The organism is Bacillus sp. TCT6 (assembly GCF_056033845.1).
In genome coordinates this window covers 4,916,193-4,973,863 of the sequence record NZ_JBVYHX010000001.1, presented here as the reverse complement: position 1 = coordinate 4,973,863, position 57,671 = coordinate 4,916,193, and the positions used below count along the sequence as shown (strand labels likewise).

The following is a 57,671-nucleotide window of genomic DNA, read 5'->3' as shown; positions in this document are numbered from 1 at the left end:
GTTAGCGAAAACGAAAGAAGATGCGGAAGATATTTTTCAAGAGACGTGGATAAAGGTTTTTTCATCAAGGCATCAACTTTCCTATGTGGATAATTATAAAAAATGGATTGCTACAATTTGTGTTCGTACGTTTTATGATTTTTATCGTAAGAAAAAAAGGTGGAAAGATCGAATATTGGATTTGTTTCATAAAGAAGATGGTGGAGAAATAGATTTCGCAGATGAAGTAAATATATCAGAAGAATGTATTCAAAAAGTGGAAGCGGAAATGATACGGGAAGTTATACAGTTATTGAATGAAAAGTATAAAACTGTGCTCGTACTCTACTATTATGAACAATATTCTTATAAAGAAATGAGTGAAATATTAAATATACCGATTGGTACAGTGAAATACCGCCTTAATTATGCGAAGAAGCAAATTCGAGAACATTTGGAGGGGTTCGTTTATGACGGAAGATAAGTTTGATCAGAAGATAAAAAGTAGCTTAGCGGGAGAGATGGTTCCTAACGAAGAGCTAATAAACCATACGAAACAGAGCGTGCGAAATGCTCGAAAATTAGAAAAGAGATGGGTTGTTTTCATTCATGCTATTTGGATGATTGTATTAACAGTCACCCTAGAGCAGTTTGTTAGTCATTTGGATCATAAAATATCTGTCATTATAACGATAGTTATTATGATGCACATATACATTCCTATATATGTTGTCATACAGGCATTTTTAAAGAAGGAGTATAAATTACATGATAGGGTTCGCTAATCCATTTGTAGTATTTGAGATAGCTGGGATTACAATGTTTTTGGCTTTTATAGCACTTTTAGTATGTGTAGCATCATGGGTATATACAGATGCGAAAACGCGTGGAATAAGTAAGTGGTGGAGTGTTATAGCGATTATATTGCCATTTTTTATTGGAGTTTTGTTATATATGACACGCAGAAATAGCCGGAAAGTAGAAGGAGAATATACGATGAAGGGTATGAAAAAGCAAAAGGTAACATTAGTTGTTATATTTGCAAGTGCGATGTTTGTATTACTTAGCGGCTTTGCTTTCGTTCAAACGTTAGATGATATGTGGAGAGCTGGTGATATATATTTAGAAAATGAAAAGAAAGGGGAGACAAGTTACGAGGCAAAATTCTCATCATGGGATATTGCTGGGAAAGATATTGAACTTGAGTATGCAAAAGATACAGAAGTAACATTTTCTTATGAAACAGATGCAAAGCGTGGTAACTTATGCTTTAGCTTGTATGAAAGACAAGGAGAAGGGATAAAGGAATTAAAGGAGATTTGTGAATCGAAAAAAGGTACTTTTAAAGCTACATTAAAAGCAAATGAAAAGTATGTATTCAATATAAGTGGTTTAATGGTGAAAGATGGTTTTGTAAAAGTGAATTGGGAAGCAAAATAAAGGGCCCCTGAGAAAGGCCCCTTATTTTATTGGATTGTATAAGTAACAGAAAAACTAACAGGACTATAGTAAACGTAAGGTGCATGAAATTGAACATACATATTTCCATCTGTTTTTGCAGTGAAAATTCGGCCGTAACCATCAGAATAACGCCCAATAAGGTTATGATTTGAGTCATAAACACTGTAACTAGGAGTTTTGCTGTTAGGATGAATTGTTAGTTCTTGTCCTTTTTGAAGGAAAATAGGTTCTTGTTCAGAACTACCTCCAGTTTGCAAAGAATAAAATTTTGTAAAGCTTTGTTCTTGAGCGGCAGCAGCGACTTTTGTTTCAGGAATAAACGCGGTAGCTCCGGTAATTCCTGCTAAAGTTAACGCACCTACTAAAATCATTTTTTTCATAATAGAAAAAGCCTCCTTATTAGTTGTAATCGGTATTGTTACAGTTAATATTGTATACGATAATGAGTAGGATAAAATATGCTTTTATGCATATATATTTTTTCTCAATAAAAGACCACTGATTTTTATCAGTGGTCTTTTATTGATTAAGCAGCTTTCTGCTCAGTTTGAGTAATAGGTTTTTGAAGCGAGTTATAAACTCCTGTTCCGATAACGTCTAATGCCATTTTCATTCGTTCAGGTGAAATGTTTTCTAATACGTTATCTTGGGGTGTATGGTATACCTTCTCGATATGATAGATTAATGGATTCCAACTATCGACACCCATCCAAATAAATAGAGCAGCAGGAATACCAGCTTCAGCAAACGGTACGTGATCACTGGAGCCAAATTTCCCTTGAAGAACGAGGTCATTATTTAATTGTTTACCTGCTTGCAAGGCAGCATCTGTTACAAAGTTTGTAGAGCCATCAGGTGTCATAGCGTATAAATTCTTTGCTTTATCATAATTTGTTGCAACCATATCAGCATTAAAGACGCCTAAAATACGATCACGTTCTTTTTGGGATAGACTATTAACGTAATAATCCGAACCAAGTAATCCAGTTTCTTCAGAACCAAAGGTAATAAAGCGAATTTCTTTATCAGTTTCTACATTTTGAAAAGCACGAGCTAGTTCTAATACTAATCCAGTTCCAGAAGCATTATCATTTGCGCCAGGTGCTCCAACAACACTATCATAGTGCGAGCTTACAACGACTGCTTTTTCATTACCCGTACTCTTTTTTGGTTTCTTTTTTGCGATAACATTTAGAGATGTTAATTTAGATTCATGTCTCGCTTTTAGGGAAAGAATTGTTGTCTCTTTTTTAGCGATTTCTTCTTTAAATGCATTTCCTTGCGCATAAGCAAGACCAAAGACAGGGATAGATTGCTTTTTCGTTAGGCGGGGATTGAAGGTTTGTCCATAATTTCCGCGTCCGCCAATTAAACTGTATAAAAGAACACCTTTTGCACCTTTGCTAACAGCATTTTCAACTTGTTTATTATAATCTGTAACTGTCGTTCCTCTTTCAAATAAAACAATTTTACCGTTTACTTCATTTGGAATATCTTCTAATTTTGTCCCACCTTGAACAAAGATAAGGGGAGCTGTAATAGCTTCTGTAGATATTAGTGCATTAGGAGCAGCACCAGCTTGCCAATTACGTTTTGTTGATAGTGGTGATTCAATGAATCCAACGTATTGATCGGGCACCTGAAATGGCTGATATTCTACGTCATAACCCATTGATTTAAGCTGCATACCAATGTAACGAGAAGCCCATTCTTCGGATTTTGTTCCACCGGGTCGAGGCCCAATTGTTTCAGATAAGAAACGAACATGTTCAATGGCGCGGTTTGGATCAATTTGTTTTGTAATAGATGGAGTTTGTGGAACTTCTGAAGTGGAATCCGCTTTTGCTTGCCCAATTGGAGCTAAGCTAACAGCAAGTGATATAGCAAGCAAAGAGCTTACTATTTTTTGTTTCAATGATTTGCTCATTTTTTCCTCTCCTATTCTTCTATTCTCTCTGACTGACAAAAGAAGACGGATAATGACTTTATTTTACCTTTGCGTCTTTTGTTTTTCAATATTCTGACATTGAGAAATAAAAACAATATATGCATATTTGCATATTTTTGAGGGAGATATGTATGCTATCATTTTAAACGAAGGTTCGCTTTCTACTCTGAAAGCCCCTACATTGCATGAATCTAGTGTACCCAAACTTTAGATTATGTAGAGGAATGGAACCACTGTAGGGTTTCATTCCTCATGTTTGAATCAGTTGATGGTAATTATGTTTCCGCATTTCATAATTATTATCAGTGATATATGTAAGGCATCCATATGAAAATACGAGGCTGTTCAAAGGTTTTCCGTACTTTTGGGCAGCCTCACCCCGTTAAAAGGACGATACTTTATGTATCGTCCTTTTTGTATAAAAAAACACCCAATCAATTGAGAGATTGATTGGGTGTGAAAAAATTATTAATAATTTTTTTTGCGTTTTTTAGCTAAAATACTTAATAATCCAGCTAGTAGAAGAACGATACCTACTGTTTGTGTAGGATCTTCTTTATGACCTGTATTTGGAAGGTGCTTATCCGTATTTCGATCATCTTGCTGTTTGTTATCTGTTTCATTCGATGTTTCTTCGGAAGTTCCGTTTTCGTGTTTCTCAGATGTTTCAGTGCCTTTGTTTTCTTCTTTATTTGGCGGAGTAACGGGCTTGTCATCTCCACCTGAAGAAGATTCAATCTTTTTATTTGAAACTGTAATTTGTAGTGGCGTAGCTTGGGCTTTATCAATTGTAAATTTTATTGGTGATGCATCTAATTGATAGCCTTTAGGAGCCTTTGTTTCTACTAATTGATAATTACCAGGTTTCAAATCATTTATGATTACTTTTCCTTGTTGATCTGTTTTTAAACCTTCTCGGATGACGTTTCCATCTTGGTCTAAAATATTGAAAATGGCACCTTCAAGTGTTCCATGGTGATCAATATCAACTTTAGTTAACTCAATTGAACCTGTTGTTAAACTATTTAAAGCTGTAACAGAGGTAACTTGAGTTTGTCCTTTCGTAATTGTGAAAGGAATTGGTTTAACGTTTAAATCATAGCCAGTTGGAGCTTTCATTTCAATGAACTGATAGTCTCCCGGACGCAAATCAGAAACAGAAATCTTCCCATCTTTATCAGTAGTTAAATCAGAACGAACATCCTTGCCGTCCATATCCACAATTTTAAAGATAGCCCCTTCAAGAATAGTGCCGTCGATGTCATCAACTTTAGTTAATTCAACAGCGCCTTTCGTTAAGCTGTTAGTAGCAGTAACAGAAGTTTTAGCAGTTTGACTCTTTTCAACAGTAAACTTGATAGGATTTTGATTTAAGTCGTAATGCTTAGGGGCTTTCATTTCAATGAACTGATAGTCACCCGGACGTAAATCAGAAACAGAAATCTTACCATCTTTATCAGTAGCTAAATCAGAACGAACATCCTTGCCATCCATATCCACAATTTTAAAGATAGCCCCTTCAAGATTAGTGCTGTCGATGTCATCGACCTTAATTAATTCAACTGCACCTTTCGTTAAGCTATTCGTAGCAGTAACAGAGGTGATTTTTTCTTGGCCTTTTTTAACTGTGAACTTAATAGGTGTTTCGTTTAAGTCATAGTGTTCAGGAGCTTTTGTTTCGATAAACTCATAGTCTCCTGGTGGTAATTCATCCACAACTAAACGGCCGTTTTTATCAGTAGTTAAATCGGTACGGACGTCGTGTCCATCCTTGTTAACAATTTTAAATACTGCCCCTTCAAGTGTTGTGTTTTTCTTGGCATCATCCACTTTAATTAACTCCACACTACCTTTCGTTAAGCTATTAATAGCTGTAACGAAGACATGCTTTGTTTGACTTCTTTCGATTGTGAACTTAATTGGTTCTTCATTTAGGTCGTAATGTTTAGGAGCTTTCGTTTCGATAAACTCATAGTCTCCTGGTTGTAAGTTTTTAGCGATGATTTTACCATCTTTATTCGTAACTAAATTCGTGCGAATGTCGTTACCATTCATATCAGTAATTTTAAATACAGCACCTTCTAGCATTTCTTTCTTATCTATAGAGTCAACTTTCGTTAATTCCACGCCACCTTTTGTTAGGCCATTCTTGGCAGTAACAAAAACGTGAGTTAGTTGACTTTTCTCGATAGTGAAATCGATAGGTGTTTTATTTAAATCGTAATGCTTCGGAGCTTTCGTTTCAATGAATTGATAGTCTCCTGGGCGTAAGTTCGTAGCAGTAATTTTACCATCTTTATCAGTAGTTAAATCAGTGCGAACAATTTTACCTTTCGCATCGATGATGTTAAACACTGCATCAGAAAGTTTTGTATCTGGATTTATATCATCCACTTTTATTAATTCTACAGCACCCTCAGTTAAGCTATTTGTAGCAGTAACTTGGAGCTTTTCTTTTTGGCTTTTCTTAATTGTAAACTTAATAGGTGTACTATCTAATTTATAGTGTTCAGGAGCCTTCGTTTCAATAAATTGATAGTCCCCAGGACGTAAATCAGAAACAGAAATTTTTCCATGTACATCTGTTGTAAGCTCAGTGCGAATGTCATTACCATTCATATCAGTAATTTTAAATATCGCATCTTTAAGAGCGGTACCATCAACATCATCCACTTTAGAAAGCTCCACAATGCCTTTCGTTAAGCTATTTGTAGCTGTAACAGAGACAGGCTCAGCTTGGCTCTGTGTGATTGTGAATGGAATTGGCTCTTTGTTTAAATTGTAGTGTTTCGGAGCCGTTGTCTCGATGAATTGATAATCACCAGGACGTAGGTCAGAAACGCTAATTTTACCTTGTTGATTCGTACCAAGATCTTTGCGAATTACAGTACCATTCATATCTGCAATTTTAAATACTGCGCCTTCAAGAGTAGTGCCATCAACGTCATCTACTTTAGAAAGTTCCACGCCGCCTTTTGTTAAACTATTTTTCATAGTAACGGTAGCGATATCTTTTTGGCTTTTTTCAATTGTAAATATAATTGGTTTTTTGTCTAAATCATAGTGTTCAGGAGCCGTTGTTTCAACGAATTGATACGTACCAGGACGTAAGTTTTCGACAACGATTTTACCTTCACTGTTTGTTTTTAAATCTGTTTTAAGTACCTTGCCATTTTGATCTAGTAAATTAAATACCGCATCGGCAAGTTTTGTTTGATCGTTTAAATCATCAACTTTAAGTAATTCGATACTACCTTGTTTTAAGCTATTTGTAGCAGTTAAAGAAATAGATTTCTTCTGTCCTTTTTCAATAGTGAATTTGATTGGTGTTTCATCTAAAACATAATCCTTAGGAGCTTTCGTTTCGATGAATTGGTAATCACCAGGACGTAGGTCGTTAATTTCGATTAGTCCTTGTTCATTTGTAACAAGGTCTTTATGAACTACATCACCGTTCATATTAACAATTTTAAATACTGCATCTTTAAGAACAGTGGCATTAACATCATCTACTTTAGAAAGTTTAACAGCACCCTTTGTTAAAGCATTTGTAGCAGTGACATGAAGAGCTTCAGTTTGGCTCTTTTTAATTGTAAATACGATAGGTTTTTTATCTAAAACGTAATGTTCAGGAGCAATTGTTTCAACGAATTGATACGTACCAGGACGTAGATTTTCAACAACAATTTTACCTTCATCATTTGTTTTTAAGCCTTCTTCAACTAGCTCTCCGTCTGCATCTAATAAATTAAATACGGCGTTAGCAAGTTTTGTATTTATATCAATATCGTCAATCTTTGTTAGTTCAACGCTACCTTTTTTCAAAGCATTTTTACCTGTAACATTGATCTCTTTCGTTTGACTTCTTTCAATTGTAAACGGAATTTGTGTTTCTTCTAATACATAGTGCTCAGGAGCTTTTGTTTCAATGAACTGATAGTCTCCAGGGCGTAAATCAGAAACAGAAATTTTTCCGTTTTTATCTGTAACAAGATTCGTATGAACTTCCTTACCGTTCATATCAACAATCTTAAAGATTGCACCTTCGAGCATCGTACGATCGATGTCATCGATTTTTGTTAATGTTACTGCACCTTTCTTTAAACTGTTAGTAGCAGTAACAGTAATATTCTCTTTTTGACTTTTTTCGATAGTGAACGGAATAGGCTCTTTGCTTAAGGTATAGTCTTTTGGAGCTTTTACTTCAACAAATTGATAGTCTCCAGGACGTAAATCAGAAGCAGTAATTTTACCGTTTTTATCAGTCGTTAAACCTTTGCGAATTACCTTTTTAGTATCATGAGCGTCAACGATTATAAATTCTGCACCTTCAAGAGTAGTGCCATCAACATCATCAACTTTTGTTAAAGTGACGCCACCTGTAAGTAAACTGTTTTTTACAGTAACAGGGATAGGAAGATCTTCCTTACTACCTTTTTTAATTGTGAACTTAATAGGTGTTTGATCTAATTTATAATGTTCAGGAGCTTTCACTTCAATAAATTGATAATCGCCTGGTGCTAAATCAGGAATAACTAATACTCCGTAATCATCTGTTGTTAAATCTTTCATAATTTCTTTGCCAGTTGCGTCTTGTAATGTGAATACAGCGCCAGCAAGAGCTTTCGTGCTCTCCACGTCATCTTCTTTAATTAATTTGACCTTTCCTTTCGTCAAACTATTTTTGAAAGTAATAGGGATGAGTTTTTGTTGACTCTTTTCAATTATAAATTCAATTGGTTCTTCATTTACATCGTAATAAGTAGGAGCCTTCGTCTCGATTAGCTTATAATTACCCGGACGTAAGTCTTGTACTACTAATTTACCGTCTTTATCAGTAGTAAGTTCCGTACGAACATCCTCACCTTTGTCATTAACAATTTTAAATACTGCACCTTCAAGGGTTTCCTTAGCATTTACAGAATCAACTTTTGTTAATTCAATACCACCTTTTGTTAAGCTGTTAGTAGCTGTAACGTTAATAGCAGTCGCTTGGCTCTCCTTAATTGTAAATTCAATCGGTGTTTTATTTAAGGCATAATGCTCAGGAGCTTTCATTTCGATAAATTTATAGTTACCTGGACGTAAACCAGTAGCAATAATTTTACCTTCCTGATTCGTAACTAATTCTGTACGGACATCTTCATTTTTATTATTAACGATTTTGAATACGGCACCTATAAGTGCAGTGCCATCAGTATCATCGAGTTTTGTTAGTTCAACATCGCCTGGTAGTAGACCATTTTCAGCTGTAATAACAATCGGTGTTTTTTGACCTTTCTCAATTGTAAATTCAATTGGTGTTGATCGCAGTTCATAATGTTCAGGAGCTTTTGTTTCAATAAATTTGTATTTGCCTGGACGTAAGTCAGAAGCTTTAACAGTTCCGTTTGTATCGGTAGTTAATTCTGTACGAACGTCTTCGTTCTTATCATTCACGATTTTGAACATAGCTCCAGCAAGAGGAGTCTTTTTATCAAATTCGTCGACTTTTAATAGCTCAACAGCACCTGTAGTTAAACTGTTTTTTGCAGTAATTGAGATAATGCTTGTTTGACTTTTCTCGATTGTAAACGGAATTGGTTCTTTATTTAAGTCATAGTATTTAGGTGGTGTTGTCTCAATAAATTGATAATCACCAGGATCTAAATCTTTAACGGTCAAAGTTCCATCTTTTTCTGTTTTTAAGTTTGTACAGACATCTTCATTTTTGTCGTTAACAATTTTGAATACCGCACCTTCAAGGGTAGTGCCATCAGTATCATCCACTTTTGTTAACGTAATGCCACCTTTAATTAAAGCGTTTTTTGCTGTAACAGAAGCGACTGTAGTTTGGCTTTTTTCTATTTCAAATAGAATAGGCGTTTTGTCTAATTCATAATGCTCAGGAGCTTTTGTTTCGACAAATTGGTATTTACCCGGACGTAAATCTTTTGCTTCTATTTGTCCATGTTCATTTGTTGTTAATTTCTCATATCCAGGAATATTTTTTCCGTTGCGATCTTGAACAGTAAACTCTGCCCCTGCTAAAGTTTTATTATAATTATCCACTTTTGTTAAAAGAGCAGATCCTTTAGTTAAACTATTTGTCGCAGTTAGATTTACTACTGTTGTTTGATCTATAGAGATAGTAAACGGAATAAGTTTGCTATCTAATTGATAATGCTCAGGAGCCTTCGTTTCTTGTAAGTAGTAAGTTCCTGGTTTTAGTTTATCTATAATAATTTGTCCGTTATTATTTGTTGTTAATTCTTTGTGTTCTGGAATTACTTTTTTATCTTTATCCAGTAGTGTGAAAATAGCGCCTTGTAGTGTTGCATTTTTGTTCAGGTCATCAGATTTTGTTAAAACTACTTTCCCGACAAATTTCTTATTTGCAAGTTTATATGTTGTAGTCTCTTGTGTACCAAGTTCAACAATTTTCCCTTGTTTTAAATCCCAGCTAATTACATAGCCTTCAGGAGCCTTTGTTTCTTTTAATAAATATTTATCGCGTTTTAAATTATTAAATTTAGCGATACCGTCTTTGTCTGTTGTAATTTTACGGATAACAGTTTTACCTGTACGATCGTATAAAGTAAATTCTGCCCCAGCTAATAGTATGTTCTTATTGTCGTTATCTACCTTTATAATTTCAAGGTTTCCACGACCTTTGGTAGCAGATCCTCCGCCTGAACCAGAAGACATTCTCACTTCAATTGTTTCAGTAGTTTCTGTGTTTTTAACTGTCAACTTGTTGCCTATGATTTTCGCTTTATTACTTACTTTTTCTTTATCGTCTGCATTAATAAGTGAGCGATATTCTAAAATATAAGCTCGATCAATTTTTTTCAAGAAGGCAATTTCGAAATGTTGCTTTCCGGTATTATTGTCTGTTGTTATTTTGAGTTTATAGTCTGTTCCTTCTTTTAATTCGTTTACTGTATCTTTTGTTAAATTTCCATATGGATCAACAGTTGTAGGATATAAGTGGAATGAATCTTCCACAATTACCTGATTTTCGGTTGGGTCATCTGTTACAACCGCATCTGCAATGGTTGATTGGCTTTCGTTAATTGCGATACTCCAATTAATATAGTTGTCGTCTTGCACAGCTTTTTTAGTAACGAAGCTGCCACCTTTATTTACTTGAGTGTCACCTGTAAGGGTGTTAACAATTTTAGAGCCATCTTTTAAATCTGCCTCGTTTTTGTAAGTGCCTTGGATAAGTTCACCATCAAGGCTTGTTTTAAAGATAATATAGTAAGGTGAATTAATTGATTGTTTGAAATGAACCTTTAGGGTGTTTTTATTTTTCTCTGTAGGTTCTTCAAGTTCATATTTCTCAGTTGGTACAGCATTACCAGGTTGTGCATTATCAGGATTTCCATTTAAAATCATATCGCGTACTTCAATGGATCCAGGAACTAATTTTTGTTTATCTTGTATTACGTCTATAACAGAAGGATCTTTAATCTCAACATTATTATAGTTAAAGCCTATTATCCAAGTAATTTCCTTCGTTTGGGCGTTATAAGAACCGTACTTATAACCATTTGCCTTTGTGAAAGTATCAGGATCGAAATTAGCTTCAACTTTATTTGATTGTGGCTTAGAATCCGTATCTATCCAAGATAGGTTACCTGTATTTTTAAATGAAGTTTTACCACTTTCTAGCTTTGTATAATCAAAGTCTGTCGTATATTTTACAACTAATGTCTTTGTCATATTAGACTGATATGTACCTATAAGAGTAATTTTGAAGCCTTTATCTGTTGCATCTAAAACATAGTCAGTCCCAGCTTGAAGGGTATAATTTCCATCTTTAATTTCTAGTTTTTTATCTTTTAATTGTAATCCACCATGATCAAAGGTGTCCGTAATGATCGCGTTGTTTAATGGGTAGTTGTTATTATTTACTATAATTGTCCAAGTTGTTGTTTTGTCTTTATAATTTGTTTCAGCTTTATTATTAGATTTAATAATATTTTGCTGCTTGAAGCTAGCTTCATTTTCTTTACTTGAATCATTATCAGCTGTAACTTTATTTTTTACTTTTCCATCTTCTATAACTTTATTAGTTGGCTTGGTTTTATAGGTAATCACATAAGCACTATTAATATCATCGTTAAACTGTAAATCGAATCCATTCTTCTTGTTATTTACAGTGTAATTATTCACAGTGTCACCTGTTACAAGCGTTCCCTTTTCATTATATGAAGCGTTTTTCACAACAATAGAATTTGCATCTAGTTCGTGTGTATCGTCAAAAATATCTTTTAAAATCGCGTCTGCTTTTTTGATCTCTCTTTGATCACCATTGTAAGTAATTGTCCACTCAATTGTTTGCGTCTTTGGATCATATTTACTTGTTTTATTTAAGTGTGTACCACGAGAAACCGTTACAGTAGAGCTTGCGTTTTGTTGCTTTTGATTATCACTCGTTATCGTAACGTTATTTCGAAAACTTTTAATATTTTCATCAGTAATTTTTGTGGCATATTCGATTTGATATGCTTTATTGATAGAATCTTTAAAAGCAATCTCCAATTTTGAGCCATCTGATGAAATAATATTGTAATCTGTTGGCTCAGCTTCTGCACCACGCATTACATTTCCATTAACATCAACTTCTAAATAATAAACTTTAATAGAATCTTTATTTAAGCTTGTACCCTGTGGGATGTTATCTTTAAAAACAGCATTTTTAAGGGTTTCTTTCGTTTTGTTCATCTCTACTTTCCAATTAATTTCATTTGTATTAATTGGTCTATCAGGTACCCCTTTTTTATTCGTAGCTGTTTGCACATTAGGCTTAAAGTCAACTGTAATAGAAACATCCTTATCTTTAATTGGGAAAGGAATTTCTTGTGTTGTTGTACCTTTAATTTCAGCTTTATTAAATTCTGTCTTTAATTGTAGGTTACCAGCAACATCTGGATGCTCTTCAACATAATCGTTGAATGTCATCGTGACTTTTCCGTCTTTTGTAACAGTAAAATTACCAATTTGATTGTTTTCACTATCATATAAAGGACTGTTAATTGTATTGTAAATCTTAAAATGTTTAGGAAGATCAAAAATATAGTAATCTCCGCTTTTCACATTCATTGATTTTAAAAGCTCCCATGTAAACTCAATATTGGCAGGGGAATCTGTGCTTGGACGGTTATCCTCTGTAAATGGTTTTCCGTCTTTATCCGTCAACTTTACACCGGTTAAAATGTTTGTTGTTATTTGCTTTGGACCTGAATTTGTATTCTCAACAGGGCTGCTTGCTAGCTTATGTTCTGGATTGCCAGTAGCAATTTTAGCTGCTGGGTTTTGTTCCGGATTATCGGTAACAGGTTTAGTTGCTGGGTTTTGTTCCAGATTATCGGTAACAGGTTTAGTTGCTGGGTTCTGTTCCGGATTATCGGTAACAGGTTTAGTTGCTGGGTTTTGTTCCGGATTATCAGTAACAGGTTTAGTTGCTGGATCTTGCTCCGGATTGTCAGTAACAGGTTTAGCTACTGGATCTTGCACTTGTTTATTAGTATCCTGTTTGGTGCCATCTTCTTTAGAGTCTTCTACCTGAACAGGAACTGATATAGGTTGAACGATTGTTCCTAAAGGAAAAGCGATTTGAACTGATTTTTCTCCAGTTTTTAAAGTTGAGTTAAACACGGTATCAACTTTAATTTTTCCTTTAGCGTCTTTCAAATTTTCTACTTGATCATTAAATATTAATTTTAATTTATTATCTTTAGCTGTTATAAAATATTGACCAATATTTTTTTGATCTGTTACTAAATCCCCTTGCAAATCTTTAGATACTTTTAATGCAAGTGGTATTTGAACTACTGCTGTATCATTTGCATGTGCAACTTGTTGATCCTTTATTGACCAAGCGTATTCTACTTGAATGGTTGATCCTATCTTTATTAAGTTGTTAGGATTTTTTGCTTCGTCAATAATATGATTCGTTGCATCTTTCATTTCAACAGTGTCAAATAAGGAATCTCCTGTTAACGTTTCCGCTTTTACTTGATTGTATGGAAAACTAGCAAGCTGCGAAAATAGTACGAATACAATTAAACATACATTGAAAAGTTTTTTCATTTTTCCTCCTCTGAACATTCATTTGTCCATTGGGGACTTATTCCACATGAACAAATGGAATATTAAAAGTATTTGTTATAAGCTATTTGTTTTTGCTATCCCTCCGTTTCTATACGCGTTCTCAGACAAACTGGATTATGTTCAAAGTAATATTATTTAACGTAAAACAAAATGTATATTTACACAGTTATTTGGAAATATACACAATTCGACAAAAAATGTCGAAAAAAATACTGATATAAAGAATGATATCAGACCTTTATATGTGAGATAGTTTTCATGTATATCTAGTAAAAAAGAATGGTTATAAAGGTAAGTTTTACGATACATACTAACCAAGGTAGTGTATCCCCTTGTGAAGGCTTATTTTTGCCTTAAAGTTATGTGGAAATAAAAATCTAGATAGGGTTGTTTTTGGTCAGAATGAAGACAATATGTACTTTGAAAATAGCCATCTATTTTGTCTAAAGAGAGTTGTACGATTAGTGGACCGAAGTTGAAAGACGATAGTTTCTTACATTGTTAGAGGGATATAAGGATTACAGAATATTCGACTAACCCGTTACTACGGTCATTTTTGAGACTGTTTAAACAATAAAAAAGAAGGTGTTTTCCTCCTTAGCTACAATATCTTTTTAGTAAAGATAAGCTTAAGTAACCTCCGCTAAAGATTATATACTTAAATGATAAAGAGTTCAACAATAGTTCACATATTTTCCCAAAATTAAAAAACGGCTGTTTTATGTGGAATAAATCTACAAAACAGCCGTTTTTTTATATTAGATTTCTGTTAAGATTATTGGTTCGCCGCGTGTTACGACAACGGTATGTTCACATTGTGCAACAAGACTTTTATCAGGTGTAATGAATGTCCAACCGTCGTCACCACGCTCAATAATATGATCAGCTTTCATAGATATGAACGGTTCTACAGCGATAACAAGACCGTCTTTTAGAAGCGTGTTATCCATTGGATCATAGTAGCTTAAAATGTGATTTGGTGCTTCATGTAAGCTAAGACCAATGCCGTGACCAGTTAAGTTTTGAATAACATTGTATCCACTTTTATGTGCGAAGTTTGAAACAGCACGACCAATTTGATTTTGTTTTGAGCCAGCTTTAACCTTTTTCATTGCTGCCCAAAATGCATCAACCGCTGCTTGGCAAAGCTTTTCTTTTGCCTCGTCTTCTCCAAGTACAAATGAAATACCTGTATCAGCATAATAGCCATCAAGTGCAGCAGATACATCGACGTTTACTAAATCGCCTTCTTTTAATACACGATCTCCTGGAATACCATGAGCAACTTCTTCATTTACACTAATGCAAGTTACACCTGGAAAATCATATTCTTTTTCAGGTGCAGAAATAGCACCATGCTCATCTAATACTTTTTTACCGATCAAATCAAGCTCTTTCGTTGTCATACCTGGCTTCGCTTGTTTTTTCATTTCTTCACGTGCAAGCGCAACGATGCGGCCGATTTTTCGTAAGCCTTCTAAATCTTGTTCATTACGAATAATCATGAAAACCACTGTCCTTCCTCGAATATATATCTTATCCGATTGTATCATGTTTATTTTCGTCCTGCTACTTGCTTGCGGTATGCGGGCTGATTCCTCTCACAAGGAATATATGACAATTGTCATATCGATGTCATGACGTATCATACTGTTTCCTAAGTTTTCCAGGTAATACAATGTAAATATAAGAAACAGTGGGGGTGGAGAGATGGAAAAGATTATTGAAGTAAATGGTGTTTCTAAAACATTTAAACATAAAAACGCAGTAAATAATGTTTCATTTCACGTGGATAAAGGAGAAATAGTAGCATTACTTGGACCAAATGGTGCGGGGAAGACGACGATAATTTCGATGATGCTTGGATTAAAAGATCCTACAGAAGGTACGGTTTCTATATTTGGAAAGAGTCCAAAGCAGAGAGGCGTTCGTAATAATCTTGGGGCAATGTTACAAGAAGTAAGTGTGATTGATAGCATTACAGTGGAAGAGGCAATAGAGCTATTCCGCAGTTATTATAAGAATCCTGTAGCGAAAGAAACGTTACTGCAGTTATCAAATTTAGAATCAGAGCGAAAGCAAAGATGTGAGAAATTATCAGGTGGGCAAAAAAGAAGGTTAAACTTTGCGCTTGCACTTGCGGGAAATCCGGATTTGTTATTTTTAGATGAGCCGACAGTCGGAATGGATATTACGTCTCGAAGAACGTTTTGGGAAACGATTCGAAAGTTAGCAAGTGAAGGGAAAACGATTATTTTAACGACGCATTATTTAGAAGAAGCAGATGCTTTAGCAAATCGTATCTTATTATTTGCGAACGGAAAGATTATCGCAGATGGTACACCAGACGAAATGAAAGCAACGATTTCGAGAAAAACAATCACGTTTTATTCGAAGGAAAGCATTCCTACAAAATTACTAAAGGAATTACCAAATGTAACAGAAGTAAAGTCAAACGAAGGACGCTTCATTTTAACAACGGAGGATACGGATGCAACTTTAAAAGCCATTTATCAAAGGAGTTTACCTGTAACAGATGTTTCAGTTGAACGTGGAAGCCTTGATGAGGCATTTGAACAGTTTGTCGCAAATCAGAAGGGGGAAATCGCATGAGAGCGTTATGGATGCAATGCAAAATAGAAATTTTACGTACATTCCGCAATAAATTATTTATTTTTTTCTCATTATTAATGCCTGTTATGTTTTACTACATTTTTACAAATGTTGTTCAAGTACCACAAAACGGAGATGCGTGGAAGGCACACTATTTAATTTCGATGGCAACTTTCAGCATTGTAGGGACTGCACTCTTTAGTTTCGGTGTGAGACTTTCTCAGGAAAGAGGGCAAGGGTGGACACATCTTCTAAAAATTACACCGCTTCCAGAGGGAGCATATTTAACAGCAAAAATTATCGCTCAAACAGTAGTAAATGCTTTTTCAATATTAGTTATCTTTATTGCAGGGATACTAATTAATCATGTTGAGTTAACGGTAGGGCAATGGATTGGTGCGGGGCTATGGTTATTGTTAGGGGTAACACCATTTTTAGCATTAGGAACAGTAATAGGTTCCATTAAGAAGGCGGACGCAGCTGCTGGCTTAGCAAATATTTTAAATATGAGTTTAGCTATAGTTGGCGGGTTATGGATGCCGATTGAAGTATTCCCCAAAATATTAAGAACGATTGGTGAGTGGACACCGACATACCATTTCGGAAGTGGTGCGTGGGATATTGTAGCTGGAAAATCAATTGGATGGGAAAATATCGCGGTATTAGGAGGTTATTTCCTTATATTTGTTGTAGTATCAATATATATAAGAAAAAGACAGGAAGCGGTATAAATGATAGAGAAAAAGAGGATTGAGGTTTTTCCGAAACATATGGGGTTCTTTCCGTATATGTGGTTTGTTTATCTATTATTTCCAATTTATCACTTAGCGCAGGCATCAGGATGGAAGCTTGTAATAGGAAGCGGTATGTTGATAATTTTTATCGTCACATACCGTCAGCTTTATTTTGTTCAGAGAACGTTTGTTTTTTGGGCTTGTATTCAAATGGTACTCATCTTTTTATTTGCTTTATTTTATAATCCTTTTATGATATTTTTTGGCTTTTTCACAGCAAGTGCGATGGGATTTGCGCCAAATAAGAAAGTATTTCGAGTGCTGTTATGTTCGTTAGTTATAATGCTTGGAGCATTTTTATTTGTAAATATGAATCAACTAACAACTACAAGTTTAGTAAATATCGTTCCGATGTTTATTTTAATGCTTCTTACGCCATTTGGTATGCGCAATTTTAATCAGAAAAAGATGTTAAAGAACCAACTGAATGAAGCAAACGAGCAAATTAAAGACTTAGTAAAGCGTGAAGAACGGCAGCGGATTGCGAGAGATCTTCATGACACATTAGGGCATACGTTATCTCTTATTACTTTGAAAAGCCAGCTTGTAGAGAAGTTAATTGTGAAAAATCCAGAGCGTGCAAGTGTGGAAGCGAAGGAAATTACACAAACGTCTCGTACAGCCTTAAAGCAGCTGAGAGAATTAATTTCTGATATGCGTATGATTACGGTAGAAGAAGAGCTAGAGCAAATAAAGGCAATCTTACAAGCAGCTAATATTGAATTAGAAGTGAGGCAAGAAGCAAGCTCGAGCTCGTTATCACCAATTGAACAAAATATTGTCGGGATGTGTTTACGTGAGGCCGTTACAAATGTTGTAAAACATAGTAAGGCAAAGCGGTGTGCAGTTTCTGTATTAGAATCGCAAGGTGAGCTGATTTTGAAAGTAGAAGATAACGGAATTGGTTTAACAGATCAAAATCATGATGGAAATGGTATCCGCGGCATGAAAGAACGAATTGCTCTTATTGATGGATTTGTTGAACTAGGTACAATCAATCCAGGGACGTTGTTAACAGTAAAAGTTCCAGTTGTTATTAGAACAGGAAAAGATGAGGTGAGGGCATGATTCGAATTATTATTGCAGAAGATCAACGGATGCTTCGTGGTGCATTAGGTGCCTTACTTGATCTAGAAGATGATATCGAAGTAATTGGGCAAGCGGCAAACGGGGAAGAGGCGCTAAAATTAATTGAATCGTTAAAACCGGATATCAGTATTATGGATATTGAAATGCCAATTCAAAGTGGATTAGATGTTGCTGAAGCGTTAAAGAAAGAAAAATTACCATGTAAAGTTATGATTTTAACAACATTTGCACGGCCAGGATATTTTGAAAGAGCAATGAAAGCTGGCGTGCACGGCTATTTATTAAAAGATAGCCCAAGTGAAGATTTAGCAGCAGCAATTCGTAATGTAATGAAGGGGAAACGAGAGGTCTCCCAAGAGTTAATGTTCGGTCTATGGCAGGAGCAAAATCCGTTGTCAGATCGCGAAAAGGAAGTATTGTTGCTTGCGAAAGAAGGAAAGACGGCAAACGAAATTGCGAAGGCACTTTATCTTTCACCGGGTACAGTACGTAATTATATTTCTGAAGTATTAACGAAGCTCGATGCGAAAAATAGAATTGAGGCAATTACAATTGCGGAAGAAAAGGGTTGGATATAAGAAGAAGTTTACCTAAGAGGAGTAAACTTCTTCTTTGTTATTGTACTTCTATTACCTTATTTACTTTTTGTAACGACTTGTAACCATGTGCTTCAAATGCCTTTGCAAATTCATTTGATACGGCAGTGCCATATAAATCTTTTGCAGCTTGTACGATGTGAGATTGAAGTGATTCAAAGTCTTCAGCGGAAGTTGCATAATTTTGCAATGCACGCATAACAACTTTGCTTACTTTTTCATTGCCTTGTTTTTGAACAGCAACACCGTTATATGTTTTACCTTCAGCTAATTGATATAATACGTGACTGATAATACCAGAATTCACGTGTGATTCTTGATTATTACCATCATTATAGAAATCTTTTAAATTTGTATATAATTTATGACCGCCGTCACCAATTTCCCTTGGGATATCACGAATTGTTAGGCCACCTAATGTATCGCCCATAATCCAGTTTCCTTTATCTTTCTTTACGTAATATTCGATTTGTGTACCCCAGAAATCCGCTAATCCCTCGTTTAGTGCAGATGTTTCAGCGCTTGGATATCTCACGACTTTATTTTTCGTCGTGCCACTGAATACAGCATGTCCAAATTCATGAGCTGTTACATCAAGAGCTGATGTTAGTTTGCCGTCTAAACCATCACCAAATACCATTTGGTTCCAAGCGGGATGCCAAAACGCATTTACATAGTCTTCTTTTATACCATCACTAACTTCAGTAGAATCAAAACCGTGTACACTAGCAACAACTTTTGAATCTTTATTATCGTAACTTTTTAGATTATGTTCTTTCTTAAAGTAATCATAAATATCACTCATGTTCTTCATAGCGCCCGCGGCTTCTTTATCTGCAAAATTAGGAGTGCTACTTGAAATTAGTGTCCCTGGATAACCAGCTTGACTATATCCCCCGAGGGAATCGGCGTAGTTTGCATTATAAATATAAATACCATTTCCGCGTGATAAATCCGCTAAATAAAATTTCCCATCAGTTCCTTTGGCAATATTGAAAGAGATGTTTTCTTGAAGTGCATTTTTCCCAGTTCCTTGCTCACTTGCAGTGGATAATCTAGGTGATGTTACTTGATTTATAGTCTTATTCTCTTTGTTTTTAATGAATTTTTCTTGGAAAAGTACTTCACCAGTTTTTAGATCAACGATAGCATTGCCATTTATAATTTGTTCATTGTTTTCATAAGTAAATGTAATAACAGTTGCGAATGTATAATAGCCATCTTTTTTCTTATAAACAACGGTTTCGCTAGAGAATTCTGTCTCAACCGCATCACTTGGAATTTGAACTATATCGCGTAATTTAGATTTCACTTCATTTTTCGACAAAAAATTTGTTATAGTAAGATTAGGTTGTTGATTTAAATTTTGAACAACTTTACCACTAACAGTTGTGATCACTCCATTTTTATCTACTTTTACAATGAGATCTTGGCCATATACTTTATAGTTTTTATATGTTTGTGCAAGGCGAACTTCGGTTTGATTTTCTTTGGTTTCTTTATTTGTAGGTTGGAAATCTACATTTTTTTCAGTAGTGACTTGTTCTTGTTGAGCTTTAGCCCCATCTACCTCACCTTTTAAATACTTTTTAGCAATATTTTCTTTCGTATCATTTTGAGGTTGTGTTAATTTCCCGATTGTTAAACCAGGCTGAGCAATTTCAACTTTGACTGCACTTTTGTCTAATTCTTGAGCATGAATAGCTTCTGTTGATAAAGGGTAAAGAAGACCGAATGTAACGAAAGCACTGGCAAGTTTTCTATAATTCATCTATAACACTCCTAATCTATTATTGTATGTGAGATGAATTGTATGAAAAATTTGCCGAATTTTATATATATTATGCATTATTTCATATCAAAAATTGTCGAATGCACATTATTGTAGTGGTATGACAACTTAAAAAATTAGATTGTTATAATGGGATGGTGAGTAAGTATGCAAGCAGAGAAATTAGGAAGTGAAATTAAAAAAATTAGAGTGTTAAGAGGACTAACACAAAAACAGTTATCCGAGAACATATGTCATCAATCGGAAGTAAGCAGAATTGAATCGGGTGCAGTATACCCAAGTATGGATATATTGCAAGGTATTGCAGCGAAATTACAAATTCCCATTATTCATTTTTATGAGGTACTCATTTATTCGGATATTGAAAGAAAAAAACAGTTTAAAGATCAAGTCATTATGCTTTGTAAGCAAAAAAGATATAAAGAAATTTATAATAAAGTATGGAATGAGCTGAAAAAGGAAGAATATCATCCTGAATTCCAGCAATTTCTTCAATGGCAATATTATGTAGCTGCTTACGTGTTGAAAAAAGTCGATTACGAATATTGTATTTTAGAATTAAAGAAATTGCTCAATCAACAATTGACAGGAATTGATGTATATCAGAATCTTTATATTGAAAACGCAATTGCAAACATTTATGCTGAAAATGGCTATTTGAAGAAGGGTATTGATTTATTTGAACAAATATTAAAACAATTAGAGGCATTGCATGATAATGAAGAATTTGACGTGAAGGTAAGGTATAATCATGCAAAAGCATTATACTTAGATAGTCGATATGAAGAATCACTTTATCAAGTAAATAAAGCGATTGAAATATCATGCCGAATTAATAGTATGGCATTAATTGGACAGCTATATTATCAAAGAGGTGAATGCCTAAGGAAGTTGGAGTATGAAGAGGCAGAGATTGAAGATGCATATAAGAAGGCAAGTTTCTTTTTTGATATATTAGAAATGCATGCATATAAAGAAGCGCTCGTAAATAAAATCAGCAGATAAACAACCTAAAAAGTGGATATGCATAATTGCATACAATGTGAATAAATTTTCATGATATATTAAAAGTAAAAAATGTGGGTGATGGAATATGAAAAAATTACTTATTGGTAGTTTATTAACGTTAGCAATGGCATGGGGTATTTCATTAGGTGATACAACATTAGAGAAAAGTCAAATAATTTCTCATAATGATCAAGAGGTACAAGTAGCTGCAGATTTACCTTTTGAGTTTTAAAAAACAACCGCCTTATTTAGACGGTTGTTTTTTTATGGAGTAACATCCAAACGTCTTTACTAGAAACAGGTTTGCTAATAAAGAATCCTTGAATGTGATCACAATTTTGTCTATGTAAAAATTCCCATTCTTCTTCCGTTTCTACACCTTCTGCAATCACTTCTAAATTTAGTTCTTTTGATAGTGTAATAATGGAAGAGACAATTGCTTCTTCTAAAGGACTATTTGTAATTCCACAAATAAACTCTCGAGCAATTTTTAATGTGTTGATTGGATATTTTGTTAAATAAGCTAAAGAACTATAACCAGTTCCAAAGTCATCGATTGAAATTTGAATGCCGAGATTTTGAAGCTGTTCTAGTTTTGCAACTACAGATTGATTTTGATTAATTGCGATGCTTTCCGTAATTTCAATATCTAGTGCTTCTGGTTTCAGTTCTGTTTCTTCTAACACCTTTGAAATAGTTGGGATTAAATCAGCATGGTTAAATTGAACAACAGATAAATTCACACCAACTTTTAAGTGAGAAAAACCTTGATTATGCCATCTTTTTGCCTCTAAACAGGCAGTACGTAAAATCCAATTACCAAGTTCAATAATAAAACCAGTTTCCTCTGCTAGAGGAATAAATTGGGCAGGAGATACGATACCGAGTTTTGGATGCTTCCAACGTATTAATGCTTCAAAACCGATAATTTCTTTTGTTTTTGTGCTTACTTGTGGTTGGTATTCAAGGAAAAATTCATTTTGTTGTAATGCTTTTGAAAGTTCACCTTCTAAGAATTGAATTTCATTTTGAGCGATACTCATTTCTTTTGAGAAGAAAACAAATCTGTTTTTTCCATTTGCCTTCGCACGGTACATAGCCATATCAGCATTTTTCATTAACTCATTTACATCAGTTCCATAATCAGGATACATCGCAATTCCGATACTCGGTGTAATAGAGAGTTCTTCGCCTTGAATGAAGAATGGTTTGTTTAAAATAGTTAAAATCTGTTCAGCTATAAAAATTGCACTTTTTTCTGAGTACATTTCTGGTAATAGAATGGTAAACTCATCTCCACCTTGGCGAGCGACGACATCTTTTGAACGCAAGCAACCGCGTAGTCTGTTTGCTACTTCAATTAATAATAAATCTCCGACGTCATGACCAAGTCTATCGTTAATTTTTTTAAATCGATCTAAATCAAGGAACATGACGGCGACATCATTTGCGTTAGTTTGGGCTGTATTCAAAATGGCTTTTAAATCTTTTTCGAACTTTCGGCGATTTGGTAATCCAGTAAGTGCATCGTGAAAGGCTAAATGTTCTACTTGTTTTTGTTTTTCATATAAAGTGGTAATATCACGCGCTATCCCAAACATTCCGACCACTTCTTTGTTTATAAAAGTAGGGATAAGTGTAATATGGAGATAATAATAATAGCCTTCTTGTTCTTTTGTACGAACTTCTAACGTTTGTGGCTTACCTTCCTTTGTAATTTGTAAAGCCTTCTTAAGTAGTTCGTGGTCTTTTGAATCAATGAAGTGTACCAGAGAATAGCTTGCCACTTCGCAATAATAGGCAGTAAATAAGCTTTCGCATGCCTTATTAGATTGTTGAAAAATGCCATTCATATTTAAAGAGAAAACGGCATCGGGATGATCTTCGAATAAAGATTTATAGCGTTGTTCACTTTTTGATAATGCAAATGCACCTTCTTCAACTTCGCCCTCTAGTTGTGTAGTCAACTGTTCATATGTATGGATTAGTGCTTGATTATCTTTCCACATGTAAAGTTGCCGCAAGAATAACAAAATAAGTGATAACACGAGGCCGATTAACATGAATTTATCATCCCAAGGTTGAATGATAATAAAAGAAAAAGTAATAATTATACTAAAATAAGGTAGTATAAAACGTATATAATCGAATCGATAATATTTTGCTTTCGTTTCATGCTGCATTGGTTTATCCAAAATATATAGTATGGAAGAAAGTCCAATTAATAAAATAGAAGCAGTGTGTATTAAATAATTAATTTCAGCGGAAGTTTTCATCCCAAAATTCAATTGAAACAGATGAATATAACCGTATACGAGTATAATAGTGAAACCGATAATTAATGCGATTCTACTAGAAGAATATTGTTCTCTTCTATATAGGCTAATAACGGCGTAAATTACTAATGATTGTGCAATAAAATACCCAATTAAAACCCAAGTGTCCTTTGTTAACATGCGGAAGCTTGAAATATCTAAGATAAAAGTTAAGGTGAAATAAATGTTCATAATAATAATAAAGATGCTATCGAATGAGAATTGAGAAAGTCCCTTAATAGAGTAATTTTTTATAAACTTTATAGCAAATCCAACAAAGAGCAAAATATATTGTATGATAAAAAAAGGTAATGCTTTATATGAAAATATAGATTGATTATGCATGGAAATCGAACTAAGAAATAGGGTTATCTCCATAACTAATCCACATAGGCAAGTGCATAGTAATAAAATCCAAAATAGTTTATCACTGCGTTTCATTTTTTTAATAGCTTTATATAAACAGTGGCAAGAAAAAAGTGCAGCAAAACAGAATAAGAAAAGAATCCCAATTTCCTTTATATGCGACTCATTTGGAATAAAGAGTATCCAAAGAGCAAATATAGATATGTATATTATGACAAATTGTACATACTTTTTTTGATTAATCATATTATGACTCCGTTTCAATAAAGTTGAATCTCGGGGGAATACTAATTTAAATAATAGCATATAAAATAGGATGTTTTTTACTATAAAAATTACTTTTTTGAAAAAATGGTGCAAAGTTACAATTTACCACTGTAACATTGCACCACTTATTCTTTTAATGCCTCTTATAGCAGAAAGTTCATCTATTAATCGGAATAGTGCTAAGTCTTTTTGTTTACTTTCAATCATAATATCGAAATTATGATTGTTTTTTTTTGCAACGTGTAAGAAGGGCTTAATAAACTCTAAATCGATATATTCAGCATGAGCCCTAAATTCTTTTTCCGATCTTGGGGAGGAAATGTGAACTTTAGGAGAGATATTTGTATGTGACCAAGTTTCAAAAATTGCAGGAAGCAACTCTTCTAGTGGTTCCTCGCAAAGATTGGCCATATGATGATGATAATCAAATACAAATGGGATATTTTCTTTTTGGCAAATTGATAAAGTTTCAGAAGTTGTATACGTTTTATCATCGTTTTCAAGGGTCATTTGTTTTTTTATATGTGCAGGAAGTTTTTTTATGTTTTCATGGAAGCGCTCAATTGCCTTTTCTTTATTTCCATAGGCTCCACCTACATGAATATTAATGTAAGAAGAATCTGCAATGCCTATAGCATCCAATATTTTATAATGATAAGTCATATCCGTAATAGCGTTAGTAGTAATATGTGGCTTGTCACTTGTAAATAAAGTAAATTGATTTGGATGAAAACTTATTCGTAAATTGTGTTCTTTAATTAAAGCCCCTATTTTACGCCAAAGTGGTGTGAATACCCCAATATAGTCAAACTCGACTTCGGGATGTGTTGCAAGTGGGACGATGGAAGACGATAGGCGATATAGCGGGATTTCATGCGCTATATTGTAATGAAGGATACGTATTGTGTGCTCTAAATTTTTCCTTATAACATGGTACAATTTGTCTTCTCGCTCTTGTTTGCTGAGTTTCTTAAAGCTTGTAAACGTCATTGTTTTGGCAGGAGAACAGTCCCAGAGTGCCATTGCATGTGAGACATATCCAAACCGCATAATCATATGAGATACACCTCTTTTATTCATTGTCTTTCCTATAAAAAGAAAGCAAGCATTGTTCCAATCCATTCTTTTCCTCTATCGATAAGAGAAGGTGGGTTTACATCGCTATAGGAAAGTACGGATGCATTCTCTAGATCTTCATGGAATTTATTTTTTACTGTTCGAATGAAATGTTTATTGTATAACAGGCAGTTTATTTCATGGTTAATATATAAACTTCTCATATCAAAGTTTGCTGTTCCAATATCACAAATATCATCATCCACTATAATAATTTTGGCGTGAAAAAAACCTTGTTGAAATGCGTAAATATTGCAACCAGCCTGTATTAATTTTCGGCAGTACGGGAATTTTGCTTCTCGAACGAGAGGGTGATCAGCTTTTTCTGGAACGAGAATTGTGATTTGAACCCCTCTCTCTCTTGCTTTTAATAAGGCATTCATAATTTTTTTTCCAGGAATGAAATATGGTGTACCAATACAGATTTCTTTTTTTGCTCCGTTAATTAAATGTAAAAAAGTATGCTGTAAATAAGCACCATCAGTCGGAATAAATTGATGCATTATGGTACCTGGGTTTTGTTTTGGAAAATAAAGAGAAACATCCAATAAATTCTGTTTCGTATCATCAAACCAGTCATGCAAAAATTGCTTTTGTAAATCTTGAACCCCTTCTCCTGTAAGACGTAAATGATAGTCTCGCCATAATCCTAAATATTCATTATGCCCTAGATACTCTTCGCCGATATTAAAGCCCCCGATATAGCCAGTTTTCCCATCAATCACTGTAATTTTTCTATGATTTCTTTGATTGGCAGAAAAGAAAAGTAGAGGAAATTTTATCTTATGACAAAATGAAAAAGATACACCATGTTTTCGCAGGGAGCGAATAGCTTCGTTTGATAAATAATGGCTGCCAAATCGATCAAGTAAAAGTCGTACTTCAATTCCTTCCTGAGCCTTATCAATCAGCAACTTTAAAAATTCACGACTGATTTTATCGTTTTTTACAATGAAGAATAAAATATGAATGTGGTGCTGTGCTTGTTTTATATCAGTAAATAAGGCGTCATACAAATCTTTCCCGTATGTATAAAGGTGAAAATCACTTTGACGTAAAGGGAAAGTGCGAGAGCTTACCCGCTTTAAATGAAGAAGTCTCCCGTATGAAAGGTCAATTGTAATCCAAAGAGCAACGGATATTAACAAAAGAGATAAGTAGAGCATCAGTGAATTCCCTCCTTCGCATTCTTTTCACCTTCAGTGTGTTACAAATGATACGGGTAGCACGGTTGTTATTATAAATTTCATCAGAGGATAGTATGTCGCACTGATTAAAGTTTCACTTTATCCCGCTTTAACGGGCAGTAAGCTTCCTGCTTCAAAAATTGATGAATAAGTAGAAATTAGTTTGGAAATCAACTGCCCGTAAAAGCCCGATTGGTTCAACTAATAATCAGTGGGGGATGAACCACCCCTATTGATTAAAGTTTCACTTTATCCCGCTTTAACGGGTAGTAAGCTTCCTACTTCAAAAACTGATGAATAAGTAGAAGTTAGTTTGGAAATCAACTGCCCGTAAAAGCCCGATTGGTTCAACTAATAATCAGTGGGGGATGAACCACCCCTACAGATTAAAGTTTCACTTTATAGTTTCACCGAAATAAACAGCTTTATGAAAAAATGTGTTGTTCTATAACAAAAAACTGTTGACTGAATGCTCACTCATTATATAATGGGGGTAGGGGATATAATTCAGAAAATTATATATTTTTGAAGATTCTAAAAAGAAAGAGGGCTTACAAAGAGAGGGGTAGCATAAAAATGAATAGCTTACTGATCATTAATTGGCTGGCTGCCATTGCTGTTATTGCTTATGCAGGATATTTGTTTGTATATCTTATACGGACGAGAATAGCCTACATACAATTAGGAAAAAAAATTGAATTTGACCGTCGTTTTAAAGAGCGTTGGGATCTTCTTAAGGTCAATGTTTTCGGTCAGAAAAAGCTGCTGAAAGATAAGAAAAGCGGCATCATTCACGTTATGTTCTTTTACGGATTTATTCTTGTCCAATTTGGAGCAATTGACTTCGTTTGGAAAGGACTCGCACCAGGATCACATCTTCCACTTGGACCACTATACCCTGCATTTACATTCTTCCAGGAAATTGTCACACTTGTTATTTTAATTGCAGTATTTTGGGCTTTTCATAGACGTTATGTAGAAAAGCTTGTTCGTTTAAAACGTAACTTCAAATCAGGTCTTGTTCTTATCTTTATCGGTGGTTTAATGATCTCTGTGCTACTTGGTAACGGTATGGGACTTATATGGCATGGCGAGGAGCTTTCATGGAGTGAACCAATTGCTTCTGCAATCGCTTACGTTTTTAGCGGGATAAATGAAACCGTAGCCATTTCAGTGTTCTATTTCTCTTGGTGGGTGCATTTACTAATTTTGTTAACGTTTTTAGTGTATGTTCCACAATCAAAACATGCGCATTTAATTGCGGGACCAGCTAATGTATTTTTCGGTCGTATTTCAAATCCAGGGAAGCTTGAAAAGATTGATTTTGAAGATGAAACACAAGAAACATTTGGTGTTGGTAAAATTGAAGACTTTAGACAAAATCAACTTATTGACTTATACGCTTGTGTAGAGTGTGGCCGTTGTACAAATATGTGTCCAGCAACAGGCACAGGGAAAATGTTATCGCCGATGGACTTAATATTAAAACTTCGCGATCATTTAACTGATAAAGGGGCTGCGGTAACATCAAAAGCACCGTGGGTTCCAGTAGTTGCCTTCAATAATACACAAGGAAATCAGTTAGCGATGATGGCAGCTGGAAAAGGACAACAAGAATCAGCGGCTACAACGCTCGCTTACGATCCGAGTTTAATCGGAGATGTTATTACAGAAGAAGAGATTTGGGCATGTACAACGTGTCGTAACTGTGAAGATCAATGTCCAGTTATGAATGAGCATGTTGACAAAATTATTGATTTACGTCGATATCTCGTTTTAACAGAAGGAAAAATGGACGCGGAAGCACAACGCGCGATGACAAACATCGAGCGTCAAGGAAATCCGTGGGGTCTGAACCGTAAAGAGCGTGAAACATGGCGCCAAGGTGATGACGAAGTAACAGTTCCAACTGTAAAAGAAAAATCAAAAGCTGGTGAGGAATTCGAGTATTTATTCTGGGTTGGTTCAATGGGATCATACGACAACCGTAGTCAGAAGATTGCAATATCATTTGCGAAGTTAATGAACGAAGCAGGCATTTCATTCGCAATTCTCGGTAATAAAGAAAAGAATTCTGGAGATACACCACGTCGCCTCGGAAATGAATTTGTATTCCAAGAGATGGCGACAAAGAATATCGAAGAATTTGAAAAGGCAGGAGTGAAGAAAATCGTTACGATTGATCCTCATGCTTATAACACATTTAAAAATGAGTATCCGGAATTTGGCTTGCAAGCAGAAGTCTATCATCATACAGAATTGTTAGCCCAGTGGGTGAAAGAAGGGCGTTTAAAGCCTGTTTATGCTATTGAAGAAACAGTTACGTACCATGATTCCTGTTATTTAGGAAGATACAACGAAGTGTACGAAGCGCCACGTGACATTTTGAAAGCGATTCCTGGAGTGAATCTTGTAGAAATGGCACGTAACCGTGAGACTGGAATGTGTTGTGGCGCAGGTGGTGGCTTAATGTGGATGGAAGAAACAACAGGCTCTCGTATTAACGTTGCTCGTACAGAACAAGCATTAGCTGTACAGCCATCCATTATCGGTACAGGTTGTCCATATTGCTTAACGATGATCAGTGATGGCACGAAAGCGAAAGAGGTAGAAGAAAAAGTTCAAACTCTTGATGTGACAGAGATTTTAGAACGATCTGTTATCGGACAGAAAAAAGAAGCGATGTAGTTTATAAGAATGTATACAACTTTAGAAAGAGGTGCAATGATTGCACCTCTTCTCAACGTAGGGATACCGAGCGAGCGCTCAGTGTTAAAAAATGAAATGGGGGAAAGAAACATGAGTAAAACAGTTATTTTAAGTGCTGCAAGAACACCAGTTGGAAAATTCGGAGGATCTTTAAAAGATGTAAAAGCGACGGAACTTGGAGGAATTGCAATTAAAGCAGCGCTTGAAAGAGCAAATGTTGCAGCTAGTGATGTTGAAGAAGTTATATTTGGAACGGTTATTCAAGGTGGACAGGGACAAATTCCATCGCGCCAAGCTGCAAGGGCTGCAGGAATCCCTTGGGAAGTGCAGACGGAAACAGTCAATAAAGTTTGTGCATCAGGCCTTCGTGCGGTTACGTTAGCGGATCAGATTATTCGTACTGGCGATCAATCACTGATTGTAGCTGGTGGTATGGAGTCGATGAGTAACAGTCCTTACATTTTACGCGGAGCAAGATGGGGATACAGAATGGGCAACAACGAAGTTATTGATTTAAACGTTGCTGACGGTTTAACATGCGCATTTTCAGGTACACACATGGGTGTTTATGGCGGAGAAGTTGCGAAGGAAGATGGAATTTCTCGCGAAGCGCAAGATGAATGGGCATATCGTAGCCATCAGCGTGCGGTTTCAGCGCATAAAGAAGGACGTTTTGAAGAGGAAATCGTTCCAGTAACGATCCCGCAAAGAAAAGGCGATTCTATTGTCGTTGCAAAGGATGAGGCGCCACGTGAAGATACAACGATTGAAAAGTTAGCAAAGTTAAAACCTGTATTTGATAAGACAGCGGCGGTGACAGCTGGTAATGCGCCAGGCTTGAACGATGGTGGTGCCGCACTTGTATTAATGAGCGAAGACAGAGCGAAGCAAGAAGGAAGAAAGCCATTAGCGACAATTTTGGCGCATACAGCAATTGCAGTGGAATCTAAAGATTTCCCAAGAACGCCAGGTTATGCAATTAACGCATTGCTTGAAAAAACAGGCAAGACAATTGAAGATATCGATTTATTCGAGATTAATGAAGCATTTGCAGCGGTAGCAATTGCAAGTACAGAAATCGCAGGAATTGATCCAGAAAAATTGAATGTAAATGGCGGCGCAGTAGCGATGGGACATCCAATTGGAGCAAGCGGAGCGCGCATTATCGTTACACTAATCCATGCGCTTAAGCAGCGCGGCGGCGGAATTGGAATTGCTTCGATTTGTAGCGGTGGCGGTCAAGGGGACGCAGTGATGATTGAAGTTCACTAATTAAAGTTCGAGGGTATAAAATTTATTAACAATTAAGGGGGAAGAAAAAATGGGTGTACAAAACATTGTTGTAATTGGTGCAGGGCAAATGGGATCAGGAATTGCACAAGTATGTGCAATGGCAGGATATGACGTGAAGGTACAAGATTTAAAACAAGAGCAATTAGATAGAGGTTTGGCTATCATTACGAAAAACTTAGCGCGCCAAGTAGAAAAAGGACGCATGAAGGAAGAAGAGAAGGAAGCGACATTAAATCGTCTTACAGTAACGCTTGATTTAGATTGTGTGAAAGAAGCGGATCTTATTATTGAAGCAGCTGTTGAGAAAATGGATATTAAAAAGAAAATCTTTGTGAATCTAGATGAAATTGCTCCAGAACACGCAATTTTAGCGACGAATACGTCATCTCTGCCAATTACAGAAATTGCAGCGGTAACGAAGCGTCCGGAAAAAGTAATCGGTATGCACTTTATGAATCCAGTTCCAGTTATGAAGCTTGTTGAGATTATTCGTGGTTTGGCTACAGATGATGCGGTATATGAAGCAATTGAAGATATTACGAAAAAAATTGGGAAAGTACCAGTTGAAGTAAATGATTTCCCAGGTTTTGTATCAAACCGCATTTTGTTACCGATGATTAACGAAGCAATTTATACGTTATATGAAGGTGTAGCGACGAAAGAAGCAATTGATGAAGTAATGAAGCTGGGTATGAACCATCCGATGGGGCCTTTGACGCTCGCTGATTTTATCGGTTTAGATACGTGTTTATACATTATGGAAGTGTTGCATGAAGGATTAGGAGATAGTAAATATCGCCCATGTCCGTTATTACGTAAGTATGTGAATGCAGGATGGTTAGGTCGTAAAACAGGTCGTGGATTCTACGTTTACGAATAAATTCCCCCTTTGTTACAAAATAGTGGTCTTACCAAATTGTTAAAAGGATATATAGCAAATGGAGGCGGATTATATGAACTTTCGTTTTAATGAAGAGCAGCAAATGATGAGGAAAATGGTTCGGGATTTTGCACAGAAGGAAATAGCTCCCTTTGTTCCTAGTATGGAACAAGGGGTGTTCCCAAAAGAGGTTTTACAAAAGATGGGTAATCTTGGATTAATGGGGATTCCAGCGCCTGCAAAATACGGCGGGGCAGAAATGGATTTTATTTCTTACATTCTAGCAATTGAGGAAATCTCAAAGGTAAGTGCAACAGTTGGTGTAATTTTAGCTGTACATACGTCAGTTGGAATGAATCCGATTTTATATTTCGGAACAGAAGAACAGAAGAAAAAATATGTTTCTAAACTTGCAACCGGGGAATATTTAGGCGCATTTGCTTTAACAGAGCCAAATTCAGGATCGGATGCAGGGAGTTTGAAATCAAGAGCTGTAAAAAAAGACGATCATTATATTATTAATGGATCGAAAGTGTTTATTACAAATGGTGGTGAAGCAAGTACGTACATTGTATTCGCTTCTACAAATCCAGATGCAGGAAAAAGTGGTATTTCTGCATTTATAGTAGAGAAAGATACACCTGGTTTAATCATCGGAAAAGATGAACATAAGATGGGGCTTCTCGGTTCTCGTACGGTACAACTTACTTTTGAAGATATGAAAGTGCCAGCTGAGAATTTACTTGGGGAAGAAGGACAAGGATTCAAGGTGGCAATGGCGAATTTAGATGTTGGGCGAATTGGAATCGGTGCACAGGCGTTAGGAATTGCTGAAGCGGCGCTTGCATGTGCGATTGATTATGCAAAAGAACGAGAGCAATTTGGGAAACCAATTGCGGCGCAGCAAGGGATTGGCTTCAAGCTTGCAGATATGGCAACAAGTGTCGAAGCAGCAAGGTTACTCGTATATAGAGCGGCGTCTCTTAGGGCGCAAGGATTACCATGCGGTAAAGAAGCATCTATTGCGAAATTATTTGCTTCTAAGACAGCGGTTGAAGTCGCGATTGAAGCGGTGCAAGTATTTGGTGGTTACGGTTATACGAAAGACTATCCAGTAGAACGATTTTTCCGTGATGCGAAAATCACGCAAATATATGAAGGAACAAGTGAAATACAGAAACTTGTTATTAGCCGTGCTTTATAAAAGGGCGAGGGGGAGACGGAGATGCATTTTAAACTATCAGAAGAACATGAAATGATAAGAAAAATGGTTCGAGATTTTGCTAAAAATGAAGTAGCACCAACAGCAGCTGAGCGTGATGAGGAAGAGAGATTTGATCGAGAGTTATTTGATCAAATGGCAGAGCTTGGTTTAACCGGTATTCCGTGGCCTGAAGAATACGGCGGAATTGGAAGCGATTACTTAGCATACGTAATTGCTATTGAAGAATTATCTCGAGTTTGTGCTTCAACAGGTGTAACACTATCTGCACATACTTCACTTGCGGGATGGCCAATTTTTAAATTTGGGACAGAAGAACAAAAGCAAAAGTTTTTACGACCGATGGCTGAAGGGAAGAAAATTGGTGCATACGGCTTAACGGAGCCAGGATCTGGATCGGATGCTGGTGGAATGAAGACAATCGCAAAGAGAGATGGCGACCATTATATTTTAAATGGATCAAAAATTTTCATTACAAATGGCGGTATTGCTGATATTTATGTTGTTTTTGCGCTAACTAATCCTGAATCGAAGCAGCGCGGTACGAGTGCATTTATTGTAGAAAGTGATACACCGGGATTTTCAGTTGGGAAGAAGGAGAGCAAGCTAGGGATTCGCTCTTCACCAACGACTGAAATTATGTTTGAAGATTGCCGTATTCCTGTAGAGAATCTACTTGGAGAAGAGGGGCAAGGATTTAAAGTTGCGATGCAAACATTAGATGGAGGTCGTAACGGTATTGCGGCGCAAGCTGTTGGTATTGCACAAGGGGCTTTAGATGCTTCTGTAGAATATGCAAGGGAGCGCCATCAATTTGGAAAGCCAATTGCGGCGCAGCAAGGGATTGGCTTTAAACTTGCGGATATGGCAACAGATGTAGAAGCGGCACGCCTTTTAACATATCAAGCGGCTTGGCTTGAATCAGAAGGGCTTCCGTATGGAAAAGAATCAGCGATGTCAAAAGTATTTGCGGGGGATACAGCGATGAAGGTGACGACTGAAGCGGTGCAAGTATTTGGTGGTTACGGTTATACGAAAGATTATCCAGTAGAGCGTTATATGCGAGATGCAAAGATTACACAAATATATGAAGGAACACAAGAGATTCAGAGGCTTGTAATTTCTCGTATGTTAACGAAGTAGGAACGAAAGCGTAGGTATTTTCCTACGCTTTTTCCTTCCAAAAAATAATAGAGAGAGGTGAAGGTAATGGTTAAACATAATGTACATGCATCGGTGAAAGATGAAAAATTAGTTGCGTTAAGACGTGAACAAATGATTAAAGGTGCGGTGCAACTGTTTAAACAAAAAGGATTTCCGCGTACAACAACGAGAGAGATTGCAAAAGCGGCGGGATTTAGTATAGGGACACTTTATGAGTACATTCGTACAAAAGATGATGTTTTGTATTTAGTTTGTGATAGTATATATGAACATGTAAAAGAACGATTAGAGGAAGTAGTATGTACAGAAAAAGGGAGTATAGAAAGTTTAAAGATAGCGATAACGAATTACTTTAAAGTGATGGACGAATTACAAGAAGAAGTATTAATTATGTATCAAGAAGTACGTTTTTTACCGAAAGAATCTCTCCCATATGTATTAGAAAAAGAGTTTCAAATGGTAGGAATGTTTGAGGATATTTTAGAACAGTGTACGGAAAATGGAACGTTTATATTAAATAAAAAAGAAATACAGCTTCTTGCACATAATATTTTTATACAAGGACAAATGTGGGGGTTTAGACGCTGGGCGCTGCAAAAACTGTATACGCTTGAAGAATACACAGAAATGCAAATTAGGTATGTGTTGCAAGGTGCCCATATGCTTCCGAAATAAGGAACAGACAAATTATTAATTTTATTACCATATAAAAGTTTCCCGTTTTTTTTGTAGCATATTTGTGCGACTTTTGTTTATAATGAATAGTATGGATTTTTTTAAGCAGACCGTTATATATAAGGTTATATTTGATGAAAGGAAGTGCCGCATAAGTGAATTTTAAGCAATATTCACCAGAAGAGCTAAAAGAATGTTCAATGATTGAAGTTGTACATAGCGTTTTAGGGGATAAAAGACAAGCAACGACATTCAACGAGTTGGTTCAAGAAATCGCTCAAGTGCTGGGACTATCTCAAGAGCAAGTTAATGCGAAACTCGCACAATTTTATACAGACTTAAACATCGATGGACGTTTCATTAATTTAGGAGAAAATCGTTGGGGACTACGCAGCTGGTACCCATATGAGCAAATTGATGAAGAAATCTTACCGCAGCCAAAACCGAAGAAGAAACGTAAAGTTGAAGAAGACGGTTTTGACGACTACATTGAAGAAGATGAAGATGACTTTGACGATGCAGACGGAAATGCAGACGAAGAAGATGATGTAGAAGATTTGGACAAGGTTCTTGAAGAAGAAGACGGAGATGACGACGATCTTGATGATTTAGAAGAAGATGAAGAAGACGACTTCGCTGAAGAAGAACTTGAGTATGATGAAACTGAAGAAGAAGAGGAAGAACTGTAGTTCTTGACTTTTCATTATCGTCCATGTAGAATCATTTTTGGGCTCTTTAAAAAAGGACGATAATACTTTTAAAGTGTAAATATAAAAGAAAATTGCTCCCTACTTATTACTTTATGTGATGAGGGGAGCAATTTTCTTTTTTGTTTTTTGTTTAGAAAATAAAAAGAGTCTAACAATAAGATGGATACAGTGTTATCTACATACGTTGCGCTTTGCAACGGTGATTATATAACAGCAAAATAGAAGGGAGCTTTTTCATGACTAAGTATATTTTTGTAACAGGCGGTGTAGTATCGTCTTTAGGAAAAGGTATTACAGCAGCATCTCTTGGAAGACTTTTAAAAAATCGTGGTTTAAATGTAACGATTCAAAAGTTTGATCCATACATTAACGTAGACCCAGGGACTATGAGCCCATACCAACACGGTGAGGTATTCGTAACAGATGATGGCGCAGAAACTGACTTAGACCTTGGTCACTATGAGCGTTTTATCGACATTAACTTAAACAAATACAGCAACGTAACAACAGGTAAAATTTACTCTTCAGTTCTTCAAAAAGAGCGTCGCGGTGAATATTTAGGAGGAACAGTTCAAGTTATTCCTCACATTACTAACGAAATTAAAGAGCGCGTATATCGTTCTGGCCGTGAAACAAATGCGGATGTTGTTATTACAGAAATCGGTGGAACTGTTGGTGATATCGAGTCTCTACCATTCTTAGAAGCAATCCGTCAAATTAAGAGCGACATCGGTCGTGACAATGTAATGTACATTCACTGTACGTTAATCCCGTACTTAAAAGCAGCGGGTGAAATGAAAACAAAACCAACACAACATAGTGTTAAAGAACTTCGTAGCTTAGGTATTCAACCAAATATTATCGTTGTTCGTACAGAACTTCCTGTTTCTCAAGATATGAAAGACAAGCTTGCATTATTCTGTGACATCGATACAAAAGCAGTTATCGAAGCTCGCGATGCAGATACTTTATATGCGGTTCCATTATCTCTTCAAGAACAAAACATGGACCAAATCGTTTGTGATCACTTAAAATTAGACAATCCAGCTGCAGATATGACAGAGTGGACTGCGCTAGTTAACAAGGTACGTAACCTTTCTAAGAAAACAAAAATCGCTCTTGTTGGTAAATATGTAGAACTTCAAGATGCATATATTTCTGTTGTAGAAGCACTTCGTCATGCTGGTTACTCATTCGATACAGATGTAGAAGTAAAATGGGTAAATGCTGAGCACGTAACAGCAGAAAATGTACAAGAATTAGTAGGAGACACAGATGGTATCCTTGTACCAGGTGGCTTCGGCGATCGTGGTGTAGAAGGTAAAATCGTTGCGATTCAATATGCTCGTGAAAACAAAGTTCCATTCTTAGGAATTTGCTTAGGTATGCAACTTGCATCAATCGAATTCGCACGTAATGTATTAGGTTTAGAAGGTGCTAACTCTTCTGAAATTAACCCTGATACACCATACGCAATCATTGACCTATTACCAGAACAAAAAGATGTAGAGGACCTAGGTGGTACACTTCGTCTTGGTCTATACCCATGTAAGCTTTCTGAAGAAACAAATGCTTACAATGCTTATAATGAGCCGGTTGTATATGAGCGTCATCGTCATCGTTATGAGTTCAACAACCAGTTCCGTCCGGATATGGAAAAAGAAGGATTCGTATTCTCTGGTACAAGCCCAGACGGTCGTCTAGTTGAAATCATTGAATTAAAAGACCACCCTTGGTTCGTAGCAGCACAGTTCCACCCAGAACTTGTTTCTCGTCCAAACCGTCCACAACCATTGTTCCATGACTTCGTAAGAGCTTCTATTACGAATAAAGAGAGCAAGTAATAAAAAAAGCGCCGTCACTTTAAAGTGACGGCGCTTTTTTTTAATATTCGTTTAACATTTCATCGATTGTAAATTTGATTCCGTGATAAGCAAATAAAGCTACTATTAAGCTTGGGAACCCGTAGCGATTACCTTCATCGTCTGGAATAAGGCCTTTTAACAGTTTTGTATCAATATGTACGTCTGTATATTGTTCCAGTGATTTCGTACCTTCTTGAAGAGCAGAAATGCCGACAATAGAGTGTCCCTCTTCTTGTAGTTTTTTTGCAATTTCTACAACTGCTTCATCTGTTGAAAAACGGCTAATAAGAAGTACACGATCCGCAGAGGTTACTTCTGCTTCTTTACCATTTTCAAATAAGCGTTTTGCTTGCTTCATTGGTTCAGCACCGAATAGTGCTTCGGTAACAACACCATCCATTTCATTTGTACCATATAAATAAATGAAACCATCGCCAATTAGTGCTTGAGCAAGTAAACGAGCGCTATCTTCTATATTCATTTCTTCTTTTTGAGAAACTCTGGAGAAATAACCACTTAATTGAGTTGAAAAAATTTTTAACATAATGTTACTCCCTTCGTACGTGTTTGCCGGCTTTCATTATAGTTTATTTTTTTAGAAAGGTGAAATCGTAGGGTAGCATAACAAAATAGGAAACGGTAAAATAAGAAAGAATAGGAAGGAATTTGCCAAAGAATAGCGAAAATAAATCGTTAAGATATAAGAAGCTTTAAATCTTGTACTTACACAGAAAGGTTGGGAATTATGGAAGGTAAAATTTTAATCGTTGATGATCAATATGGGATTCGTGTGTTATTACATGAAGTGTTCCAAAAAGAAGGTTATCAGACATTCCAAGCAGCGAATGGATTTCAAGCTTTAGATATCGTGAAAAAAGATAATCCGGATTTAGTAGTATTAGATATGAAAATTCCAGGCATGGATGGTATAGAGATTTTAAAGCATGTAAAAGAAATTGATGAGAGTATTAAAGTCATTTTAATGACTGCTTATGGAGAGCTTGATATGATCCAAGAAGCAAAAGATTTAGGTGCTTTAATGCATTTTGCTAAACCATTTGATATTGATGAAATTCGTCAAGCTGTGAGAAATGAGCTCGCTGTAGAGGCGTAAAAATGAATTTTTTATAAAAAATATGGAAAAAAGCGTTTACATGGACTATTGTGCAGGTGAATACGGTTGAGTTTTTGAGTACAAGTTGTTATCCTATTGAGTGTAGAAAAAAGTCCGGTATGTAGATATACATATTTTACCTTATTCTGGTCATACTACCAGCGATAAGAACTTATCGGATACAAAAAACGTTTTTTAGGAGGATTCACCATGCCTTTAGTTTCTATGAAAGAAATGCTAAACAAAGCACTAGAAGGAAAATACGCAGTTGGTCAATTCAACATGAACAACTTAGAGTGGACTCAAGCTATCTTAGCTGCTGCGGAAGAAGAAAAATCTCCTGTAATCCTAGGTGTATCTGAGGGTGCAGCTCGTCATATGACTGGTTTCAAAACAGTTGTAGCTATGGTTAAAGCTTTAATCGAAGAAATGAACATCACTGTTCCTGTAGCGATTCACCTTGACCATGGTTCAAGCTTCGAAAAATGTAAAGAAGCAATTGATGCAGGTTTCACATCTGTAATGATCGACGCTTCTCACCACCCATTCGAAGAAAACGTTGAAACTACTAAACAAGTAGTAGAATACGCACACGCTCGTAACGTATCTGTTGAAGCTGAGCTTGGAACAGTTGGCGGACAAGAAGACGACGTAATCGCTGAAGGCGTAATTTACGCTGATCCAGCAGAGTGTAAGCACCTTGTTGAAGCAACAGGTATCGATTGCCTAGCTCCAGCTTTAGGTTCTGTACACGGTCCTTACAAAGGTGAGCCTAACTTAGGATTCGCTGAAATGGAACAAGTTCGTGACTTCACTGGCGTACCTTTAGTATTACACGGTGGTACTGGTATCCCAACTGCTGATATCGTAAAAGCTATCTCTTTAGGTACTTCAAAAATCAACGTAAACACTGAGAACCAAATCGAGTTTACAAAAGCTGTTCGTGAAGTATTAAACAAAGACCAAGAAGTTTACGACCCTCGTAAATTTATCGGACCTGGCCGCGACGCTATTAAAGCAACTGTTGCTGGTAAAATGCGTGAGTTCGGTTCTAACGGTAAAGCGTAAGAATAAAATTCCGTTTTGGAAACCGTCTAGTCTTTTAGACGGTTTCCTTTCGTTGTATAATGAAAGCGTGAACAAGTCGAAAGATTTTATCATTTTTGGTTTTTAAATAGAAAATAATGTGCATAGTCCTATTAATAAATGTGATAACGTATCTAAATTGATAAAGTGAATTCGATGAATAGTTGATCTTTATCTATTCGTGCTACAGGAGAAATGAAGATAATGGTTTCCTATTTATCCCGCATTAAAGGGCAGTAAGACCCCCACCTCAAAATTTAGTGGAAGCAAAGAAGTTAGGTGGGGGTCAACTGCCCGTAAAAGCCCGATTGGTTCAACTAATAACCAGTGGGGGATAAACACCCCCGACTAATTAAAGTTTCACTTTATTGAGTTTTGGGATGGAAAGAGTAATTGAGATTCTTAAGGGGAGCTTTCTATAAAAATATAGAAAGTAAATACATTCACAAGAAGGGAGCTCAATATGGAAAAATTGCTAATTGAAGGCGGAAGAGCTTTAAATGGAACAATTCGAGTAAGCGGTGCAAAGAACAGTGCCGTTGCATTAATTCCAGCGACAATTTTAGCAGATACTCCAGTAACTATTGGTGGTGTCCCTAATATTTCGGACGTGAAAATGTTAGGAGACTTACTAGAGGAAATTGGAGGGAAAGTAACTTATGGACAGGAGGAAGAGATGGTAGTCGATCCTTCTAACATGGTTGCAATGCCTTTGCCAAATGGAAAAGTGAAAAAGTTGCGCGCTTCTTATTATTTAATGGGTGCGATGCTTGGCCGTTTTAAAAAAGCTGTTATTGGGCTTCCGGGTGGATGTCATTTAGGACCGAGGCCAATTGATCAGCATATTAAAGGGTTTGAAGCGCTGGGTGCACATGTTACAAATGAACAAGGTGCCATCTATTTAAGGGCAGATGAACTACATGGAGCACGTATTTATTTAGATGTTGTTAGTGTGGGAGCTACGATTAATATTATGCTAGCAGCTGTACGAGCGAAAGGTAGAACTGTTATTGAAAATGCAGCGAAAGAGCCCGAGATTATTGATGTAGCTACATTGTTAACAAGCATGGGAGCACGTATTAAAGGTGCTGGTACAGATGTAATCCGAATAGATGGTGTGGACTCTTTACATGGTTGTCACCATACTATCATCCCAGATCGTATCGAAGCTGGTACGTATATGATTCTAGGAGCTGCATCAGGAGGAGAAGTAACGGTTGATAACGTTATTCCTCAGCACTTAGAATCAGTTACTGCAAAGCTAAGAGAAGCTGGTGTTCAAGTTGAAACGAACGATGATCAAATTACGGTGAACGGTAATAGAAAGTTAAAAGTAGTTGATATCAAAACGCTTGTATATCCAGGTTTTCCAACAGATTTACAACAGCCGTTTACGACGCTTTTAACAAAAGCGCACGGGACGGGAGTTGTAACAGATACAATTTACGGTGCCCGTTTCAAACACATTGATGAATTACGTCGTATGAATGCTCAAATTAAAGTAGAAGGTCGTTCGGCAATTGTAACTGGTCCTGTGTTACTGCAAGGTGCAAAAGTGAAGGCGAGTGATTTACGAGCGGGAGCGGCACTTGTTATTGCAGGGTTAATGGCAGATGGAATTACAGAAGTAACAGGACTTGAGCATATTGATCGAGGTTATGAGAATATAGTGGACAAGCTTAAAGGGCTTGGAGCAAACATTTGGCGAGAACAAATGACAAAACAAGAAATTGAAGAGATGAAGAACGCATAAGTGATACTTCCGCAAGGGGGAAGCGAAGCATCACTACTTGCGGAAGTACACTTTATAGAAAAACACGGTTCACAAAATACGGCAGAAATATAAAGACTTAAAGGAGAGGGATTATTGTGGAAAGAAGTTTATCTATGGAGTTAGTACGTGTAACAGAGGCTGCAGCATTATCATCAGCGCGTTGGATGGGGCGCGGGAAAAAAGATGAAGCAGACGGTGCAGCAACATCAGCTATGCGTGATGTATTTGATACAATTCCGATGAAAGGTACAGTTGTAATTGGTGAAGGTGAGATGGATGAAGCACCAATGCTATATATCGGAGAGAAATTAGGTACAGGATATGGACCACGTGTAGACGTTGCAGTTGATCCTTTAGAAGGGACAAACATCGTAGCAGCTGGTGGCTGGAATGCTCTTGCTGTTATTGCAATTGCAGACCATGGTAATTTGTTACATGCTCCTGACATGTACATGGATAAAATCGCGGTTGGCCCAGAAGCAGTTGGGGCGGTCGACATTGATGCGCCTATTATTGATAACTTACGTGCAGTTGCGAAAGCGAAAAATAAAGATATTGAAGATGTTGTAGCGACAGTTTTAAATCGCCCACGTCATCAAGAAATTATCGAAGAAATTCGTAAAGCTGGTGCTCGTATTAAATTAATTAATGATGGAGATGTAGCTGGAGCGATTAATACAGCGTTTGATCGTACAGGTGTAGATATTTTATTTGGATCTGGTGGAGCACCTGAAGGTGTATTAGCAGCAGTTGCTTTAAAATGTTTAGGTGGAGAAATTCACGGAAAACTATTGCCACAAAACGAAGCTGAATTAGCGCGTTGTAAAAAAATGGGCATAGAAGACATTAATCGTATCCTTCGTATGGAGGACTTAGTAAAAGGTGACGATGCAATCTTTGCAGCAACAGGTGTAACAGATGGAGAACTATTACGCGGTGTTCAATTTAAAGGTAGCGTAGGAACAACGCAATCTCTTGTTATGCGTGCGAAATCAGGCACAGTTCGCTTCGTAGATGGTCGTCATAGCTTAAATAAAAAACCGAACTTGGTTATTAAGTAAAAGGTGGAAGCGGCTCGCTCAGAATCGCAGGACATTGGAACTCTCGACCTTGAAGCGCTCTTTGCTTCGAGTGAGAGAGTGAAATGACCGGAGATTCTAGCCGCTGGAACTGGATTTAAGTAAAAAGCGTAAGCAGCTTGCTCAGAAGGGGAAGGCATTGGAACTCCTGACGAAGAGGCGTTTTGTGCCTCGCAGGAAGGGGTGAAATGACTGACCATTCTAGCTTGCTGAAGCTGGATTAAATAAAAAGCGTAAGCGGCTCGTTCAGAATGGGAGGGGGATGGAGCTTCTGACGTAGAGGCGCTTTTTGCCTCGCAGGAAGAAGTGAAGCCACCGACCATTCTAGCTGCTGAAGCTGGATTAAATAAAAAGCGTAAGCGGCTCCTTCAGAAAGGTTAAAATGGTCGATCTTTTTAACTATCGGAGCTGGAACTAAACTAAATAAGAAGCGAAGACAAATTTTCTTGTCTTCGCTTCTTGTATTTGTGTTCCAACGTATTGATTAAAACTAGATAAAAGGGTTACAATAGTGAATATTACCCTACTTGAACTTATTGCCTTTCATTATTAATTATTTGCCTTCCGTATTTTTCCCTTTACCCATGAAAAAAGAGAATAACGTTAAAGTGTGGTGTCTGAATGAATTTGTCAATTGCAGCATTAGAAAACATGAAATTAAAAGAGTTATACGAGCTTGCGAAAGAATTTAAGATTTCGTATTATAGCAAGTTAACGAAAAAAGAGTTAATCTTTTCTATTTTGAAAGCTCGAGCAGAAAAAGAAGGTTTCTTTTTCATGGAAGGCGTATTAGAAATTATTCAATCAGAAGGATTTGGATTCCTACGTCCTATCAACTATTCTCCAAGCTCAGAAGATATTTATATCTCAGCTTCGCAAATTCGTCGTTTCGATTTACGTAATGGAGACAAAGTTTCTGGTAAAGTACGACCTCCGAAAGAAAATGAACGCTATTTTGGGTTATTACAAGTTGAAGCTGTAAACGGAGATGATCCAGATTCAGCAAAAGAGCGTGTGCATTTCCCTGCATTAACACCATTATACCCAGATCGCCAAATGAAATTGGAAACGGAACCGAAAAAGTTACCGACACGTATCATGGATTTAATCGCACCAGTTGGATTTGGACAACGTGGTTTAATTGTTGCGCCTCCAAAGGCTGGTAAAACAAGTCTATTAAAAGAAATTGCACACAGTGTTACAACAAATCATCCAGAAGCAGAATTAATTGTTCTTTTAATTGATGAGCGTCCAGAGGAAGTAACAGACATTGAACGTTCTGTTAAGGGTGACGTTGTAAGTTCTACTTTTGATGAAGTACCAGAAAATCATATTAAAGTAGCTGAACTTGTGTTAGAACGTGCAATGCGTCTTGTAGAGCACAAAAAAGATGTTATCATTTTAATGGATAGTATTACCCGTTTAGCGCGAGCTTACAACCTCGTTATTCCGCCAAGTGGTAGAACATTATCGGGTGGTATCGACCCAGCGGCTTTCCATAGACCGAAGCGTTTCTTTGGAGCTGCACGTAATATTGAAGAAGGCGGTAGCTTAACGATTTTAGCAACAGCCCTTGTTGATACAGGATCTCGTATGGACGATGTTATTTACGAGGAATTTAAAGGAACTGGAAATATGGAACTTCACTTAGATCGTTCGTTAGCTGAACGTCGTATCTTCCCAGCGATTGATATTCGTCGTTCTGGTACACGTAAAGAAGATCTATTAATTCCAAAAGAGCATTTAGACAAGTTATGGGGCATTCGTAAAACAATGCGTGATACACCAGACTTTGTTGAAAGTTTCTTACGTAAGCTTCGTCAAACGAAGACAAACGAAGAATTTTTACAAAACATTGTTGCAGACTCTAAAAGGTATGTAACAACTAAGTAAAGGGAAAAGATTGGGACTCGCTTATTTTATAGTAAGCGAGTTTTCTTATGCCTTTTAGGTGATATTAAAGAGAGAAATAAGTGGGAGAACCTTAGCTGGTCAGAGCTGAGCGAGCCCAAGCCACTTTAAATTTCAAAAGACAAAAACAGGTAGTTGCAAAATGAAGTTAGCCTTGTTATAATTTCATCATATGTGTTTCATCAATATAGTTGTGTATGCAGCTGAAGATGAAAAACTCTGTTTCGAAAATGATTCAGGGCGGAAGGAGATGAAAAGAATGAAAGCAGGAATTCACCCAGATTACAAGAAAGTTGTATTCATGGACACAAACACAGGCTTCAAATTCTTAAGCGGGTCTACTAAAGGCTCTAGCGAAACTGTTGAGTGGGAAGATGGTAACACTTATCCATTACTAAAAGTTGAGATCAGTTCTGATTCTCACCCATTCTACACTGGACGTCAGAAGTTTGCTACTGCAGACGGACGCGTTGATCGCTTCAATAAGAAATACGGTATCAAGTAATAAAAACATAAAACAGGCAAGTGTATGTATTCGCTTGTCTGTTTTTTTTGTGAAAATATTATACCTTTACCCTACTTTTAACTAAAAAGTAGATGAAAGGAGAGCTTCATGTACTTAATAAATCAAAATGGCTGGATTGAAGTGATTTGCGGTAGTATGTTTTCTGGTAAATCAGAAGAGTTAATCCGCCGTGTGCGCCGTACGCAATTTGCAAAACAACATGCAATTGTATTTAAACCATGTATTGATAATCGCTATAGTGAAGAAGACGTTGTATCACATAACGGATTAAAGGTAAAAGCAGTTCCTGTTTCAGCTTCAAAAGATATATTTGAACATATCACTGAAGATATGGATGTAATTGCAATCGATGAGGTACAATTCTTTGATGGGGACATTGTGGAAGTGGTGCAAGTATTGGCAAATCGTGGCTATCGTGTCATTGTAGCTGGTTTAGACCAAGATTTCCGTGGTCTACCATTTGGACAAGTTCCTCAGCTGATGGCAATTGCTGAACATGTAACAAAGCTACAAGCAGTATGTTCTGCATGTGGATCTCCGGCAAGTCGTACACAACGATTAATTGATGGAGAACCAGCGGCATTTGATGATCCGATTATTTTAGTTGGGGCTTCAGAATCGTATGAACCACGATGTCGTCATTGTCATGCAGTTCCTACAAACAAAGACAAGTAAAACTCGCTGCGCAAGGCGGGTTTTTTTCAGAATGGAGAGTGTGGGTGGTGTGAGCCACTTATGCTTTTAAATATTATCTAGCTCCAGCGGCTAGAATCTCCGGCCATTTCACTCTCTCGCTTGAAGCAAAAAGCGCTTCAAGGTCGAGAGCTCCAATGGCCTGCGATTCTGAGCAAGCCGCTTACGCTTTTAAATATAATTTGCGTTTTTTTGAGTAAGTACCATATACTATTTGTATTAGATACTAGGATGTAGAGGTGAATGATGTGTTAGATCGTTTGCAAGCTGTAGAAAATCGTTATGAGAAGTTAAATGAATTGTTAAGTGACCCAGAGGTTATTAGCGATACAAATAAGCTTCGTGAATATTCAAAGGAACAGTCTGATATACAGGAAACGGTAGAGGTGTATCGTGAGTATAAGGATGTTCGTGAGCAATTAAAAGATGCGAAAGCAATGTTAGAAGAGAAGTTAGACGCTGAAATGCGTGACATGGTAAAAGAAGAGGTTTCTGAGTTAGAATCACAAGAAAAAACGTTATCAGAACGTCTGAAAATTTTACTAGTTCCAAAGGACCCTAATGATGATAAGAACGTTATCGTTGAGGTTCGTGGGGCTGCTGGTGGCGATGAGGCCGCTTTATTTGCTGGTGACTTATACCGCATGTATAGCCGTTATGCTGAGGTTCAAGGTTGGAAAACAGAAATTATCGAGGCTAGCTATACAGAGTTAGGTGGATATAAAGAGATTATCTTTATGATTAACGGTAAAGGTGCTTTCGCGAAGCTGAAATTCGAGAATGGTGCTCACCGTGTACAACGTGTTCCTGAAACGGAATCTGGTGGACGTATTCATACATCTACAGCAACTGTGGCTGTATTACCAGAGGCAGAAGAAGTAGAAATCGACATTCACGAGAAAGATGTTCGTGTTGATACATTTGCTTCTAGTGGTCCTGGTGGACAAAGTGTTAATACAACGATGTCAGCGGTACGTTTAACACATTTACCGACTGGTGTAGTTGTATCTTGTCAGGATGAGAAATCACAAATTAAGAATAAAGAAAAAGCGATGAAAGTATTACGCGCACGTGTTTATGATAAGTTTAGACAAGAAGCACAAGCTGAATATGATCAAAACCGTAAACAAGCTGTTGGTACGGGCGATCGTTCAGAGCGTATTCGTACGTATAACTTCCCGCAAAACCGTGTTACAGACCATCGAATCGGTTTAACGATTCAAAAGCTAGATCAAATCTTACAAGGTAAGTTAGATGATTTCATCAATGCCTTAGTGATGGAAGATCAGGCTCAAAGGATGGAGGCAGCTGAGTAATGCGTGTCTATGAAGCCCTGAAATGGGCTTCTTCTTTTTTACAGGAAAATGGACGAGATGAAAATGCGGGAGAAATTGTCCTTTGTCATGTATTAAAGATGAACAGAACAGGATTACTTATGAATATGCGTGAAGAAATAAATGAGGAACAAGAGGCAAGCTTTACGGAGTTTATCCACAAGCATGTAGAAGGTATTCCTATTCAATATATGATTGGTTATGAAATGTTTTATGGCCGGTCGTTCTTTGTGAATGAAGAAGTATTAATACCAAGACCGGAAACAGAAGAACTTATAGTAGGAGTATTAGAAAGAATTGAGCGCCATTTTGGTGACAAGGAACTACATGTAGCAGATATAGGCACAGGTAGTGGAGCGATTTCTATTACGCTTGCTTTAGAAAATAAAAATCTTCACGTGTATACAGTAGATATTGCACAAGAGTCGATTGAAGTTGCAAAAGAAAATGCAAAAGCTTTAGGTGCAGAAGTAACGTTCTATCACGGTGATTTATTGTCACCATTTGATAAAACGGGTCAAAAGCTAGATGTTGTTGTTTCAAATCCTCCATATATACCGGAAGAGGATTGGCGTGGTCTTTCTCCTGTTGTGAAAGAGCATGAGCCGAAGAGAGCACTTGTTGGTGGAGAAGACGGATTAGATTTTTATCGCCGTTTTATGGAAGAATTGCCGAATGTATTGCAGGAGAAAGCAATTGTAGCGTTTGAAATTGGAGTAGGACAGGGTGAGGATGTAAAAAGATTGTTACAACAAGCTTTTCCACATGCTCATGTTGAGGTTGTTTTTGATATTAACGGAAAAGATCGTATGGTATTTGCAGAGATGGAGTAAGGTTCACACCTTACTCTATTTTCTTGTGGGAAAATTCATATAGATTTTGAATTTAATAGTTTAGAAATATGAAAGTCTGTCCACACTGTTTGTAGAAGGGACGGTGGAGGAAATGAAAAAACAAGTTATTGCTTATCTTCTTATATTATTAATTGGTGCACAGTTACTTGTGCAGTTTGGATATATGAAAGCTGATGCGAAAGGGCCTTCAATTATTCCGAAAGAGGCCGTTCGATTACGAATTTTAGCAAATAGCGATTCAGATAAAGACCAGGCATTAAAGCGTAAAGTGCGTGATGAAGTAAAAGCGCAAATTGATGGATGGGTAGCGGATTTAACTTCATTTGAAGAGGCACGCAAAGTAATTCAAAGTCATATTCCAGAAATCGAGAAAACGGTGGAAAATACGTTAAAAAGGGAAGGAAGTAAAGAATCATTTCAAGTGAAATTTAGTAAGAATGTAAAGTTTCCTACAAAGGTATATGGGAATTTTATTTATCCAGCAGGAGAATATGAAGCAGTATTGATCACAATTGGAGAAGGTGAAGGGGCGAACTGGTGGTGTGTATTATTTCCACCAATGTGTTTCTTAGATTTTTCGAGTGGGACAGCTGTAAGAAAAGAAGAGCACGTTGTGAAGGCGGAATCTCCTGAAGAGGAACAGGTGAAACAACTAGATAAAGAAGTAGTAGATACAGAAGAAAAGAAAGTGGATAAGGTTAAAGAAACGAAAGCTGTAAAACAGGAAGTAGTAAAAGAAGTAACAGCTTCTGAAAAGAAAGTAGTAAAAAATGAAACAAAAGTCGAAGAGCAGCCTGTAAGTGAAGAAGAAACAAAAACTGTGGAAAAAGTGGAGAAACCTGTGGAGAAAAAACAAGAAAAGCAAAATGAGTATGTAAAAGTAGAAGAGGAAGAAGAAAAGCCAGAAGTTAAATTGTTTATTGTAGAAGCTTTTACATCTTTATTCTCTAAATAGTACTATTAATAAATCCCTCCTCATATATAAAAATGAGGAGGGATTTATTATGAAGAAAGTATATTTTGCTACGAAAGCAGATGTGGAAAGATTACATTCTTTTTTCGGACAAGCTAATAAAAAAGATGATAAAATAAATGAGTTGTACGCACAATTTATGATTTTGGAAGAGGCGGAAGAAATACGAGCTGTAATTGGTTATGAACAAAGTGGGGAAGATGTACTTATTCGTTCTTGTTTATTCACACCTCATGTGGATAAACAGACTTTCTTATATTTTTTTGAAATGTTTTTGCAGTATATGAAAGAAAAAAGTGTTCAACAATTGTACTTACTAACAAACCATCCACAATCTGTACCGATCTTTCAGTTCTTTGACTTTTTTACTATAGAAAAGGATGAGGTTCCAGAGGGAATTCAACAGTTAGAACATTTTTGTAAAAATATAAAAGAGCAGAATGCAATAATACTAAATTGTCAGCTATTCACAAAGTTATCCACGGATTAATTGGGTTTATCCACATTTTGTGGATAAACCTTGTTTGTCTTTTGGATAAATCTCATAGTAAACTAAAAATAGACAAGTATTTAAGGGTAGAAAAGGACGTGGAAAAAAATGCATACAAATATGTGGGTTGTGGATAATGTTGTGGAAAGAAAAAAATATTATCCACAGTTACAAGAAGCAGCAAAATTATTAAGAGAAAATGAGGCGGTTGCTTTCCCTACGGAAACAGTATATGGGTTAGGTGCAAACGCGATGGATGATGAAGCAATCGCGAAAATTTTCGAAGCGAAAGGAAGACCGAGTGATAATCCACTCATTGTCCACATAGGTACAAAATCTCAGTTAGATGGGATTGTGAAAGAAATCCCACCAGTTGCAGAGAAGTTAATGGCGCATTTTTGGCCAGGACCATTAACAATTATTTTGCCGAGAAAAGAAGGGATTTCAGAGAGGGTGACGGCGGGACTTAATACGGTTGGGGTAAGAATGCCTGATCATCCAGTTGCACTTGCTCTTATTGAAGAGGCGAATGTACCTGTTGCGGCACCAAGTGCGAATCGTTCAGGGCGTCCAAGTCCAACACTAGCTTCTCACGTATATGAAGATTTGAATGGGAAGATTGCAGGTATTGTTGATGGTGGTGCAACTGGAGTAGGCGTTGAATCAACTGTAATTGATTGTACAAGCACGGTTCCAACAATATTACGTCCAGGTGGGATTACGAAAGAACAATTAGAAGCGGTGATAGGTACCGTTTCTTTAGATCCAGCTTTAAAGGATGAGAAGGAAAAACCGAAATCACCTGGAATGAAATACACACATTATGCGCCGAAAGCACCACTTAGTATTGTTGAGGGCTCGCGTGAGTTTATTCAGCAACTTGTGGATGAGAAAAAGGAAGAAGGATTTAAAGTAGGCGTATTAACGACGGAAGAGTATCAGCATATATATAACGCAGATGTTATATTGTCTTGTGGTGTTCGAAGTGACTTAGCTAGCGTTGCGACTAAATTATATGATGTACTTAGAACATTTGATGCAAGTGAAGTGGATGTTATTTTTAGTGAGTCGTTCCCTAATGAAGGGATAGGAAATGCTATTATGAATCGTTTAACAAAAGCGGCAGGACATCATATTATTATTGAATGATAAGGTAAGGTTAGCAAACAGAATATTTCTCCTTGGATAAGCATATTGTGAAGTAGCACGTCCAAGGAGGGGCATGAATGACGTTTGAACAGCTAATACCTTTAATAATTATGGCATTCGCCTTAGGGATGGATGCGTTCTCGGTGAGTCTTGGTATGGGGATGATGCCCCTAAAGTTAAGACAAATCCTGTATATTGGTATGACGATAGGGATATTTCATATTATTATGCCGTTTATAGGGATGGTACTAGGTCGTTTTTTATCAGAGAAGTATGGAGATATTGCACATTTTGCGGGTGCTATTTTATTAATCGGACTAGGTTTTTATATCGTATATTCGACCATTTTACAAAATGGAGAGACTAGAACTGTCCCTATTGGAATTAGCTTATTCGTATTTGCATTTGGCGTTAGTATAGATAGTTTCTCAGTAGGGCTTAGTCTTGGTATTTATGGGGCACAAACAATCATTACGATATTACTTTTTGGATTTGTTAGCATGTTGTTAGCGTGGATTGGTTTATTAATTGGTAGACATGCGAAAGATATGCTCGGTACATATGGCGAGATAGTAGGTGGCATCATTCTAGTTGGATTTGGATTATATATCCTTTTTCCTATATAATTTTATGTAGGAGGGAATTATGAACAAGCTATTGGGATGGTATGTTAAGTTTTTAACCTTCTTTCCTCGATGGCTAAGAAGGCTTATAATTTGGGGTATTATTTTGCAAATTGCAATTTTAGGTTGGATTAAGTTAATTCGCGAATAGTAAGATAGCTCCTTTCTGTGCATAGTTTTGTTTGTACTATATTGATTGCGCTAAAAAATTACACATATAGAAAGGATGAGATGAATGACAAGATTGAAGCAAGTTTTTGGTATTATTATTAGTTTTTTTGTTTTTTGGTTTAGTATGCTCGGTGTACAAATGTTTGCTGAGTTTTTAGATATTGAGTCATTGAAATTTGTTGCGGGAAAGACTGAGGCGGCGCGTGCTTTTTACTCTCCGTACCCGTTTTTAATTGTTTTTCTTATTACACTGCTTTCCCTATACTTCTTCGTAATTAAGCTAGGGAAACCGAAAAAAGAAAAACTGCCTACTTTAGAGGAAAAGAAGGAAGAATTACAATGATAAAAATCCCCTGCTAAAAAGCAGGGGATTTTTATGTTTGAGTGATGGCAGGAATCGATTCTGAGCGAGCCGCTTCCGCTTTTAGATATTATCCAGTTCCAGCGGCTAGAATGGTCGGTGGCTTCGCGTCTTCCTGTGAGGCAAAAAGCGCCTCTACGTCAGAAGCTCCATCCCCCTCTCATTCTGAGCGAGCCGCTTCTGCTTTTAAACTGGCCTAACCAGTTCAAATTGTTCTCCTAATTTTGCATAGTTGTGTCCTGCTAGGCGGCTTATTGGTTTGAGTCCTTCTGCGTGAATGCGCCCTTTTTCATATAGATGCTCGGCAACGTGGAAACGAACGACGCGTCCAATTAGTAGATCACAAGCTGGTGAGTCTTCTGTTCCACCAAGTGGAATTGCACGTTCTAATATACATTCCATTCGAATATTTGCTTCTTTTACACCTGGAACAGAGATGACTTCACTTTCAATTGGTGTTAGTTTTGCTAGTTCAATTTCACTTTCATTTGGCGGGAGATTAGCTGCTGTTTCGTTAATTGCTGCTACATATGATTCGTCAGAAATATGTACGACAAATTCACCTTTTTCAATTGCGTTTCGGGAAGTGTCCTTTCTTTCTCCGGCTTTTCGTTGTACAGAAACAGAGATAAGTGGTGGATTAGCAGCGACAATATTGAAATAACTATATGGTGCGCCGTTTAATACACCGTCTTTTGTTACAGAAGTAACGAATGCGACAGGGCGAGGGATGATACTTCCAGTAAGTAATTTGTAATTATCTTTTTCAGTTTGTTCATTTGGATTAATGGATAACATGCTTGTAATCCCCTTTCTAAATATGAATACTTATTGTTTGTTTACAAGATATCGGTGAGAAAATCCTGCTGGAAATAATATTTTGTTTCATAAAAAGAACTTACTTCAATTGTAATGAAGTAAGTTCTTTTTCAAGAATCTCAAGATTGAGATGAAAATTAAAGTAAAACGTATGCGCCAGGTCCGATTAAAGCTACACCAACAGCAACAGCGATTAACATTAAATTATATTCATATCCGTTTTGTGTCACCCAGTAACCATTTTTCCCGTGAACAGTGAAGATAGCCATTAACATTGTTCCAACGATAAATAATGAGCCAACTATAATGAAAATACCTGATGCGAATAAGAAACCACCTAGTAATTCAGTTGCACCAGCCATAAATGCCATAAATACACCAGGACGTAAACCGATTGATTCCATCCAGCCACCTGTTCCTTTTAAACCGTAACCGCCGAACCAACCAAATAATTTTTGAGCACCATGACCCATGAATGTAATTCCTATAATAAGACGAATAATAAGAAGACCGAAATCCATCATTTTTAAAAACCTCCTAAAAGTTATTAACTTACCTTATGTAAGTAATGATAAAATAGTTACTTACTTTAGTCAAGCGGATTTTGAAAAAAGTTTGAATTAAATTTTACAAATTAACAACAAAAAACAAAATGTAGTAAAGACCTCTAGACAAGTTGGGCAAAAAAAGAGAAAATATAAATAGAAGTTAACTTCTTATTGTTATTCAGACAATCAGAATTGACTGGAATTTTGTGAAGCGCTACAATAAGAGTCTATTAGTAATGACGTAATTTATTTCGAAAGCGTTTTTACAGTATAATATTCGAAGTATGAAGTCTTACATGTATCCCGAGCTTTACTAGGGATTGCCCTATAAACTTTTAGGTAAATTATAAGGAGGACTATCCTATGTTTAAAAAATTATTTGGTCTTGGTTCAAAAACAAATGAAGAAACAATCGTAGCTCCATTAACTGGAGCAGTGAAAAATATTGAAGAAGTACCAGATCCAGTATTCGCTGGTCGTATGATGGGTGACGGTGTTGCAATCGATCCTACTGAAGGTGTAGTTGTATCTCCAGTTGATGGTGAAATCGTACAATTATTCCACACAAAACATGCTATCGGAATTAAAGCGAAAAACGGCACAGAAATTTTAATCCACGTTGGATTAGAAACTGTAAAAATGGAAGGCGAAGGTTTCGAAGCTCACGTTTCTGAAGGCCAAGCTGTAAAAGCTGGAGATAAATTAATCTCATTCGACTTAGAATTAATCCGTGAAAAAGCGAAAAGCACAATTACTCCAATCGTTATTACAAACACAGATGCAGCTGAGTCTATTAAGACAACTGTAGGCGTAACAGCTACAAAAGGTTCAACAGAAGTAATGAAAGTTACAATGAAATAATTGCTGTATAAGAGGAATCCGTTTCGTATGAAATGGATTCCTTATTTTTGTTGCATATTCAGTAGGTATGTTAAAATACTCTGGGCACTTGGAAATAGGGTTTCACATATATGTGGATAAGGCGCATTTTTCTTAGAAAAAATATAAGAGAACTGCGCTTTTTGTATATTCACATTTCTTTTGTTCTATTCTAATGTAAGTTATGATGAGTGGTAAGAAATCGAATATAGGGGTGGGGTTGGATGAAACGAGTGTTATTTGTTTGTACTGGCAATACATGTCGTAGTCCGATGGCTGAGGCGTTGCTTCGTCATCACGGAGGAGATAGGTTTGAAGTGCAATCTGCCGGTGTTTTCGCCTATCCTGGGAGCGATGCATCGGTATATGCGAAGGAAGCTTTAGCTGAAAAAGGGATTTCAATTAATCATGCCGCGCAGCAAGTAAACGAAACTTTGCTTGATTGGGCTGATATTGTCGTAACGATGACAGAAAATCATAAACACATTGTACTTGGGCATTATCCGAGTGCTGAAAAGAAATTGAATACGTTATATGGATTAACTGAAGGTATAGGTAAGGACATTTCAGATCCATTTGGAGGCTCGCTTTCTATTTATAAAGAAACGTTAGATGAGATGGAAAAACTTGTACAAACTTTACTGAAAAAACATTCAGTAGGTTGATGTTTCGTGTATAATACGATATTGGAGATCACTTCGTCCTATTGAGGTAGCGAGTGTGAAATGAAGATAATTGATTGAAACTTTGGAGGGGTAAAAATGAAAGTAGTAATAGCATCTGATCACGGCGGTATGAATATCCGCAAAGAACTTGTAAGTTTATTAGAAGAGTTAAATATTGAATATATTGATTTAGGTTGTGAATGTGAATCTGGTTCTGTTGATTACCCTGACTTTGCGTTTCCGGCAGCTGAAATGGTAGCGAATGGTGAAGTAGATCGTGGTATTTTAGTTTGTGGGACAGGCATTGGTATGTCAATCGCAGCAAACAAAGTAAATGGTATCCGTTGTGCGTTAGTTCATGATACTTTCAGTGCGAAAGCAACGAGAGAGCATAATGACACTAACATGCTAGCAATGGGCGAGCGTGTAATTGGTGCTGGTCTAGCGCGTGATATCGCAAAAATCTGGTTAACAACTGACTATGAAGGTGGTCGTCACGAAAACCGCGTAGGAAAAATTAAAACATACGAAACAAAGTAATAGATTCTAACTATTAGTAGTGTGAAATATAATTTGGTGAACCAACCTGTGAAAGGAAGAGGCGTAATGACAGAAATCGTAAAAGTAAGAGAACAGCTACAAATGTCGCTTTCTGATTTCCAAGAACAAGCTTCATTACAAAGCGGTCAAATTTTTGTAGTGGGTTGTAGCACGAGCGAAGTGCTAGGCGAAAGAATTGGAACATCAGGAACGATGGAAGTAGCAGAGGCGATTTTTTCTGAGTTAAAACAATTTCAAGAGCGAACAGGTATTGAATTAGCGTTTCAATGTTGTGAGCATTTAAACCGTGCTTTAGTAGTTGAGAGAGAAGTAGCGATAAAATATCAATTTGAAATTGTAACAGTTACGCCTGTTAGATCAGCAGGTGGTGCATTGGGGACATATGCGTATCACAATTTGAAAGATCCGGTAGTAGTTGAGTTTATTAAAGCAGATGCAGGAATGGATATTGGTGATACATTTATTGGTATGCATTTAAAACATGTAGCTGTTCCGGTTCGTACAAGTGTGAAGGCAATTGGAAGTGCGCATGTAACGATGGCCAAAACACGTGGAAAACTAATTGGCGGAGCACGTGCTGTTTACGCGGTGACGGAAGAGACTACCACTTGCCGTTAAATATGAGAAATTAGGAAGTCATATAGTAGCTGTTTATCATAAGATAAAAGGTATGTTGTCTGACTTTATAGTAGAAGAAAGAAAAGACCGATTTTCGGTCTTTTTTTTCTTTTATGATATAGAAAGTCATGTTAGAATGTAGTTGAAAACATGAAGGTTCGAAAGAATTACAACCTGAATTTTCGTTTTTTCTGAATAAATGAGAAAAAACTGTTGGGAATCGATGTAATTCGTTCAGAAAAGGGGGATTTTGGTGGATCATTTAAAACGTCAAGATGAAAAGGTATTTGCTGCAATTGAGGCAGAACTAGGAAGACAGCGTTCAAAGATTGAGTTAATTGCTTCGGAAAACTTTGTAAGTGAAGCGGTAATGGAGGCGCAAGGTTCTGTTTTAACAAATAAGTATGCTGAAGGATATCCTGGAAAACGTTACTATGGTGGCTGTGAACACGTAGACGTAGTAGAAGATATCGCACGTGATCGCGTAAAAGAAATTTTTGGCGCAGAGCACGTAAACGTTCAACCACACTCTGGTGCACAAGCGAACATGGCAGTATACTTCACAATTTTAGAGCAAGGCGATACAGTACTTGGTATGAATTTATCTCATGGTGGTCACTTAACACACGGAAGCCCTGTTAACTTCAGTGGAGTACAATATAATTTCGTAGAATATGGCGTGGATGCTGACTCTCACCGTATTAATTACGATGATGTATTAGCAAAAGCGAAAGAACATAAACCAAAATTAATCGTTGCAGGTGCAAGTGCATACCCTCGTGTTATCGATTTCAAACGATTCCGTGAGATTGCAGATGAAGTGGGTGCATACTTAATGGTGGATATGGCACATATCGCTGGTTTAGTAGCTGCTGGCTTACATCCAAATCCAGTACCACATGCACATTTCGTTACAACGACAACACATAAAACGTTACGTGGTCCGCGCGGTGGTATGATTTTATGTGAAGAGAAGTTTGCAAAACAAATTGATAAATCAATCTTCCCTGGTATTCAAGGTGGTCCACTTATGCACGTAATCGCTGCAAAAGCTGTTGCGTTTGGTGAGACACTTCAAGAGGATTTCAAAACGTATGCACAAAATATCATTAACAATGCGAACCGCTTAGCTGAAGGTCTTCAAAAAGAAGGACTTACACTTGTTTCTGGCGGAACAGACAATCACTTAATCTTGATTGATGTTCGTAACCTAGAAATCACAGGTAAAGTAGCAGAGCACGTATTAGATGAAGTTGGTATTACAGTGAACAAAAATACAATTCCATTTGAAACAGCAAGCCCATTTGTAACAAGTGGTGTACGTATCGGTACAGCAGCTGTAACATCTCGTGGTTTCGGTTTAGAAGAAATGGATGAAATTGCGTCACTTATTGCTTATACATTAAAAAATCATGAAAATGAAGCTGCATTAGAAGAAGCACGTAAGCGTGTAGAAGCGTTAACGAGCAAATTCTCAATGTATCCAAATCTATAATAGATTGAAGAAGACTGCTGAAACGTAATTGTTTTGGCAGTCTTTTTTGTGGACATATATTATTTTTAAAGTATGTATACAAATGATGAATAAATTTTGGCGATATAATGAAGGATACAGCTCCCATAATTGGTAAAGATACTAGATAGATTCATCGTAAAATCATGATTTTGCCAAATTTGCCCTTGAATATTAGTAGCGTTTTCTTTACAATCGTAAATAGTGTAAAAAAGCGTGCAAACGCATGAATATCATCTAAAGGAGAGATTCACATGGGAAAACTGTATGTATTTGATCACCCGTTAATTCAACATAAGATTACATATATTCGCGATAAGAATACAGGTACGAAAGATTTTCGTGAATTAGTGGACGAAGTAGCAAGCTTAATGGCTTTCGAAATTACTCGCGACCTTCCGCTTAAGGATATTGAAATTGAAACGCCTGTAAGCAAAGCGACAACAAAAGTGATCGCTGGTAAAAAACTTGGTTTAATTCCGATTTTACGTGCAGGTTTAGGAATGGTTGATGGAATTCTGAAATTAATTCCAGCAGCAAAAGTAGGACACGTTGGTTTATACCGTGACCCTAAAACATTGCAACCGGTAGAATACTATGTGAAACTTCCAACGGATGTAGAAGAGCGTGACTTTATCGTACTAGATCCGATGCTAGCAACAGGTGGTTCTGCGGCTGAAGCAATTAACTCTCTGAAAAAGCGCGGTGCGAAACAAATTAAATTAATGTGTATCGTTGCAGCTCCAGAAGGGGTAAAAGTAGTACAAGAAGAACATCCCG

General features: G+C 36.7%; 49 protein-coding genes (2 of these 49 cut by a window edge). 38 read left to right on the top strand and 11 right to left on the bottom strand.

Features of this window, described 5'->3' with window-relative positions; translation table 11 throughout:
• The 3 genes in view from AC0ONG_RS25565 to AC0ONG_RS25555 are tightly spaced (each overlapping or abutting the next) and all read left to right on the top strand, a layout consistent with a single transcriptional unit that may run on beyond the window.
• Positions 1 to 463, top strand: partial view of an RNA polymerase sigma factor gene (locus tag AC0ONG_RS25565; protein ID WP_000391648.1) — the 3' portion only. Its footprint begins 65 nt before the window's first position; only the last 463 of its 528 coding nucleotides appear in the window; its start codon lies beyond the left edge, outside the window; it ends in the stop codon at positions 461 to 463.
• Entirely contained in the window at positions 450 to 764 is a 315-nt protein-coding gene (locus tag AC0ONG_RS25560) for a hypothetical protein (protein WP_000133816.1), read from the top strand. Before AC0ONG_RS25565 ends, AC0ONG_RS25560 begins: the two co-directional genes overlap by 14 nt.
• Positions 748 to 1,419, top strand: a complete 672-nt coding sequence (locus tag AC0ONG_RS25555) for an ABA4-like family protein (protein ID WP_000578914.1) — start codon at positions 748 to 750, stop codon at positions 1,417 to 1,419. The genes AC0ONG_RS25560 and AC0ONG_RS25555 overlap by 17 nt, the downstream gene beginning before the upstream one ends.
• A 26-nt stretch (positions 1,420 to 1,445) precedes the next feature.
• Here the strand turns inward: AC0ONG_RS25555 and AC0ONG_RS25550 are convergent, their stop codons facing one another.
• The 4 genes from AC0ONG_RS25550 to map all read right to left on the bottom strand — a co-directional run bounded on the left by AC0ONG_RS25550 (position 1,446) and on the right by map (position 15,042).
• Positions 1,446 to 1,820, bottom strand: coding sequence for a hypothetical protein (locus AC0ONG_RS25550; protein WP_000738257.1), 375 nt, complete (start codon positions 1,818 to 1,820; stop codon positions 1,446 to 1,448).
• A gap of 146 nt (positions 1,821 to 1,966) precedes the next feature.
• On the bottom strand, positions 1,967 to 3,367 hold the full coding sequence (locus AC0ONG_RS25545; RefSeq protein WP_000045708.1) for a M28 family metallopeptidase: 1,401 nt from the start codon (positions 3,365 to 3,367) through the stop codon (positions 1,967 to 1,969).
• Between the two features lie 489 nt (positions 3,368 to 3,856).
• The gene (locus AC0ONG_RS25540) at positions 3,857 to 13,468 is read right to left on the bottom strand and encodes a SpaA isopeptide-forming pilin-related protein (protein WP_136997643.1); all 9,612 of its coding nucleotides are present in this window, start codon (positions 13,466 to 13,468) and stop codon (positions 3,857 to 3,859) included.
• A 779-nt stretch (positions 13,469 to 14,247) separates the two neighbouring features.
• The gene (gene map / locus AC0ONG_RS25535) at positions 14,248 to 15,042 is read right to left on the bottom strand and encodes a type I methionyl aminopeptidase (RefSeq protein WP_002083543.1); all 795 of its coding nucleotides are present in this window, start codon (positions 15,040 to 15,042) and stop codon (positions 14,248 to 14,250) included.
• A gap of 157 nt (positions 15,043 to 15,199) precedes the next feature.
• Between map and AC0ONG_RS25530 the strand changes: the two genes are divergently transcribed.
• Genes AC0ONG_RS25530 through AC0ONG_RS25515 form a run of 4 tightly spaced genes read left to right on the top strand, consistent with a single transcriptional unit; the run spans position 15,200 to position 18,563 of the window.
• Positions 15,200 to 16,102 carry an ABC transporter ATP-binding protein gene (locus AC0ONG_RS25530; protein WP_000411122.1) on the top strand — a complete coding sequence of 301 codons (903 nt, stop codon included), beginning with the start codon at positions 15,200 to 15,202 and terminating at the stop codon, positions 16,100 to 16,102.
• Complete coding sequence (locus tag AC0ONG_RS25525; RefSeq protein WP_001202431.1) at positions 16,099 to 16,833, top strand: ABC transporter permease; 735 nt, start codon at positions 16,099 to 16,101, stop codon at positions 16,831 to 16,833. Before AC0ONG_RS25530 ends, AC0ONG_RS25525 begins: the two co-directional genes overlap by 4 nt.
• Positions 16,834 to 17,964, top strand: coding sequence for a sensor histidine kinase (locus AC0ONG_RS25520; RefSeq protein ID WP_000570631.1), 1,131 nt, complete (start codon positions 16,834 to 16,836; stop codon positions 17,962 to 17,964). It begins immediately after the preceding gene.
• The gene (locus AC0ONG_RS25515; protein WP_074791139.1) at positions 17,961 to 18,563 is read left to right on the top strand and encodes a response regulator transcription factor; all 603 of its coding nucleotides are present in this window, start codon (positions 17,961 to 17,963) and stop codon (positions 18,561 to 18,563) included. Before AC0ONG_RS25520 ends, AC0ONG_RS25515 begins: the two co-directional genes overlap by 4 nt.
• Positions 18,564 to 18,600: 37 nt before the next feature.
• On the opposite strand, the gene AC0ONG_RS25510 is transcribed toward AC0ONG_RS25515, so the two are convergent.
• Positions 18,601 to 20,352, bottom strand: a complete 1,752-nt coding sequence (locus tag AC0ONG_RS25510) for a M4 family metallopeptidase (RefSeq protein WP_001109525.1) — start codon at positions 20,350 to 20,352, stop codon at positions 18,601 to 18,603.
• 168 nt (positions 20,353 to 20,520) lie between these two features.
• Here AC0ONG_RS25510 and AC0ONG_RS25505 point away from each other — a divergent pair, with 168 nt between their 5' ends.
• Both AC0ONG_RS25505 and AC0ONG_RS25500 read left to right on the top strand, forming a co-directional pair.
• The gene (locus AC0ONG_RS25505; RefSeq protein ID WP_001147494.1) at positions 20,521 to 21,378 is read left to right on the top strand and encodes a helix-turn-helix domain-containing protein; all 858 of its coding nucleotides are present in this window, start codon (positions 20,521 to 20,523) and stop codon (positions 21,376 to 21,378) included.
• A gap of 88 nt (positions 21,379 to 21,466) precedes the next feature.
• Positions 21,467 to 21,613: a quorum-sensing peptide PapR gene (locus AC0ONG_RS25500; RefSeq protein WP_000734733.1), complete on the top strand. Its 147-nt coding sequence runs from the start codon at positions 21,467 to 21,469 to the stop codon at positions 21,611 to 21,613.
• Positions 21,614 to 21,629: 16 nt separating this feature from the next.
• Here AC0ONG_RS25500 and AC0ONG_RS25495 read toward each other — a convergent pair whose 3' ends face one another.
• From AC0ONG_RS25495 to cls, 3 genes are all read right to left on the bottom strand, one after another.
• Positions 21,630 to 24,308 (bottom strand): DUF4084 domain-containing protein, encoded by a 2,679-nt coding sequence (locus AC0ONG_RS25495; protein ID WP_074791134.1) that lies wholly within the window; start codon positions 24,306 to 24,308, stop codon positions 21,630 to 21,632.
• Positions 24,309 to 24,431: 123 nt separating this feature from the next.
• On the bottom strand, positions 24,432 to 25,385 hold the full coding sequence (uvsE, locus tag AC0ONG_RS25490; protein WP_002083552.1) for a UV DNA damage repair endonuclease UvsE: 954 nt from the start codon (positions 25,383 to 25,385) through the stop codon (positions 24,432 to 24,434).
• A 32-nt stretch (positions 25,386 to 25,417) separates the two neighbouring features.
• Entirely contained in the window at positions 25,418 to 26,611 is a 1,194-nt protein-coding gene (cls, locus tag AC0ONG_RS25485) for a cardiolipin synthase (RefSeq protein WP_000966425.1), read from the bottom strand.
• Between the two features lie 597 nt (positions 26,612 to 27,208).
• Between cls and AC0ONG_RS25480 the strand changes: the two genes are divergently transcribed.
• From AC0ONG_RS25480 to pyrG, 8 genes are all read left to right on the top strand, one after another.
• Positions 27,209 to 29,320: a (Fe-S)-binding protein gene (locus tag AC0ONG_RS25480; RefSeq protein WP_074790970.1), complete on the top strand. Its 2,112-nt coding sequence runs from the start codon at positions 27,209 to 27,211 to the stop codon at positions 29,318 to 29,320.
• 9 nt (positions 29,321 to 29,329) lie between these two features.
• Positions 29,330 to 30,613: an acetyl-CoA C-acetyltransferase gene (locus AC0ONG_RS25475; protein ID WP_002083553.1), complete on the top strand. Its 1,284-nt coding sequence runs from the start codon at positions 29,330 to 29,332 to the stop codon at positions 30,611 to 30,613.
• A 49-nt stretch (positions 30,614 to 30,662) separates the two neighbouring features.
• Positions 30,663 to 31,514: a 3-hydroxybutyryl-CoA dehydrogenase gene (locus tag AC0ONG_RS25470; protein ID WP_074790967.1), complete on the top strand. Its 852-nt coding sequence runs from the start codon at positions 30,663 to 30,665 to the stop codon at positions 31,512 to 31,514.
• A 73-nt stretch (positions 31,515 to 31,587) separates the two neighbouring features.
• A complete protein-coding gene (locus tag AC0ONG_RS25465; RefSeq protein WP_074790964.1) occupies positions 31,588 to 32,718 on the top strand; it encodes an acyl-CoA dehydrogenase in 1,131 nt (376 codons plus the stop codon).
• Positions 32,719 to 32,739: 21 nt separating this feature from the next.
• The gene (acdA, locus tag AC0ONG_RS25460) at positions 32,740 to 33,879 is read left to right on the top strand and encodes an acyl-CoA dehydrogenase AcdA (RefSeq protein ID WP_000545547.1); all 1,140 of its coding nucleotides are present in this window, start codon (positions 32,740 to 32,742) and stop codon (positions 33,877 to 33,879) included.
• A gap of 66 nt (positions 33,880 to 33,945) precedes the next feature.
• Positions 33,946 to 34,575: a TetR/AcrR family transcriptional regulator gene (locus tag AC0ONG_RS25455; protein WP_000238594.1), complete on the top strand. Its 630-nt coding sequence runs from the start codon at positions 33,946 to 33,948 to the stop codon at positions 34,573 to 34,575.
• Positions 34,576 to 34,730: 155 nt separating this feature from the next.
• Positions 34,731 to 35,264 carry a DNA-directed RNA polymerase subunit delta gene (gene rpoE, locus AC0ONG_RS25450; protein WP_001009774.1) on the top strand — a complete coding sequence of 178 codons (534 nt, stop codon included), beginning with the start codon at positions 34,731 to 34,733 and terminating at the stop codon, positions 35,262 to 35,264.
• Positions 35,265 to 35,521: 257 nt separating this feature from the next.
• A complete protein-coding gene (pyrG, locus tag AC0ONG_RS25445) occupies positions 35,522 to 37,129 on the top strand; it encodes a CTP synthase (protein ID WP_000170448.1) in 1,608 nt (535 codons plus the stop codon).
• Positions 37,130 to 37,169: 40 nt separating this feature from the next.
• Here the strand turns inward: pyrG and AC0ONG_RS25440 are convergent, their stop codons facing one another.
• Positions 37,170 to 37,694, bottom strand: coding sequence for a DUF2529 domain-containing protein (locus AC0ONG_RS25440; protein WP_000912391.1), 525 nt, complete (start codon positions 37,692 to 37,694; stop codon positions 37,170 to 37,172).
• A gap of 201 nt (positions 37,695 to 37,895) precedes the next feature.
• Between AC0ONG_RS25440 and spo0F the strand changes: the two genes are divergently transcribed.
• From spo0F to AC0ONG_RS25365, 15 genes are all read left to right on the top strand, one after another.
• Positions 37,896 to 38,264 (top strand): sporulation initiation phosphotransferase Spo0F, encoded by a 369-nt coding sequence (gene spo0F, locus AC0ONG_RS25435; protein WP_000398594.1) that lies wholly within the window; start codon positions 37,896 to 37,898, stop codon positions 38,262 to 38,264.
• Positions 38,265 to 38,474: 210 nt separating this feature from the next.
• Positions 38,475 to 39,332 (top strand): class II fructose-bisphosphate aldolase, encoded by an 858-nt coding sequence (locus tag AC0ONG_RS25430; protein ID WP_001131856.1) that lies wholly within the window; start codon positions 38,475 to 38,477, stop codon positions 39,330 to 39,332.
• A gap of 481 nt (positions 39,333 to 39,813) precedes the next feature.
• The gene (gene murA / locus AC0ONG_RS25425) at positions 39,814 to 41,103 is read left to right on the top strand and encodes a UDP-N-acetylglucosamine 1-carboxyvinyltransferase (RefSeq protein WP_000413248.1); all 1,290 of its coding nucleotides are present in this window, start codon (positions 39,814 to 39,816) and stop codon (positions 41,101 to 41,103) included.
• Between the two features lie 116 nt (positions 41,104 to 41,219).
• Positions 41,220 to 42,185 carry a class II fructose-bisphosphatase gene (gene glpX / locus AC0ONG_RS25420; protein WP_000442340.1) on the top strand — a complete coding sequence of 322 codons (966 nt, stop codon included), beginning with the start codon at positions 41,220 to 41,222 and terminating at the stop codon, positions 42,183 to 42,185.
• Between the two features lie 639 nt (positions 42,186 to 42,824).
• Positions 42,825 to 44,096 carry a transcription termination factor Rho gene (gene rho, locus AC0ONG_RS25415; protein ID WP_001053903.1) on the top strand — a complete coding sequence of 424 codons (1,272 nt, stop codon included), beginning with the start codon at positions 42,825 to 42,827 and terminating at the stop codon, positions 44,094 to 44,096.
• A 277-nt stretch (positions 44,097 to 44,373) separates the two neighbouring features.
• Positions 44,374 to 44,619 (top strand): type B 50S ribosomal protein L31, encoded by a 246-nt coding sequence (locus AC0ONG_RS25410; protein ID WP_000643435.1) that lies wholly within the window; start codon positions 44,374 to 44,376, stop codon positions 44,617 to 44,619.
• A gap of 108 nt (positions 44,620 to 44,727) precedes the next feature.
• A complete protein-coding gene (locus AC0ONG_RS25405) occupies positions 44,728 to 45,315 on the top strand; it encodes a thymidine kinase (protein ID WP_000280851.1) in 588 nt (195 codons plus the stop codon).
• Between the two features lie 266 nt (positions 45,316 to 45,581).
• Entirely contained in the window at positions 45,582 to 46,649 is a 1,068-nt protein-coding gene (gene prfA, locus AC0ONG_RS25400; RefSeq protein ID WP_000887066.1) for a peptide chain release factor 1, read from the top strand.
• Positions 46,649 to 47,500 (top strand): peptide chain release factor N(5)-glutamine methyltransferase, encoded by an 852-nt coding sequence (gene prmC, locus AC0ONG_RS25395; protein WP_001267022.1) that lies wholly within the window; start codon positions 46,649 to 46,651, stop codon positions 47,498 to 47,500. The genes prfA and prmC overlap by 1 nt, the downstream gene beginning before the upstream one ends.
• A gap of 112 nt (positions 47,501 to 47,612) precedes the next feature.
• A complete protein-coding gene (spoIIR, locus tag AC0ONG_RS25390; RefSeq protein WP_086398042.1) occupies positions 47,613 to 48,476 on the top strand; it encodes a stage II sporulation protein R in 864 nt (287 codons plus the stop codon).
• 49 nt (positions 48,477 to 48,525) lie between these two features.
• A complete protein-coding gene (locus tag AC0ONG_RS25385) occupies positions 48,526 to 48,984 on the top strand; it encodes a GNAT family N-acetyltransferase (RefSeq protein ID WP_000758437.1) in 459 nt (152 codons plus the stop codon).
• A gap of 108 nt (positions 48,985 to 49,092) precedes the next feature.
• Positions 49,093 to 50,133: an L-threonylcarbamoyladenylate synthase gene (locus tag AC0ONG_RS25380; RefSeq protein WP_086389688.1), complete on the top strand. Its 1,041-nt coding sequence runs from the start codon at positions 49,093 to 49,095 to the stop codon at positions 50,131 to 50,133.
• Positions 50,134 to 50,210: 77 nt separating this feature from the next.
• Positions 50,211 to 50,759 (top strand): manganese efflux pump MntP, encoded by a 549-nt coding sequence (locus tag AC0ONG_RS25375; protein WP_000142476.1) that lies wholly within the window; start codon positions 50,211 to 50,213, stop codon positions 50,757 to 50,759.
• Between the two features lie 19 nt (positions 50,760 to 50,778).
• A complete protein-coding gene (locus AC0ONG_RS25370) occupies positions 50,779 to 50,907 on the top strand; it encodes a hypothetical protein (protein ID WP_001037654.1) in 129 nt (42 codons plus the stop codon).
• An 84-nt stretch (positions 50,908 to 50,991) separates the two neighbouring features.
• On the top strand, positions 50,992 to 51,270 hold the full coding sequence (locus AC0ONG_RS25365; RefSeq protein WP_000197471.1) for a DUF3935 domain-containing protein: 279 nt from the start codon (positions 50,992 to 50,994) through the stop codon (positions 51,268 to 51,270).
• A 204-nt stretch (positions 51,271 to 51,474) separates the two neighbouring features.
• Here AC0ONG_RS25365 and AC0ONG_RS25360 read toward each other — a convergent pair whose 3' ends face one another.
• Together AC0ONG_RS25360 and AC0ONG_RS25355 are read right to left on the bottom strand one after the other, a co-directional pair.
• Positions 51,475 to 52,086 (bottom strand): flavin reductase family protein, encoded by a 612-nt coding sequence (locus AC0ONG_RS25360; protein WP_000949048.1) that lies wholly within the window; start codon positions 52,084 to 52,086, stop codon positions 51,475 to 51,477.
• A gap of 158 nt (positions 52,087 to 52,244) precedes the next feature.
• Positions 52,245 to 52,631: a DoxX family protein gene (locus AC0ONG_RS25355; protein ID WP_000968613.1), complete on the bottom strand. Its 387-nt coding sequence runs from the start codon at positions 52,629 to 52,631 to the stop codon at positions 52,245 to 52,247.
• Between the two features lie 387 nt (positions 52,632 to 53,018).
• Here AC0ONG_RS25355 and AC0ONG_RS25350 point away from each other — a divergent pair, with 387 nt between their 5' ends.
• The 6 genes from AC0ONG_RS25350 to upp form a co-directional block, all read left to right on the top strand.
• Positions 53,019 to 53,516, top strand: coding sequence for a PTS sugar transporter subunit IIA (locus tag AC0ONG_RS25350; protein WP_000473666.1), 498 nt, complete (start codon positions 53,019 to 53,021; stop codon positions 53,514 to 53,516).
• A gap of 242 nt (positions 53,517 to 53,758) precedes the next feature.
• The gene (locus tag AC0ONG_RS25345; RefSeq protein WP_199664158.1) at positions 53,759 to 54,199 is read left to right on the top strand and encodes a low molecular weight protein arginine phosphatase; all 441 of its coding nucleotides are present in this window, start codon (positions 53,759 to 53,761) and stop codon (positions 54,197 to 54,199) included.
• Between the two features lie 96 nt (positions 54,200 to 54,295).
• Positions 54,296 to 54,739, top strand: coding sequence for a ribose 5-phosphate isomerase B (gene rpiB / locus AC0ONG_RS25340; RefSeq protein ID WP_000869546.1), 444 nt, complete (start codon positions 54,296 to 54,298; stop codon positions 54,737 to 54,739).
• Positions 54,740 to 54,805: 66 nt separating this feature from the next.
• The gene (locus AC0ONG_RS25335; RefSeq protein WP_000136383.1) at positions 54,806 to 55,378 is read left to right on the top strand and encodes a TIGR01440 family protein; all 573 of its coding nucleotides are present in this window, start codon (positions 54,806 to 54,808) and stop codon (positions 55,376 to 55,378) included.
• Between the two features lie 253 nt (positions 55,379 to 55,631).
• Positions 55,632 to 56,873, top strand: coding sequence for a serine hydroxymethyltransferase (gene glyA, locus AC0ONG_RS25330; protein ID WP_000349800.1), 1,242 nt, complete (start codon positions 55,632 to 55,634; stop codon positions 56,871 to 56,873).
• Between the two features lie 272 nt (positions 56,874 to 57,145).
• A protein-coding gene (gene upp / locus AC0ONG_RS25325) for a uracil phosphoribosyltransferase (protein WP_000517539.1) crosses the window boundary here: on the top strand, positions 57,146 to 57,671 show its 5' portion. 104 nt of this gene lie beyond the right edge of the window; the window shows 526 of its 630 coding nt (coding positions 1-526); the start codon lies at positions 57,146 to 57,148; the stop codon falls past the right edge of the window.

Excerpts from the sequence above, each read along its gene's own strand:
- AC0ONG_RS25560 (WP_000133816.1), top strand. The coding sequence starts at position 450 with ATGACGGAAGATAAGTTTGATCAGAAGATAAAAAGTAGCTTAGCGGGA.
- AC0ONG_RS25555 (WP_000578914.1), top strand. The coding sequence starts at position 748 with ATGATAGGGTTCGCTAATCCATTTGTAGTATTTGAGATAGCTGGGATT.
- AC0ONG_RS25550 (WP_000738257.1), bottom strand. The coding sequence starts at position 1,820 with ATGAAAAAAATGATTTTAGTAGGTGCGTTAACTTTAGCAGGAATTACC.
- AC0ONG_RS25545 (WP_000045708.1), bottom strand. The coding sequence starts at position 3,367 with ATGAGCAAATCATTGAAACAAAAAATAGTAAGCTCTTTGCTTGCTATA.
- AC0ONG_RS25540 (WP_136997643.1), bottom strand. The coding sequence starts at position 13,468 with ATGAAAAAACTTTTCAATGTATGTTTAATTGTATTCGTACTATTTTCG.
- map (WP_002083543.1), bottom strand. The coding sequence starts at position 15,042 with ATGATACAATCGGATAAGATATATATTCGAGGAAGGACAGTGGTTTTC.
- AC0ONG_RS25530 (WP_000411122.1), top strand. The coding sequence starts at position 15,200 with ATGGAAAAGATTATTGAAGTAAATGGTGTTTCTAAAACATTTAAACAT.
- AC0ONG_RS25525 (WP_001202431.1), top strand. The coding sequence starts at position 16,099 with ATGAGAGCGTTATGGATGCAATGCAAAATAGAAATTTTACGTACATTC.
- AC0ONG_RS25520 (WP_000570631.1), top strand. The coding sequence starts at position 16,834 with ATGATAGAGAAAAAGAGGATTGAGGTTTTTCCGAAACATATGGGGTTC.
- AC0ONG_RS25515 (WP_074791139.1), top strand. The coding sequence starts at position 17,961 with ATGATTCGAATTATTATTGCAGAAGATCAACGGATGCTTCGTGGTGCA.
- AC0ONG_RS25510 (WP_001109525.1), bottom strand. The coding sequence starts at position 20,352 with ATGAATTATAGAAAACTTGCCAGTGCTTTCGTTACATTCGGTCTTCTT.
- AC0ONG_RS25505 (WP_001147494.1), top strand. The coding sequence starts at position 20,521 with ATGCAAGCAGAGAAATTAGGAAGTGAAATTAAAAAAATTAGAGTGTTA.
- AC0ONG_RS25500 (WP_000734733.1), top strand. The coding sequence starts at position 21,467 with ATGAAAAAATTACTTATTGGTAGTTTATTAACGTTAGCAATGGCATGG.
- AC0ONG_RS25495 (WP_074791134.1), bottom strand. The coding sequence starts at position 24,308 with ATGATTAATCAAAAAAAGTATGTACAATTTGTCATAATATACATATCT.
- uvsE (WP_002083552.1), bottom strand. The coding sequence starts at position 25,385 with ATGATTATGCGGTTTGGATATGTCTCACATGCAATGGCACTCTGGGAC.
- cls (WP_000966425.1), bottom strand. The coding sequence starts at position 26,611 with ATGCTCTACTTATCTCTTTTGTTAATATCCGTTGCTCTTTGGATTACA.
- AC0ONG_RS25480 (WP_074790970.1), top strand. The coding sequence starts at position 27,209 with ATGAATAGCTTACTGATCATTAATTGGCTGGCTGCCATTGCTGTTATT.
- AC0ONG_RS25475 (WP_002083553.1), top strand. The coding sequence starts at position 29,330 with ATGTATACAACTTTAGAAAGAGGTGCAATGATTGCACCTCTTCTCAAC.
- AC0ONG_RS25470 (WP_074790967.1), top strand. The coding sequence starts at position 30,663 with ATGGGTGTACAAAACATTGTTGTAATTGGTGCAGGGCAAATGGGATCA.
- AC0ONG_RS25465 (WP_074790964.1), top strand. The coding sequence starts at position 31,588 with ATGAACTTTCGTTTTAATGAAGAGCAGCAAATGATGAGGAAAATGGTT.
- acdA (WP_000545547.1), top strand. The coding sequence starts at position 32,740 with ATGCATTTTAAACTATCAGAAGAACATGAAATGATAAGAAAAATGGTT.
- AC0ONG_RS25455 (WP_000238594.1), top strand. The coding sequence starts at position 33,946 with ATGGTTAAACATAATGTACATGCATCGGTGAAAGATGAAAAATTAGTT.
- pyrG (WP_000170448.1), top strand. The coding sequence starts at position 35,522 with ATGACTAAGTATATTTTTGTAACAGGCGGTGTAGTATCGTCTTTAGGA.
- AC0ONG_RS25440 (WP_000912391.1), bottom strand. The coding sequence starts at position 37,694 with ATGTTAAAAATTTTTTCAACTCAATTAAGTGGTTATTTCTCCAGAGTT.
- spo0F (WP_000398594.1), top strand. The coding sequence starts at position 37,896 with ATGGAAGGTAAAATTTTAATCGTTGATGATCAATATGGGATTCGTGTG.
- AC0ONG_RS25430 (WP_001131856.1), top strand. The coding sequence starts at position 38,475 with ATGCCTTTAGTTTCTATGAAAGAAATGCTAAACAAAGCACTAGAAGGA.
- murA (WP_000413248.1), top strand. The coding sequence starts at position 39,814 with ATGGAAAAATTGCTAATTGAAGGCGGAAGAGCTTTAAATGGAACAATT.
- rho (WP_001053903.1), top strand. The coding sequence starts at position 42,825 with ATGAATTTGTCAATTGCAGCATTAGAAAACATGAAATTAAAAGAGTTA.
- AC0ONG_RS25410 (WP_000643435.1), top strand. The coding sequence starts at position 44,374 with ATGAAAGCAGGAATTCACCCAGATTACAAGAAAGTTGTATTCATGGAC.
- AC0ONG_RS25405 (WP_000280851.1), top strand. The coding sequence starts at position 44,728 with ATGTACTTAATAAATCAAAATGGCTGGATTGAAGTGATTTGCGGTAGT.
- prmC (WP_001267022.1), top strand. The coding sequence starts at position 46,649 with ATGCGTGTCTATGAAGCCCTGAAATGGGCTTCTTCTTTTTTACAGGAA.
- spoIIR (WP_086398042.1), top strand. The coding sequence starts at position 47,613 with ATGAAAAAACAAGTTATTGCTTATCTTCTTATATTATTAATTGGTGCA.
- AC0ONG_RS25385 (WP_000758437.1), top strand. The coding sequence starts at position 48,526 with ATGAAGAAAGTATATTTTGCTACGAAAGCAGATGTGGAAAGATTACAT.
- AC0ONG_RS25380 (WP_086389688.1), top strand. The coding sequence starts at position 49,093 with ATGCATACAAATATGTGGGTTGTGGATAATGTTGTGGAAAGAAAAAAA.
- AC0ONG_RS25375 (WP_000142476.1), top strand. The coding sequence starts at position 50,211 with ATGACGTTTGAACAGCTAATACCTTTAATAATTATGGCATTCGCCTTA.
- AC0ONG_RS25370 (WP_001037654.1), top strand. The coding sequence starts at position 50,779 with ATGAACAAGCTATTGGGATGGTATGTTAAGTTTTTAACCTTCTTTCCT.
- AC0ONG_RS25365 (WP_000197471.1), top strand. The coding sequence starts at position 50,992 with ATGACAAGATTGAAGCAAGTTTTTGGTATTATTATTAGTTTTTTTGTT.
- AC0ONG_RS25360 (WP_000949048.1), bottom strand. The coding sequence starts at position 52,086 with ATGTTATCCATTAATCCAAATGAACAAACTGAAAAAGATAATTACAAA.
- AC0ONG_RS25355 (WP_000968613.1), bottom strand. The coding sequence starts at position 52,631 with ATGATGGATTTCGGTCTTCTTATTATTCGTCTTATTATAGGAATTACA.
- AC0ONG_RS25350 (WP_000473666.1), top strand. The coding sequence starts at position 53,019 with ATGTTTAAAAAATTATTTGGTCTTGGTTCAAAAACAAATGAAGAAACA.
- AC0ONG_RS25345 (WP_199664158.1), top strand. The coding sequence starts at position 53,759 with ATGAAACGAGTGTTATTTGTTTGTACTGGCAATACATGTCGTAGTCCG.
- rpiB (WP_000869546.1), top strand. The coding sequence starts at position 54,296 with ATGAAAGTAGTAATAGCATCTGATCACGGCGGTATGAATATCCGCAAA.
- AC0ONG_RS25335 (WP_000136383.1), top strand. The coding sequence starts at position 54,806 with ATGACAGAAATCGTAAAAGTAAGAGAACAGCTACAAATGTCGCTTTCT.